The sequence below is a fragment of the Paenibacillus sp. LHD-117 genome (genome assembly GCF_030929555.1).
In the GTDB taxonomy this organism is placed as follows: Bacteria; Bacillota; Bacilli; order Paenibacillales; family Paenibacillaceae; genus Pristimantibacillus.
In genome coordinates, this window is record NZ_JAVFVT010000053.1 from 1 (window position 1) to 45,290 (window position 45,290).

Consider the following 45,290-nt stretch of genomic DNA (forward strand, 5'->3'; position numbering starts at 1 on the left):
ATACGATTTGCAAAGAACTTCATCCCCAACGGGGATAATCACTGGAGGAGCCGGATGCGACGACCCGCAAGTCCGGATCTGTGAGAGGCCTATGCGCATGCGCATAGGCCTACTCGATTGCATTCCCACTCCGCCCAAACGCCAAATTTCGGACCATTCCGTCTAATATGCTCTTCACTATTCATCACGCCGGCTAAGCGCCGCATTCACCTCCCGAATCGCATCGCGAAGGCCTAGCTCCTCGTACGTCTCCATATATTCGCGCCACATGTTCACTGGGTTTTCATCGCTGATGATGACCTTGATCAGATCCTCAAGCGGGTCAACCTCGGCGCTGAGCCGGTCCTTGGCGGGCGTGGACAAGGAATTGATCTTGTGATAAGCCGGCGTCGCGACCCCATTCTTGATCTGCCATTCCATCTCCGACAGGCTCTTTCGAATGTTGGTTTCCCCGTAATTGATGATATTGGCATCGTTCAGACGGAAATCGGCCTCCTTGCCCCACGAAGCGAGCGAACGGAATATCGAGAGGGAAGGATATACCTTCGTAATCGCTTCCGGCCTTCCGGTCGCCTTGTCGAGCGGCCTTGTCAAGACAATGTCTTCTCCGTCCATACGGTAATCGACACCTTCAATGCCGTAGCTCGTCAGCAGCTCGCCATCAGGCGACAACAAGTAGTCGTAGAGCCGCAGAATGCGGTCCATCTTCTTGTCGCTAAGCTTCGAGTTGAAGAAGGTTTCCGACCAATAGGTCTGCGCTACGTAATAATACCGCTTGCCTTCTTCATCCGGCCACAGGTGGAGGATCTCGACGGATTCCCGGAAGCTGCGCCCAGGCTGATGGCTGTTCCATTCATCCTCCAGCAGGCGCAGGCTTTCCGGCGTCGCCCGGTAGACGAGCGCGCCGGCTTGTCCCTCCGCGAACTTGGTGACGGCGTCTTGTTCCTTCAAATAATAGAAGTCTTGGTCCAGCGCGCCGTTCGTATAAAGCTCCCTCAATTGCACGACCACCTCCTCCATTTGGGCGGAGGCGTAATACGGAATCCATTGGTTGTTCTCAAAAACCCATTGGCCCGCGGCAAATTGAGGGAAGGTCGAGCTGAGAGCCCATGACAAGTAGTTCATGCCTGCCGCCGTCAAACCGACAATCCGTTGATCGGAACCTGCCCCGGAGCGGCGGTTTGTGAAAGTAACCAGCATGTTGGAAAAGTCTTCGAAGGTGGCCACGTCCCGGATTAGCGCGTCTTTCATCCAGTCTTTCCGGACGTATACGACTCTCTCCAGCATCCATAAGCGATTGGTCGGATAGCCGATTCTGGGCAGCATGTACAGCCGGTTGTTTTCTTTCAACAGGCGAATATCCGGAATTTGGGCGATGCTGTTGACATTGGGGTAGAGGCTTAAATCTTCGGGAAGGGGCTTGATCAAGCCGTGTTTGATCCACTCGTTGTATACGCCGGGCGAGTCGCTTGCGATGGAGTGGGAGAATACGTCCGGAAGCTTACCGGAGGTGGCCCACATTTGCAGCTTTTGTTTGTAATCCGCCATCGTAATCTGGACGGGTTGTATCGTGATATTGAATTTGCTCTCGATCTTGCGCAGGACGGGATCTGCGCGCTCGAACGCGGCGTCAATGTTCCAGAACGCGATGGATATCGTCAGATGCTCGTCGAACGAGGACGAAGAGGATCCGGATGAATATATGGAGGAATGCTCCTCAGGCTTAATGTTAGCGGACAAGACGACAAGCATGGCAAGCATCATCAATATGATCGACTTGAGCTTGGGCATTCCGCAATCCTCCCTAAGTAGTTAAGGTATTATGCCCAACTTCGTTCTGCGAAGTTTGTGTTATTGATACTCAACGCCAGACGAATATTTGTTGCCGGCGTTCCATAACAGGTATTCGTCTACGCCGGTATCCTTCAACGCTTTGATCTGCGCTTCGACTTCGGCCTTGCCGTACTTCAAGTAATTGCCTTTGCCCAGCCAGCTCGCCGTAAAATCTTGAATCCACGGCCGTATGATGGGCTTCAGCTCGCCGGTATCCTTCAGCTTCACATGCGTATCGTCCATGGCGCCTTTGATCGTCTCGTACGGACTGCGGTCCGGCGTCTTCTGGTCGAACCAGCCCGTGCTGTAATGGCTTGGATAGATCATCGGAGAGATGACGTGCACGTCGTTCGATATTTTCACGAAATCTTGGCCGATGCCTTCCGCCGCGGGGACGGAGGCCGCATAACCGAAAATGTCGACCGATACTCGCACGCCCAGCGGCTCGAGCTGTTCTCTCGCGTATTTGACGAAGCCGGCGACCGCGTCCACGCGGCTTTGCTCCGTCTTGTTGAACGTAAGCGAATCGGCGCGGTTCTCGAAGCCCTCGGGGAATCGCACGTAGTCGAACTGGATTTCCTTGAAGCCGAGCTTGGTTGCTTCCTTGGCCAGCGCGACGTTATATTCCCATACTTCCTGGCGGTACGGATTAACGAAGCTTTCGCCGCGTCCGTTCTTCCAGATCGTCCCGTCGGGCTTCAGGAATGACAGCTCCGGCTTCTTGACCGCGAGCACGGTGTCCTTGAACACGACGATCCGGGCGATCGGGTAAATTTCGTGTTTTTTGAGCGTATCCATTAATGCGGCAATGTCGGAAATGTATTTCTTCGCGGTTCCGATCTCTAATAACTCGGGTGTCGTCGTTGGGTAGGTTATGTAGCCGTTATCGTCCTTGACGTCGATGACCATGCTGTTCAGGGCGGTATCGTCTACCAGCTTCAGCAGCGATTCCATCCTGGATCCGCCGGCGCTGTGCGCGGTCACATAGATGCCTTTGATCGGAGGGGTTTCCGGCTGAGGGTCCTTCTTCATCTGGCCGGGAACGACTTCGCCGGGGGCGGGCGGCTCCTCGCCGGTTACGATAGGTGCATCCGGCTTCACGATCGTTTCGCCGGCTGCGGCGTTCAGATAAGCAACGGCCAGTTGTTTCGCGTCCGCATTGTGTTCTCCTTGTCCGGTAAGCAAGCTGTACAATAACATAAATGCTGAAACGATGATGTCCATTATGCTCTCTCCCGTCAACTTGTTCTGATCAGATTATAAAGCACATCGGGTATCGGGGTCATCACTTATTTGCCGAGGAGACAAAAAAACCAGTCGAGATCGAAATCGACTGGCGGTGCGGTTATAACGTATTTCCCGTACGAGTTGCGTCATTGTAACAAAGTCTGTTTCTGCCCATTGCAAATGCTGTGCTGCACAATTTCCATCACGTCTGCCGGTTCTAGCACCGCTAGGCCGTCACGGAGGACGATTCGGAGGTCCAATTCACGGGAAGTGAGATAAGGACTAAGCTCCGGGGCAAGCCTTTCGACAATTTGAGACAATTTGACCGTTTCCATATCCACTGAGCATCACCCTTTCATCCTAATAGTCATTAGAAAGCAAGAAGGGGAAAACGATGGTAAAGAAACTAAGCTTCGGGATATTCACATTATAACAGCTTCGCTTTCAAAAACATAGCAATTGTTAGCAAATTCCATTCCTGCGGAGATTAATTCGGGTTTTGCCTGCGGAAATCTCCGACGACGCCAACGGTTTCCACGATGTTGATGAAAGCGTGCGGGTCGATGGAAGTGATCGTCTTGCATAAATCGGCAACTTCGAATTTCGTCCGAACGGTCATCAGCATGTCCTTCTCCGCAGAAGAGTAAGCGCCGCGCGTCTTCATGATCGTAATGCCCCGCGGGTGGGTCAGAAGCTTCTGACACAGCTCCTCCGTTTTGGTCGTAATGATGAACGCCGTCACTTTAATATGCCGCACATGGATGAGATCTACAACCTTGCCCGCCGAAAAAATCGCGATAAGCGAATAAAGCGCGAGATCCCAATTTCGGGTGAAGAAGATGAGAATGGCGATGACGAATCCGTTCAATAGGAAAATGATCATGCCGATGGGGAAGTCCCGTTTTTTCGTCATAATGGAGGCAATCACATCGAACCCTCCCGACGAACCTCCGTACCGCAGCGCGAGCCCGCTGCCGAAGCCGACGATGACGCCGCCGAACACCGCCCCGAGTAAAATATCGTCCGCCGTATGTATGACCGGAACGAAACGCAGGAACAATGTGGAGGCGACGACGGAGTAGATGCTCCACATGACGAATCGCCTGCCGAGCATAAACCAGCCCCAGATCAACACGGGAATGTTCAGCACAAGATACAGCCAAGCGATATTTGCACCGGTGACGTAGCCGATCATCATCGAAATGCCTGACAAGCCGCCGCTCAGAAGCTGATGGGGAATAAGAAACAGATTAAAACCCACGGCTACTAACAACGCGCCGAGCGTCATGATCGGGATGGTTAGCAAATACCGTTTTTTGTTTGCTTGCAAAGCAATCGCTCCCCATGTCGAATTTGGTGTGCAGTCGTCCAATTAGTATGGCTTTCTGCGCTTAACTGGTATTCAAGATCATTTCTGTGCTATAATGATTTGGATATTCTTTAAGAAGGCTGTAGATAGAAGGAGTTTGAGAAAAGTTTGAAAACATTTGCTGAATTTGGCTTGGAACCGAAAGTGTTGCAAGCAATAACAGAGCTAGGGTTCGAGGAATCAACCCCCATTCAGGACAAATCGATTCCGATCGCCCTTACGGGCAGGGATTTGATTGGCCAAGCTCAAACAGGAACGGGCAAGACAGCGGCATTCGGAATACCGCTCATCAACAAAATTCCGGTAAGCGAGGAACGCATTGTTGCATTGATTATGACGCCAACCCGTGAACTCGCTATTCAGGTGGCGGACGAGATCGGGAAGTTGACGCGATACAAAGGCCTTCGTTCCCTGCCAATCTACGGCGGCCAAGAGATTGGACGTCAGATTCGCGCGCTGAAGAAGAAGCCGCAAATTATTATCGGCACGCCAGGCCGTCTTCTGGATCACATTAACCGCAAGACGATCCGCCTTGAGGACGTTCAAACGGTCGTGCTCGACGAAGCGGACGAAATGCTGGACATGGGCTTCATGGAAGACATTCAATCGATTCTGAAGCTCGTTCCGGATGATCGCCAGACGATGTTGTTCTCGGCGACGATGCCAATCAACATTCAGAAGCTTGCGCAGCAATTCCTGAAGGATCCGGAACATGTTTCCGTTATTCCTAAGCAGGTTACTGCGCCGTCGATCGAACAATCGTACATCGAAGTACACGAGCGTCAGAAGTTCGAAGCGCTGAGCAGACTCCTCGATATGGAATCGCCCGAGCTCGCGATCATCTTCGGCCGGACGAAACGCCGCGTCGACGAGCTGAGCGAAGCGCTGCAGAAGCGCGGCTACTCCGCGGACGGCTTGCACGGCGACCTGTCGCAGAACCAGCGCGACAACGTGATGCGCAAGTTCCGCGACGGCAGCATCGACGTGCTTGTCGCGACGGACGTTGCGGCGCGCGGTTTGGATGTCTCCGGCGTAACGCATGTCATCAACTTCGACTTGCCGCAGGATCCGGAAAGTTACGTTCACCGGATCGGCCGTACGGGCCGCGCGGGCAAGGAAGGCACGGCGTGGTCCTTCGTAACGCCGCGCGAGATCGATCACCTGCACTTTATCGAGCGCATCACGCGCCAGCGCATGAACCGCAAACCGCTTCCTAGCATCGCGGAAGCGATCGAAGGCAAGCAGCGTATTACGGCAGAACGCGTTCTTGAAGTCGTGCAGAACGAAGAGTTCTCGGAATACAAGCCGATCGCGATCCAATTGCTCGAGCAATACGATTCCGTTCACTTGCTTGCGGCGGCGATCAAGCTGCTGACCGGCGAGAAGAAAGACGTCAGCATCGAGCTGACGCCGGAAGAACCGCTTCGCGCGAAGAAACGCAGACCGGATATTCGTTCCAACGGTCGTCCGTTCAATCGCAGTGGCTCCTCCTCTTACGGCGGCAACCGCAGCGGCGGAACAAGCGGCGGCGGCGGCTATCGCGGACGCGATGATCGTCGCAGCGGTGGAAGCAGCGGCGGCGGAAGCTCCCGCGGCGGTTACGAGAGCCGCGGAGGGTACGGCAGCGGCGGTGGATACGGCAGCAAACGCAGCAGCAGCGAAGGCCGCAGCGGCGAAAGCCGCCGTCCGAAGAGCTCGTCCGACGACTACGTGAACAATTAAGTTTTGGCAATAGGGAACGCAGGTTTTTTGATCGCACAAGGTGAAACGGCTGTCGCCGTCCTTTAGCGGAGCTGCGCGTTTCATTCCGAGAATTCTAAGTCCATATAAGATGCAAACTTATAAATTCTTAGAATTGCACAAAAACCGGGGAAGTCCGTGACGCCTTGCGGGCATCCGGTCTTCCCCGGTTCTTTTTTGTGTCCTGGCCGAACCGGAAAGTCTGGTCAAGTCATTAGAAGTAGCAAAGTGTTTTGACAATGATGACCAGAAGGATAAATAATACAAGGATAGCGCCAGTGGACGTGTATAAGCCGTGACCTGCGTTGCTCATTACAGCAACCTCCTTTTAATCATCGGAGTGGTGAATATACTCCATTCTATGCGGCAAATGCCGGGGAGTCTGGACTGCGGCCTATGCGTACGAAATTTGGGCGGACGAACGGACGGGTGCCATTCGTCCAGGCCGATCGCAACTATTCTAGCGTTGGAGGCAGATCAGATGGAGCCAAGAGGGTTGATGGGGGGATTCTACCGAATCTCCGAATGGATTATGAGATTGGCCGTAATCAATTTATTGTGGATCATTTGCTCGATTCCGTTTGTATTCTTTGGGTTAACGATGTTTATTGCCCCTCAGTCCGGCGCGAGCGAACAGGAACTGCTAGGCAGCCTGTACACCTCGCTCATTCTGATGGCGATCGTGGCGCCATTCACGTTTTTCCCTGCCACCGCGGCCATGTTCGCGGTAGCGCGCAAATGGGTTACCGGCGAGAGCGACGTCGCGCTGTTCAAAACGTATTTCCGCGGGTATAAGGAAAACTACAAACAGAGCATGATCGGCGGAATCTTGTATACGCTTTTATTCGTCATCATGATCGTGGACTTCATCGTCTATAAGGATCAGCTGAATATCTTGTCCTATATCTTTATCGCGTTTCTTGCCTTGCTGGGCGTATCCGTATTCAATTTCTTCTCGATGCTGGTCCATTACCATATGAAGACGTTCCAACTGCTTAAGAACGCGATTCTCATTACGATCGGCAAGCCGTTCCGCTCGTTGTCGACCGCGATCATGTGCGGTCTGGTCATCTACATCAGCTTCTTCCAATTCACGTTCCTTATTCCGTTCTTCATGGGAAGCGTTGTCGCCTTCCTCGCATTCTGGAACTTCAATATTATCTACACGAAGCTCCAAGAACAAGCGGAGAAAATGAAGCAATCGGAAGAAGAGGAAGCCGAAGAAGCAGCGGAGATGGATCGCGAAGATTTGGTGAAGGACGACTACAAAGAAGGAAGTAAATAACATCCGCGATCGAAGTTTACTTTTGCCGCGGTTCAGTCTATAATAGCTATACATCCTGCGATGTTCGTTTCGGTCCTTCGTTGTTTTGAACCAATGGCTGTTTCACGGGAGACCTACATCGCCAAGCGGCTGACCTGCCCTCGAAAAGGGACTTCAAAAGCGTGGCTGCGGACACCCACCTGCGAGAGCGGGTTCAGAAACATGCGGGTCGGACGGCATAGGCGGGTTTCTATTAACACAAAAGAGCGATTGCCTGGCGAAATCCGGCGAAAGCTCTTTTTTCGTATGTGAAAACATGGTATCATATATAGTAATGCAGATAGACGTTAGAGGGGGAGATCGTTGTTGTTGAAGCGGACCTTAATCGGGCTGCTGCGCAGTCATGAACAGACTGGCGACAGAGCAAAGGATCCATTGCTGAAATCACATCTCTACAAGCTGTCGAAGGATAAGGCTTGGGAGGAAGTTGTATCCACGCTGAAGAAGATGCAAGGCTACAAATTGCTCCACGAGGTTCAATCGGTAGGCGAGATTGTGCTCGAGAAGCGCACGGCATTCGGCAGGACGATGGATATCACGGTTTCTGTCATCAGCGTTAACCCGCTTACGTCGGCGGTTGATATTTATTCCGCGTCACGCGGCTCGTTGGGAGATTTAGGTTCTAATTATCGGGTGATTCTTGATTTGTATCGTACGCTGGACAAGAAGCTCGCCGCCGTTAAGGTAAGCTCATAGCACATAAACAAAGCGAGGAAGGATGTCCTTCACTCGCTTTGTTTGCGGTAATCGGCAATTATGGGTCTACAGCCTTCGCCTATACGAGGGATTTGGCCGCCTCGATCGCGCTTTCGTAGTTCGGATGTTCCGTCATTTCGGACAAATATTCCACGTATTTGATCGTGTTATCGCCGTCCAATACGAAGATTGCGCGCATATCCAGGGCAAACTCTTTAATAAGGACGCCGTACGATTCGCCGAAGCTGTTGTTCTTGTAGTCGGACAACATAACGACTTTGTCGATGCCGGCAGCAGCGCACCAACGTGCTTGCGCGAACGGCGTATCCACGCTTACCGTCAGGACGATGACGTTGTCTCCCAGGCCTGCCGCAGCTTCGTTGAAACGGCGGGTTTGCGCGTCGCATACGCCGGTATCGATAGATGGAACGACGCTCACCAATTTTACTTTGCCTGCGTAGTCTTGAAGAGATACAACTTCGGTTAGCGATTTGTTCAACGAGAAATCAGGTGCTTTGTCTCCGACCTTCAGTTCGGGTCCAAGCAATGTGATCGGGTTGCCCTTCAGCGTAGCAACGCCTGTGCGTTCTTGTGCCATGTTAACGATTCCTCCTCAGATCAATTGTGGTCATTACGACCTTAATTATAATCGTTACGAAACGCGGTTGTCCAATATTTGGCGCGTAAATCAAAAGGCGGTGTTATCGATGATTTTCCTCCGATACGAAAGCTTCCGTTCCTACCTGCGGTATTATCCGGGGACGGCATCGTTGATCGCGATCAATCTAATCGTATTCGTCATTTCGCGTGTTTACGAACAGCTCATCAATTATGGCGCTTTCGCCGCCATACCCGGCGTTGATGCGTACGGGTTGACGGAGCCTTGGCGTTACGTCACATCGCAGTTTCTGCATTCGGATTTTGGCCATTTGTTCTTCAATATGTTCGCGCTGCTCGTATTCGCTCCGCCTCTTGAGTATCTGCTGAAGACGGCCAAGTATATTCCTTTTTACCTGCTCTGCGGAATCGGCGGAAATCTGTTTTCCGCTTTGGTGACCGATCTCCAGAATGATCCGTACCACTTTGCGATCGGCGCTTCCGGTGCGATCTACGGGGTGTACGGAGCGTTCTTGTTCATCGCATTGATGCGGAAGTCGATGCTCGATACGGCGTCGAGAAAGACGGTCTATATTATTTTGGCCTTCGGGGTCATTCATTCCCTATTCGCGAGCCAGGTCGATCTATGGGGGCATGTAGGCGGGGCGCTGGCCGGGTTCCTGCTGTATGGCTTGCTCGACAACCTGAAACGAAAATAGAACCAGTTCTTACAAATATGGAAGTGTACGGGAGAGAGAATAGCCAGTATGGAACTTCGACAGCTTTATTATTTCGTGAAAGTAGCCAAAAAAGAACATGTGACGCAGGCAGCCGAAGAGCTCCATGTCGCTCAATCGGCCGTTAGCCGCCAAATCCATCAGCTGGAGGAGGAGCTTGGCGTCAAGTTGTTCGTCCAGAAGGGGAGGAACTTACAGCTTACCCCCGTCGGGCAATTGCTGCTGAAGCGGGCCGAGGTCATATTGACCGATCTGGAAAGGGCGGTCATCGAGATTCACGAGTTCATGGATCCGGAGAAGGGCGAAATTCGGTTAGGGTTCCCCCATAGTTTGGGCATTTCGTTAATACCGCAAGTGGTAGCGGCCTTTCGCAAGCTGCATCCGAACGTCAAATTCCGCTTCAAGCAGGGCATGTTCCCTTCCTTGATCCGCGATTTGGTGAAAGGGGATATCGATCTTGCCTTCATCTCGCCGTTCCCGAAGGAGCATGACCAGGTATGCGGCGAGGTACTGCTCACGGAGGAGCTATACGCGATCCTGCCCCCCGGCCATCCGTTATCGGATTTGCAGTCGATCGAACTTAGCGAGCTGAAGGACGAAACGTTCGTCCTATTCAGTGAAGGATACTCCCTGAGGCCGATCGTTTACGAGGCTTGCCAGGAAGCTGGTTTCACGCCGAGAATCGGATTCGAAGGGGAAGAGACGGATACGATTCGCGGCTTGGTGGCGGCCGGCATGGGCGTCAGCTTGCTGCCGGAGATGGCACTTAATTATTCGGGACCCCTTCAACCTGCGAAGGTGCGGATCAGCAAACCCGCCGTAACCCGGACGATCGGTCTTATCCACCGGAACAACGAGAAGCTTCCGCTCGTCGCCAAAGTGTTCCACGCGTTTTTATTGCGTTACTTCCAAGATTATAATCACAAGCCGTGATGTGAATACGGAAAGAAAAAAGGCTATCCTCTTATGATTCGAGGATAGCCTTTTGAAGTTTTCCTGCAATTAATCGCGGTTCTGAGTGAACATCAGTATATATCTTACAAGCTCGAGCAACGAGAGCAGTGCGGCGGCTACGTACGTCAGAGCGGCAGCATTCAGCACCTTGCGTACGCCTCGCGCTTCTTCTTGATGCACGAAGCCTTCCGTCATCATCAGCTTGCGCGCCCGGTTGCTGGCGTTAAACTCGACGGGCAGCGTGATGAGCTGGAAGGCTACCGCGATGGAGAAGAAGATGATTCCGAGCCCGATCAAACCGAAAGCGTTGAAGATAAATCCGCCAATCAGCAAAAATGGAGCGATGCCGGACGCGAAGTTGACGACCGGGAAGATGCGGTGCCGCGCAACCAGGAACGGATAACGCACCGAATGCTGAATGGCATGTCCGACCTCATGACAGGCAACCGACACGGCCGAAATCGAATTCTCGTAATAAACCGGCTCCGATAAACGTACGACGCGGTGTATCGGATCGTAATGATCCGTTAATGCTCCTGGCACGGGCTCGATCGGAATATGGTGGAGGCCGTTGTTATCCAGCATGCGCCTAGCCGCCTGATAGCCGGTTAGACCGCTGCTGGTCGGTACCTGCGCCCACTTCTTGAATGTGCCCTTCACACGGAACTGCGCCCAGATCGTCAATGCGAAAGCCGCGATGATCAAAATGTACATGTACATCGTTACATTCCTCCAGGGTGTTGTGGGATGCCGTTACATGAGAGAGCTCTTGTTCATTAACAACATGAGAGCTTCAATGCACGCCGCTGTCTGAGGCATGATCCGCGTGTACAGCCTGCCGGCTTTCCGGGGGCCTAACTGTTTGATAACAGGCTCCAGTTCCTTCACTTCGCGCTCTAGCTGCGAGAGATGCTGCTGGATCTCGGTCAGTTTCAACGTGATCTGCTCGTCGGGCGTAACTTTGCTCCAGTTGTCCAGACTTGACTTGATCTCATCTAACGTATATTTATCTTTTTTCATCTGCTCAATACGTTCAAGCCGCTGCAAAGTTTCATTTCCGTAAAGCCTATAATTTTTTTCGGAGCGCCCGGAAGGTTCAATTAAACCGAGCGAAGTATAATAATCAATCGTGCGGGAGCTTATTTGCGCTAACTTGGCTAATTCGCCGATCCGGTACAATCTCATCTCCATCGTTATCACCGCCCTATATGTTCTCTATAAACTATGATAATAGGAAAACAACCATACAGTCAAACGTGTTGCTTTTCCAGGCGTGCCCGACAACCGATTATAAGCGGGATAAGCCTCCCATAAGATAAGGTAGGCAAATGTTGAGAAGATCTTCGTTCAGTTATGATGCCAGAAACGTTGACATAAGTCCGACTCTGCCCGGAGAAATCGACAAGCCGGGGAAATACGCGTTTCGAAAACAGGCTGCTTCCGCGCGCACTATTAATAGAAGAAAACAAAGAATAGTATGCAAAATGCGAAGGATAGTTGTTGCAATCGACTTGAAAAAGAGGAAAAGATCATTAAATCTTAACGTTCGTGTTAGATTTCGTGCCGAACGTTAGATTTTTTTTCAAATCAAGCAAAAAGGATATTGTCAAATCATACTCTACTGTCTATAATGACATTAAGTCTTTCGTCTTATGTCACGAAACATAACATTAAAGGAGTGGTCGTATTGTTTAAGAAGACTTTTCTTGCACTAGGCTTAATGACAATCTTGTTCCCGGTAGTGGCATTCGCTGAGGATCCATCGGGAGCAACGCTGAACATGGGACTTAACTCCTTGTGGATTATGCTCGCATTCATTCTCGTTCTTCTAATGCAAGGCGGATTTATTCTTCTCGAAGCAGGCTCCACCCGCATGAAGAATGCCGGTCACGTAGCCGGAAAAACGATCTTCACGGTAGGTCTTGCGGCACTTATCTATTGGGCATTCGGTTTCGGTATTGCGTTCGGCGGCGAAAGCTCCTTAAGCCAATTCATCGGTTGGGGCGACTTCTTCTTCGACCCTCAGCTGGCTGCGGCGGACGGCGACTCGTATCCGAATGGCGTATTCTTCCTGTTCCAATTCGCTTTCGCGGCAATCTCGTTGTCCATCGCTTGGGGCGGCTTCGCGGAACGTGCGAAATTATCTTCCTACATCATATTTACATTGTTCTTCGCAGGTCTGATCTACCCGATCGTTGCGCACTGGATTTGGGGCGGCGGCTGGCTGGCAAAAGACGGCGCGCAAGACTTCGCCGGTTCAACGGTCGTTCACTTGACGGGCGCCCTCGCGGCATTCGCGGCAACTGTTCTGCTGAAACCGCGTATCGGCAAATTTAACAAAGACGGCTCCGCTAACGAAATTTTGGGTCATAACCAAGTCTTTACCGCTTTGTCCGTATTGCTTCTGTGGGTTGGTTGGTTCGGATTCAACGCAGGCTCCACGGTTGCCATCGGCGACGGCTTCTTCACTTACGTAGCATTCACGACGATGCTCGGCGCCGGCGGCGGCGGCGTTGCTGCATTGCTTATCTCCTGGGCAGTAACGGGCAAAGCCGACATTACGGCTATGCTGAACGGTACGCTTGCAGGTCTGGTTGCCATTACGGCTTCCTGCGCATTCGTTGATCCTTGGGCAGCGGTCGTAATCGGCCTAGTAGCTGGCGTGTTGGTATTCTACAGCGTGAAGATGTTCGAAAAGCTGAAAGTCGACGATCCGATTTATGCACTTTCCGTACACGGCATGGCAGGTATTTGGGGAACTTTGGCGAATGGTATCTTCGCGACGCAAGAACTTGCCGATAAAGTCGGTATCGGTACCGGCGGCTTGATCGATACGGGCAGCTGGAAGCAATTGTGGGTGCAGTTCGAATCCGTTGTAGTCGTAGGCGCATTCGTATTGGCCGCTTCCTTCCTCGTACTTGGCGTCATGAAGATGATCATGGGCTTCCGCGTAACGGAAGAACAAGAGATTATCGGTCTTGACCTAAGCGAGCACGGTGCTTACGGCTATCCGGAGCAAATGAAAAAACCAGGCCAATCGTTTGAAGGTTAATCGATAGGCGAAGGCTGACCGAAGGGAGAGAACGGCGCATGGGCGATCCGGCGCGTCCGCACCATTTCAAGATGATTAGCGCGGCTGATCGAGTGGAAGGGTTGCGGAGCTTGCGAGATCAGATACACGAGCAGATGGAAGCCCTTCTCCCCATACGGCCGGTCGAACAATTGAATGAACAATTGAACGAGACGCATGACGCCTTGATTACAAAGGCGATCATGCTCTCCGAAGCGGACATGGCACGGATGGGGAAAGGGTCTCCCCCCGTGCCTTACGCCTATTTATTGTTCGGCAGCGGCGGACGGAAGGAGCAGACGTTGTCCAGCGATCAAGACAGCGGAGTGGTCTATCGGGATCCGGCGGAGAACGGAGAAGAGGTCAAAGCGTATTTCCTCGAATTGTGTCATCTGATCGTTATGAATTTGATTAATATCGGCTACCCTCCTTGCGAAGGCAAAGTTTTAAGCGACAATCCGGATTGGTGCCATTCCTTAAGCGAATGGAGAACGAAGCTTGAAGGCTGGTTCCGTGAACCGGCTTGGGAGTCGGTTCGTTATCTCCTCATTATCGCCGACGGGCGCTGCGTGTACGGAGATGAGGGCGTAGCGGATTCGTTAAAGGATGTTTTTTTCTCCGATACGTTAAACCATCCGATGATCATTCGGCGGATGATCGAGAATACGATGCGGCATAAAGTGTTGGTCGGAATTTTCGGACAATTGCTGAAGGAGAGGTACGGCGAAGATGCGGGCAGCTTAGACATCAAATACGGTGCCTATATTCCTATGGTAAACTCCATTCGGATGATGGCCATTCAAGCGAACATTCGGGAAACCTCCACGCTGGAGAGAATCCGGAATCTAGTGGAATTAGGGAAGTTGTCGTCCGCCGATGGCAGCAAGTACGAGCAGGCGTTTCGATTCATTCTGCGGCTTCGTCTCGTGACGACGGAACAGAAGGAAGGCGGCTTGTATGCGAATAACGGCAAACTTCACAGCAGCAAACTGACAAAAGAAATGACGGATGAGCTAAAAAGCAGTCTGCGGCAAGGCAAAAGACTGCAGCGATCGGTCTACAAGCAAACGATGGGGCGGCTCATGTAAGGGTAAGGCGGTGGTGAGGAATGAAAGAACAAAAAGGCGTAGGTCGCATGTGGAGCTTGTACAAAATGGGTGGAGTCACGCCGGCCATCGCTTCTATGTTAGGTTCTCAAAACGCCCAGCAGATGGCGTTTATTCGAAATGCCAACCGCGAGCAACGAAAGCAGTCGCTGCTTGAAACGCCGCTTAAGGAGCTTGAGGTTGTCGTATTCGACTTGGAGACGACGGGTTTTAATCCGAACACCGGCGACGAGATCATTTCTTTCGGAGCGGTCGTAGTTAAAGGCGGGGAGCTGTCGGAGACCGAAACGTTCTATAGCCTGGTCAATCCGAAGCGGGTCATTCCGCGCTCCATCGTGGAGCTGACGGGCATTACGAACGATATGGTCCAGGATGCGCCGGATTTGATGACGGTATTGCACGATTTCATGGCGTTTGTCGGACGCAGGCTGCTTGTGGCGCATGCTTCCGGGCATGACAAACAATTTTTGAACGCGGCCTTGTGGCGAACTTCGAAGGTGAACCTCAACCATCGCGTGCTCGACACGATGATGATCGCGAAGTGGCTTGAACCGCGCCGCGAAGGGTACAGCTTGGACGAGTTGCTGGACAGCTGCTGCATTCCGATCACGGAGAGGCACCATGCTTTGGAAGACTCGATCATGACGGCGAAGCTGTGGCTCCATTATTTGAACCGGATATTGGAGAGGAATGTCAACACGCTGGGAGATTTGTACGCGTATTTAAGCAAGCACTAACGGAATGGGAACGAAGCTGCCCTGTACGGGCCGATAGGGCTTGACATCGGGCGAAGCTCCCGGCGTGAGCGACACGATCCAGTACGTGAGTCCGGACTCATGTAGAAAACCTCGGCTATCCCTGTACGATGGCGTTGCGGCGGTGTGGGGATGAGAGTGGAAGAAACCGACAAGCGATTGTCGGTTTTTTTGCATGTTGAAGTAAGCGGCCGTCCATTCCTCGGGATCGAAGGAGAAAGAGACCGAAGGGGACGGGTGTACGTTGCGAATCGGGATTACGATGTCAATGGCTTCCGACTCCGGCCCTTGGGCGAGAACGCCGCATGCTTCGTCCGGAAGCGCCTGCTCGCAAGTCCGAATTAATCGGTCGTATGTTTCTTTCGTAATCCGTCCGGTAGATTCAAAATGACTTCCCATTTCTCCGCCTCCCGTTGCGGCAATCACACTTCTGATTGATTTGCCTTTATTTCCCTAGTATAACGCGAATTTGCGGCTAATGTTAAGCTTTTGCTTGTTTTTTGGGCGGATGGATATTACACAAGACGGCAATCCATACGCATGCGCTTAGTACCGTCAACAGAATGAACAACCAAGTGACGGATAAATCCGCTAGCCAGCTGAAAAGCGGAGGTCCGGCGGCTACGCCTAGAAACCGAAGGCTATTGTACAGCGATGTAACCATCCCCCTGTGCGAACGGTCAACCGCTCCCGTAATAAGCGTGTTCAGGCAAGGCAAGAGCAGACCGGTGCCGATACTGCTGACCGTGATGAAACAGATGAGCGCGACAAAATGACTGTGCCAGATCGAGGCGGCCGTTAGCGATAGAGCGATCATCGCAATGCCGACCAGCATGATGCCGCGCATCTTTTCGCCGTTTTTCTTAATATGTCTCCCCGTCGTAAAGGCAGTGATGACGAGACCGAGCAGCGGAATCGCAAGCAGACCGCCTTTGGCGACACCGTCGATCGATATCGGAGGTTTCTCGGCCATGTCGGACAAATAGAACAGGATGCCGAACAAAATAAACAATCCAAGCGAACCGGAGGCATAAGCGGTGATAAGCCATTTGCCGTTTTTGGCGTAAATCTCTTTCATCCCTTGCAAATATTCCTTCAACGGCAAAGGTTTGTTCTTATGTTCGGGTTCCTTGATGAGCCATAATACGGCACAAAACGCACCGGCGCAGAAGAGGGGAAAAGCAAAAAAAGGCGCATACCACGTCCACATGCCAAGCAGCGACCCAAGGATGGGACTAATAACTTTTCCCGCGCCGTTGGATGCCTCGACAAGGCCAAGCGCTTCGCTCTCCTCGCCGTCCTTGTACAGATCGCCCACAAGCGCCATGGCAATCGGTGCCGTGCCGGCAGCCGCCATGCCTTGCAGAGCCCTCGCCCCGATCAGAATGCCGTATGAATCCCAAACCGCGCCCAAACCTGCAAGCACGCCGGCCCCGCCATAAATCGCCAGCGCCGGCAAGATCACCGCCTTGCGTTTCATCCGGTCGGAGAGATAACCGATAAGCGGTATGAAGACGGCGGCCGAAACGGAGAATAACGTGATGACAAGGCTGGACTGCAGCTCGCTAAGCTCCATCTCCTTGGCCATGTCAGGCAATATGGGCACAAGCATGGAATTGCCTAATACAAGCACAAGAGGAACGGTGGCGAAGGCGGCGTACTGCAGCCATTTGGACTTCGAATCGGACTTGGATCGTGCCATCACTTTTCCTCCAGAAGGTCATCCTCGCAAGTGCTCGACGCCCATGCGGATTATGACGGATTTATGGCTAATCTGCCCTCCGCCTTGAGCTTCCATACTTCGCGTGATACGATGGGTGAAACGAATGAAAGCAAAAAGGAAGGGTCATTGTGAGAAAAATCGCAGCTTTGTTTACGATCGCGTTTTTGTGCGCGGGACTCGGGTTATTCCAATATTTCCAGCAGGACGCAAGCGGAGCGGCGGAGGTATCCTCGCCGAGCGGATTCAAGCCAAAGGCTGGTTTCGAGGCAGCGGCATTCTCGTTAACCGGCATGGACGAGAAGCCCTACAAGCTTGAACAAGGGAATGAGGACGGGAAGTTAATGTTCGTTAACTTCTGGGCATCGTGGTGCGGTCCTTGCGAGATGGAGGCGGCCGATCTTCAGAAGCTTCATGAGAACTATGGCGATGTGATGACGTTATACGGGGTTAATTCCACCAATTATGATAAGGAACGTTCGGCCAGAGCGTTCGTGGAGGAACACGGCTTGACATTCCCTATACTGATGGATCGGGAGGGAGCCGTCACGAAGCTGTACAAGGTGAATACGTTTCCGACCAGCTTCTTAATCGATTCGAACGGCGTCATTCGGGAGCGAATCAACGGCGTCATAACGTATGCGGAATGGGAGCGGCTCATTCAGAAGTGGACGAAATCGGATGCATAGTTGCATGTGAAAAAAAGCAGTTGACCTGAGGGCGTCTCAAGATCCGCCTTCGGCCAACTGCTTTTGTTGTTTCATTATACTTTAGTGATTCACGAGTCCGAGCCGCTCGACGCCTTCCGAGTCGGGTCCGCCGACATCGGCTCTTGCCATATGGAGCAGAGCGTAGCGGATACTATCCAGAAGCGCTTCCCAGCTCGCTTCGATGACGTTGCTGGATACGCCGACCGTGCTCCACGTGTTGTCGAGACCCGTAGATTCGACTAACACGCGCACCTTGGCTGCCGTTGCGTCCTTCTCGTCGATGACGCGGACCTTGTAATCGGACAGGTGAATCTGCTCGATCCTCGGGAAAAACTGCACCAGCGCTTTGCGCATCGCGTTGTCGAGCGCGTTGACCGGTCCGTTGCCTTCCGCCGCCGTGTGCACGATCTGTCCGTCGACGTTGATTTTGACGATGGCTTCGCAGATCATGTTGCCGTTCGACTTCTCCATATGGATCTTAAACGATTCCACCTTGAAAATTTCTTTGGCATCCGTGAAGGCATCGCGCAGCAGCAGCTCCAAGGATGCGTCCGCGCCTTCGAATTGATAACCTTGATGCTCCAGATCTTTGATCTGCTCGATGATTTGTTTCGTCTTCTCGTTGTTCGAGGTAACATCGAGACCGAGCTCGGACGCCTTCGAAATAATGTTGCTTTGTCCGGCCAGCTCGGAGACGAGGATGCGCTGCTTGTTGCCTACTAGCTCCGGCGCAATATGCTCGTACGTCTTGGAATCCTTCATGATGGCGGAGACATGGATGCCGCCTTTGTGCGCGAATGCGGCGTTGCCGACGAAGGCTTGCCCGACCGGCATATGAACGTTGGCGATCTCGCTGACGTAACGCGCGGTACCGGTCAACAGGCGAAGTTTCTCCTCAGGCAAACACTCATAACCCAACTTAAGCTGCAAATTCGGAATGATGGAGCAGAGGTTGGCGTTGCCGCACCGCTCTCCGTAACCGTTCATCGTGCCTTGTACCTGGCGGGCGCCGGCTTCGATCGCCGCAAGGGAATTCGCTACGGCGAGCTCGCAATCGTTATGGGTGTGAATGCCGATCGGCGTTTGCAGCTCTTCCCTGACGCGGGAGACGATCTCGCGGATCTCGCCCGGCATCGTTCCGCCGTTCGTGTCGCACAAGACAAGCCAGTCCGCTCCGCCTTCCTGCGCTTTCCGAAGCGCGGCCAGCGCGTATTCCGGATTGTTTTTGTACCCGTCGAAGAAATGTTCTGCGTCGTACATCGCTTCCATGCCGTGACGCTTAAGAAGCGCGAAGGAGTCGAAAATCATCGATAAGTTTTCTTCGAGCGTCGTCTGAAGGGCCGTGTGGACGTGGAAGTCCCATGCCTTGCCGACGAGCGTAGCCGCCGGGACGCCGGATTCAATGATTCTCAGGAGGCTCGCGTCCTGGTCCGCAATGCTGTTCTTGCGGCGGGTGCTGCCGAACGCCGTGATCTTGGCGTTAAGCTTCATCGCTTTCACGCGCTGGAAAAACTCGATGTCCTTGCTGTTGCTGCCGGGATTGCCGCCTTCAATATAATGAACGCCCAAAGCGTCAAGCTTCTGTGCAATCTTCAGCTTATCGTCTGCCGATAGGCTGATCCCCTCGCCTTGCGTGCCATCGCGCAGCGTCGTGTCAAAGATAGAGATTTGTGCGGACATTTCTTATGGCGCCTCCTTCAACTGATGCCCTGATGGATTCATAATACATGATTATAACACTTTATCCGTTTAAAGTAGAGAGGGAAACGTCTTTTTTGCCGTGAAACGTCGGTTTTGCCGCCAGATAACGCCGACGGCCGTTTACGCTTGCGCCTCGGAACCTAGCATTGACTTGGTTCATGCCTAATTATATGCTGATGGAATAGAGCGGTACAACCTTCTTGGTTCTGAAAGCTGGACTTTTTGAACTCATATTTCATGTGATCGGCGGTGAATTCGCATGAGCGGCGTACAAGACCACTATCCTGCTAAAGGCAGGGTCATTATCCATCTGGACATGAACGCGTTCTATTGTTCCGTGCACGAAGCGGAGGAGCCTGACGTATATAAGAATAAACCGACGGCCGTCTCCGGCAGCGTCGAGCAGCGCAAGGGGATCGTCGTGACTTGTTCCTACGCCGCCAGGGCGAAAGGCGTAAAGACCGGCATGACGGTTCGCCAAGCCGTCAAGATCTGCCCGGAGCTAATGCTGATCCGGCCGGATTTTAACCTATACCGCAAATATTCCCAAGGTTTCATGACGATCGCGCGTTCGTTCACGCCCATGGTCGAAGCCGTCTCCATCGACGAATGTTATATGGATATTACGGGTTCGAAGCTGATGGGGACTCCGCTTCAGATCGCGGAGACGCTGCAGCGCCGTATCTTGACGGAATGGTCGCTGCCTTGCTCTATTGGGCTGGCTCCCAATAAGCTGCTGGCCAAGATGGCATCGGATATGAAGAAGCCGAACGGTCTGACCGTGCTGCGCATTCGGGACGTTCCGAGGCTGCTGTGGGATAAACCTTGCGGCACCTTGTTCGGCGTCGGCGGGAAAACGGCCGCGAAGCTGGAGAAGCTGAACATCCTCACGATCGGCGCGCTCGCGGCTGCCGATGAAGCGATGCTGATCAAGCAATTCGGTACGGTCGGCGCTTGGATGAAAACCGCGGCGCACGGCATCGACCATTCCATTGTCAATCCGAACCGGGAGCGGAACAAGTCGATCGGCCATACGACTACGCTGCCTCAGGATGTGACGGAGCGCGACGATGTGTTCCGCGTCCTGCTGAATCTTGCCGATCAGACGGGCAGAAGGCTGCGCAGACAGAAGCTGGTCGCTTCCACGGTTCAGATCACGATCCGCAGGCCGGATATGACGACGATTACGAGATCCCATACCGTTACGGCGCCGATTCAGACGACGGAAGAGATTACGAGAGAAGCGCGGCAATTATTTTTGAAGCATTGGAAGGAAGGCGAACCGATCCGGCTGCTCGGCGTCACGCTCCAGAACCTGACGCCGCTCGTGGAATCCGCGCTGCAGCTCGATCTGTTCAGCTACGAGGAGCAGCCCCGCAAGGAGTCGCTCACGAAGGTCATGGACGCGCTGCGGGACAAATACGGCGAAGACGCGGTGCTTACGGCAGGCATGCTCGGCGACGATCCGTCTTCCTTAATTCGGAACAAACGAATTCGAGGCACGTCCTTGCAAAAAGACGATACTTTGTTATATATTGATGAGTGAAGGAAACGAGCCGTACCGGCGTGTTTGTATAGGAATAGGTAGGAACGGATTCATCCGTAGATTATAAGGAGGGAATAACCATGGCTAAGTTTACATGGGTTGAGAAAGACACTTGCATCGCTTGCGGTGCATGCGGAGCAACGGCTCCCGACATTTATGATTACGACGACGAAGGTTTGGCCGAGGTTATTTTCCAAGGCGACTCGAATAGAGGCGTAACCGAAATTCCGGAAGACATGTACGATGACCTGCAGGACGCTTGCGACGGCTGTCCGACAGACTCTATCAAAATCGCCGACGAGCCTTTTAACGCAGAAGGCTAATTCATACGAATATCGAAGAAGCTCCCTCTGCTTGCCGCCGCGGGAGCTTTTTTTTGTGGGAATCGGCCCATGATCGGGAATGCGTAATCCTATCCACTCTCCAATATCATGGCGTTCGTGCCGATATATTCGAATAGAAGCCAGTTGTTCGAAACGGAGGCGTGGATGATGGAAAACCCGAAACCGGATCATCCCCAGGATTTATTATATTTGAAGCAATTCGTCAAACAACATCCGGACAACAAGATGGGATGGTATTTGCTCGGCAAACATTATTTGCGCGCGGGCAAGGAGGGCAAGGCCAACTATTGTTTCATTCAAGCCGGCGACATATACGACGCCTTTGAGCAGGAGAGCCATCCGCTTGCCGTTTCAAGCGACCAGCTGGCCGAGCTGAAGGCGTGGGAGAAAAGGGTGAAGCGAAAGCGGCTGCTGCGGAATGTGACCGTCATTGCGGTACCTCTCATGCTCCTCGCGTTCCTCATGCCCTCCATCGAGAACGGGCGGCATGGCCGGTTGGACGACTCGGCGCCGATGCTTACAAGCGCGGAGCCAGGGCTTGGGGTCGTGCTTGTGCCCCGCAAGGAAACGGAGCCCGCCGGTTATGCGTTCGGAGAAGTAATGAATGCGGGCGGGGCCGCCCCGGCTAATGTAATCGCGGCACATTTGGAGGAGAAATCGGGCTGGAAGCAATGGAGCGGTAATGCGCGGCTGCTGCTTGAGCTTGATCGGAGCGGGGAGACGGGCCTTTATGAAGTTACGATGCTGGACAGGGTCGCCTGCAATTGCGAACCCTCGGACGCCAAGTTCGCCAAGGATCGATTCGAAGAATGGAAGAAGGAGCAGGAGCAGCATTGGACGCTCGCCAGCGCGATAACGCATTATAAGCGTATGTACGGCAAGTGGCCGAAGTCGCTGGATTCGCTTATCCGTCCATATCCGAACAATATATTGGCCGGCGAAAGCGACGGCATGGCGGCTTTGTTCCCTATGTTATTGTCCAAGTTAAAGCAGGCCGCGGCAGATAAAGGAGCCGCTAAACCGCAAGCGAGCGGGAGCAAGGGTTCGGCAGACGGGCAAGGCCAAGCGGCCGGATCGCCGTCGATCGGCACGAACGGTCTGTTCCAACCGGACTGGAGCAAGCCGCTGGAGATCGTCGTCGATGTCTCGAATCATACGCTTGCGGTCATCCATAACGGGTTGATCGTCCGCGGCTACAGAGTCGGGTTAGGCGGTGACAAAACGCCGGAGGGGAGCTTCTTCATCAGCGAGAAGGTACGCGATCCGAACGGAGGGGACGGCATCTTCGGAAGCAGGGGGATGACGCTCTCGAATACCCTGTATGCCATCCATGGCACGGACGACCCGGACAGCATTGGCAAGGATGAATCACTTGGCTGCATACGAATGGGGGAAGCGGATGTCCAGGAGCTGTTCGATCTGGTTCCGCTCGGTACTGCGGTGCAAATTAAAAACGGGACGCTTCCGCCAGATGCCGAGACGCCGACGGATAGATTCCGGCTTGCGCCAAGGCAGGACGAAACCAATCCCGCGAAGGTTTATAGATGGCTGACTTAAGCGATTCCTACGAGAAGATAATGATCAGCGCGGAGACGGCCACGATGACGACGCCTACGATGGAGCCGATCCACACGAGCGCCTTCTTGTTCACTTCTTCTTTCGGTTTGACCTTCATTGTTGACGGTTTGCGTTTGGCTGCGCCCATGGATAATCAACCTTTCTGATTTCGAATTGAAGAAAGCTTCATATGTTTGTATTGTAATCGTTTTCCACGCCTGCCGCAATACAAATGCATGGACGGAGCCTGCGGCGCGTTGCCGCGAGGCTCTTTTCTTTTTGACCCAAAACGGATAAACTGTCTGATAGAGCACATACTGCGGAACGGAGTGAACTTCTTGCTTTATTCATCATTGCTTAAACCTTTTCTATTCAAAATGGACCCGGAGAAAGCGCATCATCTGGTCATCGATGGGATGGCCGCTTGCGGCAAGGTGCCCGGTTTGGGTGGCCTCATGCATGCGATGTACGGCGTCTCGCCGGCACCCGAGCTTGGCACGGAGTTGCTCGGCATCAGGTTCCCGCATCCGGTGGGACTTGCGGCCGGCCTTGACAAAAACGGAGTTGCCGCCGACGGTTTCTCCAGCATCGGCTTCGGTTTCGCCGAGGTAGGAACCGTCACGCCGAAGGGACAGCCGGGCAACGTGCAGCCGCGGCTCTTCCGGCTGCCGCCGGACGAAGCGTTAATTAACCGGATGGGATTCAACAACGAGGGCGCGGACGCCATGGCCGCATCGCTGTCGCGCCGCAAGATCAGCCGGATTCCGATCGCAGTGAACATCGGGAAGAACAAGGATACGCCGAACGAGCTGGCCCACGAGGATTATCGGGCTTGCATCAAGAAGTTATACGAATATGGCGATTTCTTCGTCGTCAATATTAGCTCGCCCAATACGCAAGGCCTTCGTGATCTTCAGCACGGCGACGAGCTGAAGAAGCTGCTTGGCGCCGTCATGGAAGAGATGGGCGCGCAAGCGACCAAGCGCGGAGGGGCGGCGAAGCAGGTGCTGGTGAAAATCGCGCCGGATATGTCGGATGAGCAGCTCGAGCATACGGTCGCCACCATCATGGAAAGCCGCGTGTCGGGCATTATCGCGACTAACACCACGTTGTCGCGCGACGGCTTGACCCATAAGCATGCCGGCGAGACCGGCGGGCTCAGCGGCAAGCCGCTTACGCGCCGTTCTACGGACGTCATCGCGGCGGTATACCGCCAAACGGGCGGGAAGCTGCCTATAATTGGTTCGGGCGGCATCTTTACGGCGCAAGACGCATACGATAAGATTCGCGCGGGAGCATCGCTAGTCGAGATATATACGGCATTAATTTATAAAGGACCGGGATTGCTGCGCGAGCTGACGAGCGGACTTGTCGAATGCTTGCGCAAGGATGGCTACCGCAACATTGCCGAAGCAGTAGGCGCAGATCATCGTTAGAAACAGGAGGCGGCCGGATGGACGGTAGAGACTGGAGTCTTTTTCTACAGCCTTATGAACAAGCGGTTGAGGAGTTAAAGGTAAAGTTCAAGACGATGCGCATGGAGCTGAAGATCAGGGAGGCATACGCGCCGATCGAATTCGTGACGGGCAGGGTGAAGCGGATATCGAGCATTCTGGAGAAGGCACGGCGGCTCGGCGTAGCGTCGGATCAGCTGGAAGCCGGGATTGAGGATATCGCGGGCATCCGGATTATGTGCCAGTTCGTCGACGATATCCACCGCGTAGCGGCGCTCATTCGGAACCGCAAGGATCTGGAGCTGGTGTATGAGAAGGATTACATTACCAATTACAAGGATAGCGGATACCGAAGCTTCCATATCATCGTCCGATATCCCGTGCAGACGGCTTTGGGCTACAAAAATGTATTGGCGGAGATTCAAATTCGCACGCTGGCAATGAATTTCTGGGCGACGATCGAACATTCGCTTAACTATAAATTCAAAGAAAGTCTGCCTACGGACGTGCGGAACCGGCTGAAGAAAGCGGCGGAGGCCGCATTCCAGCTCGACACCGAGATGACCAGCATCCGCAAGGAAATTCTGGACGCGCAGACGGAATTCGAAGAGCAATCGAACTCGGTATCCCGCGTGCTGAGCGGCATTCAGGATCTCTACTTCTACCATCGCGTAAGAGAAGCGGCACAGTTCCAGATCAAATTCAACGAGCTGTTCGAGCAGCAGGATTATCCCGCACTTCATGCTCTGTCGATCGACATCGGAGCAGCGATCACGAAAGCCAAAAAAAGCAACCAGCCATAGGCGTCCCATACGAAACGAAGAACCTCCAGCACCGCCGGCTAGGCGGCGATGGAGGTTGTTCTGTCATTAGCAGGAGGAAGCGGCCATGAAAGTCGATTTGCCGGCACGATTTGTAGACAAGATGAAGGAACTATTAGGAGATGAATTCGAGCCGTTCATGGCTTCCTATGAAGCGCCGAGAGTATTCGGCCTGCGGGTGAATCCGCTTAAGATGACGTTAACGGAATGGAAGAGCCTGTCGTTCCTGGACGCTAGTAGCCGCGCCATTCCTTGGACGGCCGATGGATTCTATTATTCGGAGGAGGATCGCCCGGGCAAACATCCCTACTACCATGCGGGACTCTATTATATCCAGGAGCCGAGCGCGATGCTGCCGGCGGAGCTGTTGGACGCGAGACCGGGGCATCGCGTGCTCGATCTTTGCGCGGCCCCCGGCGGCAAGACGACGCAGCTGGCCGGGAAGTTATCGGGGCAAGGGGTGCTCGTGACGAACGATAACGCAGCCGAACGGACGAAGGCGCTGGCCAAAAACGTGGAGCTGGCGGGCGTCAGAAACGCCGTCATCCTTAACGAAGAACCAGCTTCAATCGCGGAGGTCTTCCCGGAATGGTTCGACCGGATTCTCGTGGATGCACCGTGTTCGGGAGAAGGGATGTTCCGCAAGGACGATTCGATGATCGGAGATTGGGAGAAACATTCCGTCCTGAAGTGCAGCGCGATGCAACGCGATATTTTGAGGCATTCGGCTTCGATGCTTGCACCAGGCGGTCTGCTTCTCTATTCGACATGCACGTTCTCACCGGAAGAAAATGAATCGCAAATCGCCTCTTTTCTGGCGGAAAATCCCCAGTTCGCCGTGGAGCCGATCGTACCGGCGTACGGTCTAGAAGCCGGGCGCCCGGAATGGATCGATGAAGAGACCGCGAGAAGGGCAGGCGCGGAAATTGTGAAGAGCCTCGAAGGGACCGTTCGGGCTTGGCCGCATCGAATCGAAGGCGAAGGACATTTCGTTGCGCTTCTGCGCAAAGAAGCGAGGGAGAAAAAAACGGCTGACGATCAAGCCATGAGTGTAGGAGAGGAACCTTCGCCGAATCGGAAGGAACCTCGAACGCGTAGAAAAGGCGTAAAGCCCGGCAGCGCCAGAACGGCGGCTTCGGCTTCGGCCGGATCTCCGAAGGAGCTTTGGGAAGCCTTCTGCAAAGAACATCTGAACCTAAGCGGGGAAGAAACGATTAACGGCGCATTGGTCCAATACGGCGAGCGCGTTTATCTTCAGCCCCATGGCGTTCCGGCGCTTGACGGCTTGCGTGTCGTCCGCGCGGGATGGTACATCGGGGAAGCGAAGCGGAATCGGTTCGTGCCTTCGCAGGCTCTGGCTATGGGACTGCGGGCGAAGGAGGCTGCCAGATCGCTTGATTTGGAGCCGGAATCAGAGGATGCGATCCGGTATTTGCGCGGCGAAACGTTATTTGTCGCGAAAGAACGGATCGTCTTGCGGAGCGGCGATTACGGGAAGGCGAAAGGCTATATCTTGGTTTGCATCAGCGGACGCCCGATCGGTTGGGGCAAATACGAGAGCGGCATGCTGAAGAACGAGCTGTCGCCTGGATGGAGGCGGTCATAGATGGCTGAGAAGCTGCGAATCGATAAGCTCCTCGCCCACATGGGACGCGGAACGAGAAGCGAAATCAAAAAAGCGGTCAAACAAGGCAAAGTCACCGTGGACGGCAAGGTCGTGAAGGATAGTGGCTTGATCGTTGATCCGGCCAATCAAGAGGTGGCATACGAAGGAGAGCGGGTGTCATACCGCAGCGTCATTTACCTGATGCTGAATAAGCCGGCGGGCGTCGTGTCGGCGACGGAGGATAACCGGGATCGGACGGTCGTGGATCTTCTTAACCCGGAGGATCGTCTGCTCGCGCCATTCCCCGTCGGAAGGCTGGACAAGGATACGGTCGGGCTGCTGCTCATGACGAATGACGGCGCGCTGGCGCATGAGCTTCTCTCTCCTCGCAAACATGTGGACAAGACGTACGAAGCGCTGGTGCTTGGCAAGGTAGGCGACTCGGATGTGCAAGCTTTCGCGGCTGGCGTGACGCTGGACGACGGTTACGTGACGATGCCGGCTGAACTTGTGGTGATTGAAGTCCTTGAAGGAGGCGGAGATAGCGACAGCTTGGCGGCGGGAGCGGTCACCTCGCTGATCCGGCTTACGATCCGTGAAGGAAAATTCCACCAGGTGAAACGAATGTTTCAGGCGGTAGGCAAAAAAGTCGTGACGCTTAAGCGAATTTCCATGGGACCGCTCCGGCTCGACGAAACCTTGGAGGAAGGCGCATATCGGGAACTGACGATCGAAGAAGTGGATGGGCTGAAAGCTCACCGCGGCGCGGATCGGGAAAAATAAATAGATTAGGTATGGAAAGGATGGTGGGAGGAATGAAACTGAATTACGATTTAATTGCGCTAGACGTAGATGGGACTTTGCTCACAGACGATCATTTGCTGCCGGTCGAGGTGAAGGAAGCGGTGAGAGAATGCGCCCGGATGGGAGCGGAGATCGTGTTATGCACGGGCAGAGGGCCGATCGGCGCGTTCCCGGTGCTTGAGGAGCTGGGATTAAACGGAACGCTTATCACGCATAACGGCGCGGCAACCGTCGAATTCGAGGATCGTTCGATCCTATTTCAATTCGACATCGCAAAGGATCTGGTTGAGCCGTACATGACCTATTGCCGCGCTAGAGGCATCCACTTCGATCTGAATACCGCCTACGAAATGATGGTCGAAAGCGTGACGGAATCCGCTGCCGAAATGTATGGGCTTCACAAAGCGACGCCGGAGCTGCGGGTCTTCGATCAAGGTCTTCCCGACGGACTCGTCAAGCTCTCCGTATTCGGGACGAAGGAAGAGATCGACGCGGTGCAGGCGGATTGGGAAAACGAGCCGCTTGACCTTCAGCTTATCCGAAGCGGAGACTTGTTCATCGATATCCAGCATCCCGAAGCCAGCAAAGGCGGAGCGCTTCGCAGACTGGCGGAGCAACGGGCGGTCCCGCGGGAGAGGATCCTTGCCATCGGCAATTATTTTAACGATATTTCGATGCTTGAATTCGCGGGTCTCGGCATTGCCATGGGCAATTCGCCTGAAGGCGTGAAGGAGAAGGCCGATCTCGTGATCGGCACCAATAACGAAGGAAGCGTAGCGGAGGCGCTGCGCGCATATGCCTGCAACGGGTAACGACAGAGAAACCGCCGGAGCGATCGCTCCGGCGGTTTCTGCGATATAGGTGCAAGGTTTGCTTAGTACCAGAAAGTCTTCGTTATGACGACCAGAAGTATAAACAGAACCAGGATTACACCTGCCGATGAGTAGCCTCCATGCACACCAGACATGCTATTGCCTCCTAAAAAAGGGATTACCGATGCGGAAGCGGGTTAAAGGTAGGGTTTGAACAACCTCTTAAAGGTAGGGTTCTCCAACATTCGGCATACAGTATTGTATGAAAGGCTACCCAATCGGATTGGACATCCGTCCATGAGCGGACGGAAATGGGCAACGACGGTTTAGCAGGCGAGCCGCGGAACGGTTATCTGCCGCGTCCGCGAGGGCTGCCGGACCGGCCGCCCGAGCTTCCCGGGCGGCTCTGGCCGCGATTGCCGCCGCGTCCGGCAGCTCCGGAAGTCCTCCCTTGCGCACCGCGTCCGCCCGCGGAATCGGATCTGCCTTGTCCGCCTTGACCGCCGCTATTCGAACCGCGTCTTCCGCGGTCTGCTCCGTCCTTGCCGCGGGAGTCCGCGTGATTGCGGGCGCGATCCGATCCGTTGCCGCCGCGGGCGGAAGGACGTTTCTTGCCTCCGTCGCCAGCCGATTCCCAAGGATTCGAGCCCGATTCGGCCGCCGTGCCGGCCGCTGCCACGTTGCCGCGTTTGCTGCCGCGATCCTCGCCGGGTCCACGCCCGCCGCGTCCGGACACCGCGCCGCGTTCGGAGCTGCGTCCTTGTCCGCCGCGTCCGCGTCCCGCAGTGCCGCGGTTCTCGCCACGCCCGCGCCCGCCACGTCCTGCGGCCGAGCCGCCCTCGGCGCCGCGTCCGCGTCGAGCGGAGGAGCCCCGTTCGCCGGCATCGGACCGTTCGCGGCCGCCCGACTGACGATTGCGGGCGACTTCGGTGACCGTGCCTTCGCGATCGATGGAGCGGCGTTCCAGGCGCGCCTGGATGCCTTTCTCGATCAGCACGAGCTTCGAACCGTCGTAAGGCGTGGCCAGCGTGATCGCAACGCCCTTATGACCAGCTCGGCCCGTACGGCCAATCCGGTGAATATAGATTTCCGCGTCCTGCGGAACATCGTAGTTGTACACGTGCGTAACGCCTTCCACATCGAGGCCGCGCGCGGCAACATCCGTTGCGACCAGCATCTGCAGCTTTGCGTCGCGGAACCGCTTCATCACTTGCTCGCGTTTCGCCTGCGTCAGATCGCCGTGCAATTCATCGCTCTCGAACCCATGATCGAGCAGCGCTTCGTTCAGCTTCTTGGCGCGAACCTTCGTGCGGCAGAAGATAACGGCGAGATAAGGCTGATGCTGCTCCAAGAGATGGATAAGCGCCTGCTGCTTGCCGCGGTCTGTCGTATCCACGACCAGCTGCTTAATGTTGTCGAGCGTTACGTTCGCGCTTCGGATTTGGATATCTTCCGGCGAGTTCATATATTCGCTCGCCAGCCTGCGAATCGCATCAGGCATCGTAGCGGAGAACAACATCGTTTGGCGCGTACGAGGCGTTTGGGTAATGATGCTTTCGACTTCGGGCAGGAAGCCCATATGCAGCATCTGGTCGGCTTCGTCCAGCACGAGCATCGACAGCTTGCCGAGATTGATCGTGCCGCGCGTCATATGGTCGATCAATCGGCCCGGCGTCGCGACCACGATATGCGGAGCGCGCTGCAGCTTGCGGATCTGGGCATCGACGTCCTGCCCGCCGTATGCGGCAAGCACGCTCGCTCCGACGACCGGCGCCAGCTTCTTGATCTCGGCCGTGATCTGGATCGCCAGCTCGCGGGTCGGAGTCAGGATAAGCGCTTGGACTTGCTCCTTATTTACGTTCACGCGCTGCAGCATCGGCAGCGCGAACGCAAGCGTCTTGCCCGTTCCCGTCTGCGCTTGCGCGATAACGTCATGGTCTTTGAGGAGGAGCGGTATCGCCTGGCGCTGCACCGGCGTCGGGGAGGCGATCCCGTTTTCTTTTAATAGAGCCGTAAGCTCCGGCGTAATGCCAAGAGCGCTGAATGACATGGACATGTTCCAAAATTCCTCATTTCATCGTATCGTATGAAGCCTAGTATACCAGTTCGGGCGGTCAAGTGCATCTTACTTATGCATATGATATGCTTATTGCCAACATCCAAGAAAGAAGGAATGAGCAAGATGAACGGAACGATCCGGGCGTCCATTAAACCTGGGCTCGAAGTCCATATCGTATTGAAACAGGATCAGCGGACGGGCAAGCTGACGCGGGGCATCGTCAAAGATCTATTGACGAACTCTCCTCAGCATCCCCATGGCATCAAGGTTCGATTGACGGACGGCCAGGTCGGCAGGGTCAAAGAAATTTTAACTACTTAAACGGCGCGGGAGGCGGGAACGGTTGGCATTCGGAATTACGAGAAACGAGATGAACGAATGGAAGGCTGCCGTCACGCGCGGCGAAATCGCCTTCCTAACCCATTACTGGCTGGATCCGAGGTACCCCGGGATGCGGACCGTAACCAAAGTCGGCTGCTCGGACCTCGCCAAGCTGTCAAGGTGGTGCGAGGAGAACGGGCTGCATCCCCGCTACATACATGCGAGGGCCGAGTTTCCTCATTTTGATTTGATCGGCGCGAAGCAAGTCGAGATTTTGAAAAAAGAGAAGCTTGTTCACCATTTGGAACGTTTCCGGCTCCAGGGAGAGGAGAAGTTCGATTGGAAACCTTGACGATTACGAACAAACGATTGGAAGAAATCAGCTTGAACGGCTGGCCGGCGCTGCAGACCGTACTGTACGACGGGTGGCTGCTCCGTTTTGCGGATGGTTATACGAAACGATCCAATTCCGTCAGCGCGATTTACGGTAGCGAGCAAACTGAGCTTGAGCTGGACGAGAAAATACGGACCTGCGAGCGGCTGTACGCGCAGAAGGGTATTCGGACCGTATTCAAAATAACCCCGTTCGTACAGCCTGCTCGTCTCGACGAGCAGCTGGAGCGGTTGGGCTACGCGAAAGTCGACCATACCTTGGTGAAGACGGCAGCGTTGTCCGATGTAGCGGGGCATACGTACGAAGATATTTCCATAGCGGAGGAGCTAACCGACGAGTGGCTGGACGCCATTGCCGGGCTGCAGAAGCTAACGCAGGAGCAACGGGAGTCGACGCGCAAAATGATGGCTGGACAACCTCTTCGGAAAGGATTCGCTATCGTGTCCGAGGGCGGCAGGCCGGTAGCCTGCGGCATCGTCATCGTGGAAGACGGCTGGGCGGGGCTCTATGATATCGTCACCGCTCCGGAAGCGCGCGGGCGCGGCTACGGAGAGCAGCTAACGCGCGGCTTGTTCCATTTTGCGAAGGGGCTGGGGGCGCGGATGGGCTATTTGCTCGTCGTGCGCGACAACGAACCGGCGAATCGGTTATACGACAAGCTCGGCTTCGAACCGGTCTATGATTATTGGTACAGAGTCTCCGCTAATTCCGCTATTCGTACTTAAAATCAATTCGATGCACGGAGCATGCAATTGAGCAATTTGTCGTCCTACGCCCACAAATGTTGTCGATCCTTCGAACGATATGAATGGATTCCGGCGCGCTCATAGGAGGCGCCATGGATCCGGCATCCTAGGGCGAAAGGCGCGGATACGCACGATGTTGCATAACAAACCGTTGGTTTGGACGATCGGATTGCTATCGGTCGTTGCCGGCTATATGTATAGGAACGGCAAGCTGGCAACGCTTGGACTGCCGGTCATGGACCTGGAGCTTGGCATCGATCGGCATATGGCCGTCGTATGGGGCAATTGCTCGATGCTGTTCGGGCTTGCGCTCACAGTATTCTTGCTGTTGCGATTCAGGATGAAGGCTCCGATTCGGGAAAGCCATCTGCAATTGTTATTGTCGCTCGTCTTTATCATTCAGCTTCCTCCGTTCGGCTTATGGTTCATGCCGATGCTCTTGAACGAGCCATCCGCGGTGCCTGGCGCCGTTTTTCATGCTTCCTTGCTGCTGCTCATATCGATCGCGTTCGTGACGCAAGGCAGAACGCCGGCGTTTGTGGCGATGGACATGACGGAAATCGATAGAACTTGACACTGTTATATTGAAGCTTATATAATTTGGAGTAATTGATTTTCCATAATTAGCGTTGAAGAGGAACAGTACTTGCGAATTCAAGGATTAGAGAGCCGGCGGTTGGTGAAAGCCGGACCTTGCACGCAAGGAAGCTCGCCTTGGAGCTGCGCGCATTCGCGAGATCGAATAAGCGCCGTATCGTCCGCGTTAAGGACGTCAAGTGAGCGAACGGCATAGCATGCCTGCCGCTAACTAGGGTGGTACCACGGGAGAATAACCTCTCGTCCCTAGCGTTAATCCGCTGGGGGCGGGAGGTTTTATGTTTTTCTGAGACGATTAGGAGGATGTAACATGAGTCAAGAGCAGCAACGCCACGGCTATAATCCGCTTGAGATCGAGCCGAAGTGGCAGCAATTCTGGGATGCGAACAAAACGTTCCAGACGAAAGAAGAGACGAGCAAACCGAAATTTTACGCGCTGGATATGTTCCCGTATCCTTCGGGCGCGGGTCTGCACGTCGGCCATCCGGAAGGCTACACGGCTACGGATATCGTATCCCGCTATAAGCGGATGAAAGGATACAACGTTCTCCACCCGATGGGCTGGGACGCGTTCGGCTTGCCGGCGGAGCAGCATGCCCTCGATACGGGCCAGCATCCTAGGGACATTACGTTCAAAAATATCGACAACTTCCGTCGGCAGATCAAATCGCTTGGTTTCTCTTACGATTGGGACCGCGAATTCAGCACGACGGATCCGGATTATTACAAATGGACGCAGTGGATCTTCATCCAGCTGTATAACCGCGGGCTTGCCTATGTAGCCGAAGTTCCTGTCAACTGGTGTCCGGCGCTCGGGACGGTGCTCGCGAACGAAGAAGTAATCGACGGCAAGAGCGAGCGCGGCGGACATCCGGTCATTCGCAAGCCGATGCGTCAGTGGATTCTGCGAATTACGGAGTACGCTGAGCGTTTGCTTGAGGATCTGGAGGAGCTGGATTGGTCGGAGAGCATTAAGGATATGCAGCGCAACTGGATCGGCAAGTCGACCGGCGCGGAAGTGACGTTCGACATCGAAGGGCATGACGCGGCGCTCGTCGTCTTCACGACGCGTCCCGACACGCTGTTCGGCGCGACATATTGCGTGCTGGCTCCCGAGCACGAGCTGGTTGCCGCGATTACGACGGCGGACCAGAAAGAAGCGGTAGAAGCTTATCAAGAAGCCGCGGCGCGGAAGAGCGACTTGGAGCGGACGGATCTTGCGAAAGAAAAGTCGGGCGTATTCACGGGCGCGTTCGCGATTCATCCGGTCAGCGGAGAGAAAACACCGATCTGGATTGCGGACTACGTGCTTGCGGGCTACGGCACGGGAGCGATTATGGCCGTTCCCGGCCACGATACGCGCGACTGGGAATTCGCGAAGCAATTCGACCTTCCGATCGTCGAGGTCGTATCCGGCGGCGACGTGGAGAAGGAAGCTTACGCGGGCGACGGTCCGCATGTGAACTCCGGCTTCCTGAACGGCTTGTCCAACGAGGAAGCGATCGGAGCGATGATCAGCCATTTGACCGAGACGGGCAAAGGCAAAGGAAAGGTAACGTACCGCTTGCGCGACTGGCTGTTCAGCCGCCAGCGCTATTGGGGCGAGCCGATCCCGATCCTGCATCTCGAGGACGGCACGATGAAGACGGTCCCCGTGGACCAGCTGCCGCTGCTCCTTCCCGACGTAGACGCGATCAAACCTTCGGGCACGGGCGAGTCCCCGCTAGCGAACGTGACGGATTGGGTGAACACGGTTGATCCGGAGACGGGCATGAAGGCCCGCCGCGAAACGAACACGATGCCGCAATGGGCAGGCAGCTGCTGGTACTACTTGCGGTTCATCGATCCGAAAAACGACAACGAAATTTGTTCGCCGGAGAAACAGAAGGAATGGCTGCCCGTCGATCTGTACATCGGCGGTGCCGAGCATGCGGTGCTCCATTTGCTGTACGCGCGATTCTGGCACAAGGTGCTGTACGATATCGGGGTTGTCCACACGAAAGAGCCGTTCCATAAGCTGGTTAACCAAGGCATGATCCTCGGCACCAACAACGAGAAAATGTCCAAATCCCGCGGCAACGTCATCAACCCGGACGATATCGTCGGCGAGTTCGGAGCGGATACGCTGCGCATGTACGAGATGTTCATGGGGCCGCTCGAAGCGACGAAACCGTGGAACACGAACGGCGTGGAAGGCACGTACCGCTTCCTGTCCCGCGTATGGCGTCTGTTCGTGAACGAAGACGGCACGTTAAGCGCCAAGCTGACGGACGGCGGCGATACGAGCGACGCGTTCAAACGGACCTGGCATCGTTCGATCAAGAAAGTGACGGACGATTACGAGAATCTCCGTTTCAACACGGTCATCAGCCAGCTGATGATTTTCGTGAACGAAGCCTACAAGACGGAGTCGTTGCCGATCGAAGCGATGGCGCAATTCCTTCAGATGTTGTCTCCGATCGCGCCGCATATCGCGGAAGAGCTGTGGGAGCGCATCGGCCGCTCGGATTCGATCACGTACGCTGCATGGCCGGAGCACGAAGAAGCTTGGACGGTCGATCAAGAGGTAGAGATCGTCGTTCAAGTGAACGGCAAAATCGCCGACCGCGTATCGATCGCAGCGGATATGAACGAAGCCGATATGGAGACGCTGGCCAAAGAGCTGGAGAAGGTGCAAGAGCTGATTGCGGGCAAGACGGTAAGGAAGGTCATCGCCGTCAAAGGCAAGCTTGTTAATATCGTAGCGAACTAATCGCAAACCCGAAGAGGTGAGCGGGCTTTAGCTGAAGAACAGCTATTGTCCGTTCACCTCTTCGCCGTAGAACAAGGTTGTCACCTTGCCCAAGTCTTCTTGATACTTGTCGTGTGTCGTGCGGATGACCTGGTTGAAGATGCCGTCCGTCTCCCGCTGCAGCAGCTTTAGCGCTTTGGCCGTTATGCCGCCGGGAACGGCGACGCGCTGCTGGATATCCTCCATGGACAGCTGCCCTTCGGTCAACAGCAGGCCGGTGCCGAGCAGCATGTTGGCCGCGACCTTCTGCGCATCGGCTCGCGGGATGCCCGTCTCCTCGACGGCCGCGTCGACGAATTGCTGCAGCAGGAAGGCGATGAACGCGGGGCCGCAGCTGGATAAGTCCGATACGATGCGCGTATATTGTTCTTCGATTCGAAGCGGCTCGCTAATATGGGCGAAGAGGGATTCGAGTTTTTTCTTATCCCTGTCATCCATACGGCTTCCGTAGATACATAAGGATGCGCCGCTCCATACGAGATTCGTAATGCTGGGAATGACTTTGGCGATCTTGCAGCCAAGCTCGCCCTCCAGATGCGAGAGAAGCACCGGGCTCGTAATCGAGACGACGGTCTGGTTCGGCCGTATGACGGATTTAATGTCCTGTACGACATGAATGAATTCATGCGGCTTGACGCACAGGAACACGTAATCGGCTCCGCAAGCCGCGTCGGCGTTCGAATATTCGGCTCTCATGCCTGGATACCGGTCGGCTAGCGCTTGCGCCTTCGCGTGAGTCCGGTTGCTTACGGCGATCTCTGTCGGTCCCAAAGCACCCGATGCGATGAATGATTCGATCAGCAAGCTGCCCATGGAGCCCGTGCCGATAAATCCAACGTTCATGCTAAGCCCTCCTATACCGGCGATTCCGAATGTCGTGCTCTTATATCGTATTCAGGCAGACTTGTTTGTTATGTCACGATTTACCATGAAGAGCAGAAACAAATGTAGAAAATATCCGAAAGAAATTTTCCGGGTGAAGGGAGAGGTATCGTATTGAGGCGAATTATGCGGAATGGAAAATCGCTCGTCGCCGCGGCATGCCTGCTCGGTGCCAGCTTGCTGGCGACGGCTGCGCTGCTCGGCAAATCGTCGCAGGAAGAGCATCGCTGGATTCCGATGAACGAATCGCTGGAGGCGGTGCTCGCATTGCCGGAAGGAGAGTGGCAAAGCAGGACGGATAACGGTTCGGTGGCCGGTGCGGAGACGGTCAATAAGCCGGCGGAGGATGGCGCGGGAGAAAGTAGCGATTCCGAAGCCGGCACGGTTGACGGAGATAAGGCCGCAGCGGGCGGAGAGAGCGGATCTGCGGACGCCGACGGCCTTATCGATATTAACCGGGCAAGCGCGCTGCAGTTGGACGGGCTGAAGGGGATCGGACCCGCGAAGGCTCAGGCGATCGTCGACGACCGGGAGGAGAACGGCCCCTTCGCGAGCGTCGAGGAATTGCTCCGAGTCAAGGGCATCGGCGAGAAGCTTCTAGCTTCTATCAAAGAAAGCGTTGTCGCATTACCGTAATTGTGAGAGAATGGAAATGAAATCCTGCTTTCAACTCGTTCTAAGGAGGAGTAAGGAATGTCAAAGGAAAACAAGTTTTCGCTTGACACGTTAGCCGTACACGGGGGACAAGCCATCGACCCGACAACGATGTCCCGCGCGGTACCGATTTACCAAACGACATCATACGGTTTCCGCGATACCGACCATGCCGCGAATCTATTCTCGCTGCAGGAATTCGGCAACATCTATACGCGAATCATGAACCCGACAACGGACGTATTCGAGAAACGGGTGGCCGAGCTGGAAGGAGCTCCCGCAGCGCTTGCGGTCGCATCCGGACAAGCAGCCATCACGTATTCCATTCTTAATATCGCGGGAGCGGGCGACGAGATCGTCTCCGCCACCAGCTTGTACGGCGGTACGTACAACCTGTTCTCGACGACGCTGCCCAAGCTCGGCGTGAACGTCAAGTTCGTGGATCCTTCGGATCCCGAGAATTTCAGGGCGGCCATTACGGATCGGACCAAAGCCGTATACGCCGAGACGATCGGCAATCCGAGAGGGGACATTATCGACCTGGAAGCGGTGGCCGCGATCGCTCACGAGCACGGCATTCCGTTTATCGTCGACAATACGTTCCCTAGCCCTTATCTGTGCAGGCCGATCGAGCACGGCGCCGATATCGTCGTTCATTCCGCGACGAAGTTCATCGGCGGTCACGGGACCTCGATCGGAGGCGTCATCGTCGACGGCGGTACGTTCGACTGGAAGGGAAGCGGCAGGTTCCCCGGCTTGACGGAACCGGATCCAAGCTACCACGGCGTTGTGTATACGGAAGCGGTCGGGCCGATCGCTTATATTATCAAAGCGCGCGTGCAGCTTCTTCGAGACATGGGGGCCGCATTATCTCCATTTAATTCGTTCCTGCTGCTTCAAGGACTGGAAACGCTGCATTTGCGGATGGAGCGCCACAGCGCGAACGCGCTGGCGGTAGCCCAATTCCTGGAAACGCATGAAGCAATCGAATGGGTAAACTATCCGGGCTTGTCCAGCCATCCTTCGTACGACTTGGCGCAGAAGTATTTGCCGAACGGCCAAGGGGCGATTCTGACCTTCGGAATCAAGGGGGGAACGGAAGCGGGCAAACGAATTATCAATGCCGTCACGCTGTTCTCGCATCTGGCGAATGTCGGCGATTCCAAGTCGCTGATTATCCATCCTGCCAGCACGACGCATCAGCAGCTGTCGCAGGAGGAGCAGGCTGAGGCCGGCGTGGCGCCGGGCATGATCCGCTTGTCGATCGGCACGGAAGGCATCGCCGATATTATAGCCGATCTGAAGCAAGCGATCGAAGCAAGCCAAGCAGTACCAGCGAGCCAGGCCTAACGGGAGAATCCTCAAGTCGATATTAGGCATAAGTGAGCCTATAATTCTATGAATCTAGCATTCGATCATGGTATGATGCTAGGAAGACAGTGTTAAGAGGATGGAGCAGCTAGAGAAAAGGAGTCGACCGTCATGAATACATCCGCGCATGAGGCCATCCGCAAGGATTGGGACACCTATTTTATGGATATCGCGTATATGGTTTCGACCCGTTCCCGTTGCCCGAGAAGGCATGTGGGCGCGGTGCTAGTGCAGGGGAAGAAGCTGCTCGGGACGGCCTACAACGGCGCACCTATGGGAGTGCACGATTGCCTGGAAGCGGGTTGCATGATCGCCGAGGAGATCGAAGTGAAGCTGATTGACGGTGCCGAGCAGGTGATCAGGAAGCAGCGCTGCATCCGCACGATCCACGCCGAGCAGAATCTATTGCTGTTCACGGACCGGGCGAACCGGGAAGGCTCGACGGTTTACGTGACGGATCAGCCATGCTGGACTTGCGCCAACATGCTGGCGAACAGCGGCGTCGCCGAAGTGGTCTACCATCGCGGTTATCCGAAGGACAGCGATAAAGTGTACGAATTGATGCGGCAGAAGGGAATCCGCTTCCGTCAAGTCGATCCGTACGCCGCGCCGGAGCAGGCGCAGATGGAAGTGACGTCGTAGCTTGGGCAGTATGATCCTAACCTTAAGGATTCATTTATGAACTGATAGTGGAGGAGGAACCTCCAGTCGCGTTCCGTATGGATGCGGCTGGAGGTTCTTTTTTTTGTTGAGCGGGGGAGGCGGTTCGATATGTTGCGAATGATGAATAAGAGGCCGCTCGTCTGGTTCGCGGCCTGCTGGGTGTGCGGCAGTGCCGCCGCTGCCGGGCTCGGGCCGCGCGGCGCGTTGCTCGCGGCCGTAGCGGCTGCCTTGCTGGCGGTTGCCGCGACCGCAAGCAGGCTGGCGACGGGAAGGCTTGCCGCGCTGTGCCTGCTTGCGTTCTGCCTGGCGGCGGGACAGCGTCTCTGGGCAGACGAGCGCAACGCGACGGAGCTAGGACCGCTGCTTGCCGCCGCCGAGGCGGCCGGGCCGAAAGCCGCGTTTGCCGCGGAGGTTTCCGGCACGATCGCGAGCGCGGTCGAGGTCGACGGGGATCGCGTAACGTTCCGCATGAAGGTGGATGCCGTCCTTGCGGAAGGAGTGGTTCCGCCGCTGGGTGCCGGCGAGCTGCTGCTCGTGCAGCTGCGGCTGGCGTCGCAGCCGGAGCAGGCGGTCGCCGCGGCTTGGCAGCGCGGCGACCGGGTCCGCGCCGCGGGCGAGCTGGCGCGCCCCGCGGCAGCCTCCAATCGCGGCGGCTTCGACTACCGCCGCTACCTTCGCAGCCAGAGCATTCACTGGCTGCTCAAGGTCAAAGGCGCCGCCGCCGTAACGACCGAGCCGGCGGCGGGATGGAACGCGGCCGCGCTGCTGGGCCGCGTCGACGAGGCGCGCGCGAGTCTGGGCGCGCGCCTCGGCGGACTATACCCGTCCCATCAGTCCGGGTATATGCAAGGACTTATTCTGGGTCTGCGCGAAGGGCTCGACCCAGAGCAATTCGAGCAGTTCGCGAAGCTCGGCCTTACGCATATTCTTGCCATATCCGGCTTGCATGTGGCCGTCTTCATGGTGATGCTTGGAAGCCTCCTGAGACTGTGCAGAATGAGCCGTGAGCGCATTTATACGACGCTCATCTGGTCCATCCCTTTTTATGTGCTGCTGACGGGGGCATCTCCTTCCGTGCTGAGGGCCGGCATCATGGCCATTCTCGGGTTGATCGCGGCCAGGCTCGGCAAGCTGAAGGATGGCCTGCACTTGCTTGCGGCGGCCGCGGTCGCGATGCTCGCGTACGATCCGTATTATTTGGACGCGGTCAGCTTCCAGCTTTCATTCGCCGTGACATTCGGGCTCATCTGCGGCGTGCCTCCGCTTCGGCGGCTCCTGCCTAGACGCAAGGGACTCGGCTGGCTTTACGATCTCGTCGCGGTGACGGTCGCGGCCCAGCTTGTTTCTTTTCCGCTGACGATCTATTATTTCAACCAGTTCCATTTGTTGTCGCTGCTTGCCAACTTTGTTCTAGTCCCTTTCATTAGTTTTATCGTGATGCCGCTCGGGACCGCAGCTCTGCTCCTGTCGACCGTTTGGTACCAAGGGGCGGAATGGCTGGCTGACGTAACGGCTTATTCGAACGATTGGACCTATAAGGCCGTCGAACGATTGGCGTCGGCCGGTGAATTGCGTCTCGTATGGGCGACTCCGCCGCTCTGGTGGGTAGCCGGCTACTTGATCCTTTTATTTTTGTTTTTTCGGCGACTGAATCTAGCGCTACCTCATCCGGCGGCTTGCGAGCGATCCAAGCCCGCCGCTGCGATCGCGGACGAACCTACCGCGCCGCTAGATTCTTTCCCCAACGATCCGCTAATTCCGGGGCTTGCCCCGACTTTCATAAACAAGAGTTTGGCGACCGGCCGCGGAAGTCTGATTATGTGCGCGGCAGCGCTTGCGGTCCTCGTCTTGTATGCGTACTTCCCCGATCGATTCGACCGTACCGCTGCCGTAAGTTTCCTCGATGTCGGGCAAGGCGATTCTGCCTTAATCCGCACGCCGTCTGGCAAACATATTTTGATCGACGGAGGCGGTACGTTCACTTATCGCAAGCCGGGCGAAGAATGGCGCGAGCGGCGGGATCCGTTCGAGGTCGGGCGGAAGGTCGTCGTTCCGCTTCTCATGAAACGCGGCGTGCGTCAAATCGATGTGCTCGTCGTCTCCCATCTGGATGGCGATCATATCCGAGGGCTGAAGGCGGTTGTCGAATCGATTCCGGTGAAGGCCGTATGGTGGAATGGGACGCTCAAACGTTCGGAGGATGCCGAGGCGTTAATCGAGCTTCTATTAAAAGCCGATATTCCTTTATACGCCTTTCATGCGGGGGACACGGCGGCTATCGACGATTTTACGAAGATCGATGTATTATGGCCGGCGAAACCTGCGGGCAAGGGTATCGTATTCGAAGAGGAACAGAACGAAGCCAGTCTCGTTTTGATCATGGAAATCTACGGGAGGCGGTTCCTGTTCACGGGAGATATAGGGGCAAGGACGGAAGCGGCTATTTTGGCCGAAATCGAACGAAGGGACGCGGACGCAGGTTATCTAAGCAGCGATCCTGCCGACATCATGAAGATCGCCCACCACGGCAGCAAGTATTCGACGAGCCAGGAATGGCTGGATTACTGGTCGCCGCGTGGAACGGTCATTTCGGTCGGCGGGTCTAATACGTACGGACATCCGCATCCCGATGTCGTAGGCCGCCTCGAGCGGTCGGGCGCATCGATATGGCGAACGGACACGGGCGGGGAAGCGGCGTTCCTCGTCACGAAGAAAATGCTTTATTATTCCGCAAAGTGAACCCTATACGGATCGGTATGAACATGATATTCTTTAATGTGGGGTTTTCCCATTTATCTACTATTCCTGACGCTTCAACAAAAATAATAAATCAAACGTAAAATATGCAACTTTTATCGCAACCGTTCCGTCAGTAAGGTTGCAAGAGAGGAGGATCCTTCGTGGTGGAGCCGGGCCTGATCAAAGCCGCTCAATCGGGAGATCGCGATGCTTTAATTACTCTATTGCGAGAGATTGAAACCCATGTTTATCGGACAGCCTATTATATATTAAACAATGAACAGGACGCGATGGACGCTTCGCAGGAGGCGCTGATCCGGATTTATACGAAGATCGGTTCCTACGAGGAGAAAGCGCAGTTCAAGACATGGATTCAACGTATTGTTACGAATATTTGCATCGATAAATTCAGGAGAAACAAGCCTACCGTCTCCATCGACGAGCATGAGCTTGTATTTAGAGAGAAGCAGAACGTCGAAGAGGAAGTGTTGTCCGCTTACGCCCTCCAGGATATTCGAAGCGCGATTGAGCAGTTGCCGGAGAATCACCGGACGGTCGTCGTGCTGCGTTACCTTCAGGATTTTTCGTACAACGAAATCGCCGAATCGCTCGATTTGCCTCTCAACACGGTAAAATCCTATCTGTTCAGAGCCAGGCAGCAACTGCAAACATTACTTCACGATTATCAGAAAGGTGGTGTCCGGGGGTGAATTGTCAAGAGGTGACGGAGCTTATGCAACGACAGCTAGACGACGATCTGCGCGAAAGCGAGATGGAAGTCTTAATGAATCATACCAGACATTGTCCGGACTGCGCTGCCATGTTCGAACGATTGACGCGATTATCGGCCGAGCTGACGAGCCTGCCTAAAGTGACGCCAAGCTATAGTCTGGTTGACGCAATTATGCCGGAGCTGATCCGGATCGATCTTGAAGCTAAGGAAGCTGCGTCGTCAGCTGTTCCTTCGATCGGCGGTACGACGGTTCTGCCGAAGAGACGTACGCAGCGCACGCGCCGCTGGCCGTCTTGGAAGTCGATAAGCGGCGTCGTGGCGGCAGGTATTGTAGCCGGCATTTTCCTGATCACGTACCCGCCTCAGTCCGGCAAGAGCGATAACGACGCGGCGAATAGCCTCGGCTACTCGGCCGAAATGAAATTGCCGGAAACAGCCGCGGACGACTCGCAGCTGAGCCAAATGAGCTCCATGGCCGACCCAGGTGGAGACGCAAGTGGCGCCGCGGCGAATGAATCGCCCGTCGAGATCGAGACCGGCGCCAAGGATATCGCCGATGCAATGAAGAATGACGACGGCGATACGGGTACGGATATCAGAACCAAAGGAGCAACCGAAGAAGCCGGGATCGCCGAACGGAACGAAGTCATCGATCAGAGTGGCGGCAGCACGAACGGCTTAGCCGGCAAGGCCCCGGAAATGGGGATTACCTCTCAATCGATGATTCCTTCTCCGGATGGCCAATACGTGGCTAATGTCGACCAATATACCGTCCAAATCCTTTCGGCGGCCGATGGCTCCCTGCTCATGGAGACGGACAGGAAGAACGGCACGCACGGCAAACTGTCTTGGTCGGAAGACAGTACCGAGCTGAGGTATGAAGTTAGCTTGGAACATGGCGCCGCGGAGCAATACGTAATCGACGTCGCGGCCAAGAAGGAACGGAAAGCAGACTAGCAGACTGCTTCGAAATGACCGAACCAATGATGATCTAACGGAAATGGGCGCTCTTATAATGCGATAATGAGCGTATATGGATATCTAACGGAACATAAAGCTCTTATTTTAGTGAAAATGGCGTTTTTCAGACTGAAAAACAGAAATAAGGCCACATACTTCCGTTAGATGTTCAAATCGAACCAAATAAGCCGTATAGCGGCAGCTGCTTCCGTTAGCATTCTAGATCAACCGGATTGGTAAGCGTTTCCAAGCTTGTTCTGCTAGTTGGATTAATTTTGGCGGATTCCGCACATTTGCCTCCGCTCTGAGTATGATAAAGCATGAGATTCGTCTACGACGTGGGTGTGAACGTCGTAAGACCATTCACGAACGGCGGTGCCATGGAACCGCCTGTGAATGTTAATATAAAGACAGAGGAATGCGCCTCGCAGGCAGCATTCCTCTGTTGTTATTTACAAAGGAAAATCATTGAAATGCTGCAGGGTAAGGCGCATTTCGCAGTTGATTTTTGCAATAAAAATCACTGAAATGCTGCCGGGCAAGGGGCATTTCGCAGTTGATTTTTGTTATAAAAAATCACTGAAATGCCCCCGGTGAAGGCGCATTCCTATGTTGCTTCCGGCGCCCGGTGCTGGTAATGTAGTAGGAAGCGATGGTCGCAGGGGGAATGGCAATGGATATTCGCGAGGCGTTCAAGGAAATCAAAGGCGGAAAGTTCCGCCCGGTATACGTGTTGTACGGCAAAGACCGCTATCGGATGGGTCAATTCATAGATGCGTTAACGAACATCCTGTTTACGCAGGAAGAGCGGGAGATGGGCGTCGTCAAGTTCGATACGGCGGAATCGTCTGTCGACGAGGCGGTCTTGGAAGCGGAGACGCCGCCTTTCTTCGTGGAAAGGAAGCTTGTGCTGGTGCGCGATGCGACATTGATGGCCGCGGGCGGCAAGGACAATGCCAAAGTCGAACATCGGCCGGAGACGTTGATCCGCTATTTGGACAACCCGTTCCCGACATCGGTCATCGTATTCGCCGTCCATGCGGATAAGCTGGACGAGCGTCGTAAGCTGGTCAAGACGCTGAAAGATCGTAATTCGGTCGTTGCTTTCCCGGAGATGGACACGGCGGAGCTGAAGCAATGGCTAGTCAAACGCGCTGCGGAACAGAAGCGAACGCTAACGCCGGATGCGGCAGATCTATTGATTGCCAGGGTCGGCGTAGGAACGGGACAGCTGTCGCAGGAAGTGGATAAGCTTTGTCTTCATGCCGGAGAAGGCGGCATCATCGACGCCGAACAGGCTGCACTGCTTACGGCCGCTACAGTGGAAGAGGATGTGTTCGCGCTGGTGGACGCCATCGCGGAGCTGCGGATCGACCGGGCGCTCGGCATGTACCATCAGCTGCTCGTTAGGCGCGAGGAGCCGATCAAGATCGCGGCGCTTATTGCCAGGCAGCTTCGGATTATGCTGCAGATCAAGGAGCTCGAGCAGCATCATTATTCTCCGCAACAGATGGCGGGCCAGCTGGGCCTTCATCCGTATGCAGTCAAGCTGGCCGCGGAGAAAGGGAAAAAGTTTACGCCCGCCAGATTGGGGAAGCTGCTCGCGGCATTGGCTGAACTTGATTACGGCATGAAGCGCGGCTTGATCGACAAGGCGCTCGGTCTTGAGTTGTATTTGTTATCGCTGGGAGTCGGCAAGGGAGCTTAATCCTTGCGGCTCATTTTTTGCAGCGTAATATGGCAGGCCAAGCTAGTCAAAATTTAATTGTTGCAAAAAGTCAGGCTGTTGAGAAATTCAAAAACTTCAATAAATCACCGCGTTAATATGGTATAATGAGGGTAGAAACCATTCCATAGAAAGCGCGGTGTTTTTATGCTTCGCACGAATGATCCTAAT

General features: G+C 54.8%; 43 protein-coding genes, 1 other RNA gene and 1 other annotated feature. Of the genes, 30 read left to right on the forward strand and 14 right to left on the reverse strand.

Annotated elements, in window-relative coordinates:
• Positions 1–177: 177 nt before the first annotated feature.
• The 3 genes from RB620_RS28035 to RB620_RS28050 form a co-directional block, all read right to left on the reverse strand.
• Entirely contained in the window at positions 178–1,791 is a 1,614-nt protein-coding gene (locus RB620_RS28035; protein WP_308100203.1) for an extracellular solute-binding protein, read from the reverse strand.
• A gap of 60 nt (positions 1,792–1,851) precedes the next feature.
• On the reverse strand, positions 1,852–3,057 hold the full coding sequence (locus RB620_RS28040; RefSeq protein WP_308100205.1) for a putative glycoside hydrolase: 1,206 nt from the start codon (positions 3,055–3,057) through the stop codon (positions 1,852–1,854).
• Positions 3,058–3,547: 490 nt separating this feature from the next.
• Positions 3,548–4,348, reverse strand: coding sequence for a YitT family protein (locus RB620_RS28050; protein ID WP_308100259.1), 801 nt, complete (start codon positions 4,346–4,348; stop codon positions 3,548–3,550).
• 189 nt (positions 4,349–4,537) lie between these two features.
• Here RB620_RS28050 and cshA point away from each other — a divergent pair, with 189 nt between their 5' ends.
• Positions 4,538–6,151, forward strand: coding sequence for a degradosome RNA helicase CshA (gene cshA, locus RB620_RS28055; protein ID WP_308100207.1), 1,614 nt, complete (start codon positions 4,538–4,540; stop codon positions 6,149–6,151).
• Positions 6,152–6,383: 232 nt separating this feature from the next.
• On the opposite strand, the gene RB620_RS28060 is transcribed toward cshA, so the two are convergent.
• A complete protein-coding gene (locus RB620_RS28060; protein WP_308100209.1) occupies positions 6,384–6,482 on the reverse strand; it encodes a YjcZ family sporulation protein in 99 nt (32 codons plus the stop codon).
• A 168-nt stretch (positions 6,483–6,650) separates the two neighbouring features.
• Between RB620_RS28060 and RB620_RS28065 the strand changes: the two genes are divergently transcribed.
• From RB620_RS28065 to RB620_RS28075, 3 genes are all read left to right on the forward strand, one after another.
• The gene (locus tag RB620_RS28065) at positions 6,651–7,454 is read left to right on the forward strand and encodes a YesL family protein (RefSeq protein ID WP_308100210.1); all 804 of its coding nucleotides are present in this window, start codon (positions 6,651–6,653) and stop codon (positions 7,452–7,454) included.
• Between the two features lie 49 nt (positions 7,455–7,503).
• Positions 7,504–7,686, forward strand: a non-coding RNA gene (ssrS, locus tag RB620_RS28070) — 6S RNA.
• Between the two features lie 113 nt (positions 7,687–7,799).
• Entirely contained in the window at positions 7,800–8,189 is a 390-nt protein-coding gene (locus RB620_RS28075) for a DUF1499 domain-containing protein (RefSeq protein ID WP_308100212.1), read from the forward strand.
• Between the two features lie 79 nt (positions 8,190–8,268).
• Here RB620_RS28075 and tpx read toward each other — a convergent pair whose 3' ends face one another.
• Positions 8,269–8,787: a thiol peroxidase gene (gene tpx, locus RB620_RS28080; RefSeq protein ID WP_308100214.1), complete on the reverse strand. Its 519-nt coding sequence runs from the start codon at positions 8,785–8,787 to the stop codon at positions 8,269–8,271.
• A gap of 109 nt (positions 8,788–8,896) precedes the next feature.
• On the opposite strand from tpx, the gene RB620_RS28085 reads away from it, so the two are divergent.
• Both RB620_RS28085 and gltC read left to right on the forward strand, forming a co-directional pair.
• Positions 8,897–9,505, forward strand: a complete 609-nt coding sequence (locus RB620_RS28085) for a rhomboid family intramembrane serine protease (RefSeq protein WP_308100216.1) — start codon at positions 8,897–8,899, stop codon at positions 9,503–9,505.
• Between the two features lie 48 nt (positions 9,506–9,553).
• The gene (gltC, locus tag RB620_RS28090; RefSeq protein WP_308100218.1) at positions 9,554–10,456 is read left to right on the forward strand and encodes a glutamate biosynthesis transcriptional regulator GltC; all 903 of its coding nucleotides are present in this window, start codon (positions 9,554–9,556) and stop codon (positions 10,454–10,456) included.
• Positions 10,457–10,525: 69 nt separating this feature from the next.
• On the opposite strand, the gene RB620_RS28095 is transcribed toward gltC, so the two are convergent.
• Together RB620_RS28095 and RB620_RS28100 are read right to left on the reverse strand one after the other, a co-directional pair.
• Complete coding sequence (locus RB620_RS28095; protein ID WP_308100219.1) at positions 10,526–11,197, reverse strand: zinc metallopeptidase; 672 nt, start codon at positions 11,195–11,197, stop codon at positions 10,526–10,528.
• 33 nt (positions 11,198–11,230) lie between these two features.
• Positions 11,231–11,662, reverse strand: coding sequence for a MerR family transcriptional regulator (locus RB620_RS28100; protein ID WP_308100261.1), 432 nt, complete (start codon positions 11,660–11,662; stop codon positions 11,231–11,233).
• Positions 11,663–12,164: 502 nt separating this feature from the next.
• Here RB620_RS28100 and RB620_RS28105 point away from each other — a divergent pair.
• The 3 genes from RB620_RS28105 to RB620_RS28115 are packed head-to-tail and all read left to right on the forward strand — an operon-like array spanning position 12,165 to position 15,390.
• The gene (locus tag RB620_RS28105) at positions 12,165–13,529 is read left to right on the forward strand and encodes an ammonium transporter (RefSeq protein WP_308100221.1); all 1,365 of its coding nucleotides are present in this window, start codon (positions 12,165–12,167) and stop codon (positions 13,527–13,529) included.
• A 38-nt stretch (positions 13,530–13,567) separates the two neighbouring features.
• A complete protein-coding gene (locus RB620_RS28110) occupies positions 13,568–14,635 on the forward strand; it encodes a DUF294 nucleotidyltransferase-like domain-containing protein (RefSeq protein ID WP_308100223.1) in 1,068 nt (355 codons plus the stop codon).
• 20 nt (positions 14,636–14,655) lie between these two features.
• Positions 14,656–15,390 (forward strand): 3'-5' exonuclease, encoded by a 735-nt coding sequence (locus RB620_RS28115; RefSeq protein WP_308100225.1) that lies wholly within the window; start codon positions 14,656–14,658, stop codon positions 15,388–15,390.
• Here RB620_RS28115 and RB620_RS28120 read toward each other — a convergent pair.
• Complete coding sequence (locus RB620_RS28120) at positions 15,376–15,807, reverse strand: M67 family metallopeptidase (RefSeq protein WP_308100227.1); 432 nt, start codon at positions 15,805–15,807, stop codon at positions 15,376–15,378. The genes RB620_RS28115 and RB620_RS28120 overlap by 15 nt on opposite strands.
• Before the next feature lie 82 nt (positions 15,808–15,889).
• On the reverse strand, positions 15,890–17,110 hold the full coding sequence (locus RB620_RS28125) for an MFS transporter (protein WP_308100228.1): 1,221 nt from the start codon (positions 17,108–17,110) through the stop codon (positions 15,890–15,892).
• Positions 17,111–17,259: 149 nt separating this feature from the next.
• Between RB620_RS28125 and RB620_RS28130 the strand changes: the two genes are divergently transcribed.
• Complete coding sequence (locus RB620_RS28130) at positions 17,260–17,817, forward strand: TlpA family protein disulfide reductase (RefSeq protein WP_308100229.1); 558 nt, start codon at positions 17,260–17,262, stop codon at positions 17,815–17,817.
• An 81-nt stretch (positions 17,818–17,898) separates the two neighbouring features.
• Here RB620_RS28130 and cimA read toward each other — a convergent pair whose 3' ends face one another.
• Entirely contained in the window at positions 17,899–19,518 is a 1,620-nt protein-coding gene (gene cimA / locus RB620_RS28135) for a citramalate synthase (protein ID WP_308100231.1), read from the reverse strand.
• 280 nt (positions 19,519–19,798) lie between these two features.
• Between cimA and RB620_RS28140 the strand changes: the two genes are divergently transcribed.
• The 3 genes from RB620_RS28140 to RB620_RS28150 all read left to right on the forward strand — a co-directional run bounded on the left by RB620_RS28140 (position 19,799) and on the right by RB620_RS28150 (position 22,986).
• Positions 19,799–21,085 (forward strand): DNA polymerase IV, encoded by a 1,287-nt coding sequence (locus RB620_RS28140; protein WP_308100232.1) that lies wholly within the window; start codon positions 19,799–19,801, stop codon positions 21,083–21,085.
• 80 nt (positions 21,086–21,165) lie between these two features.
• The gene (locus tag RB620_RS28145; RefSeq protein ID WP_308100233.1) at positions 21,166–21,408 is read left to right on the forward strand and encodes a ferredoxin; all 243 of its coding nucleotides are present in this window, start codon (positions 21,166–21,168) and stop codon (positions 21,406–21,408) included.
• Between the two features lie 168 nt (positions 21,409–21,576).
• On the forward strand, positions 21,577–22,986 hold the full coding sequence (locus tag RB620_RS28150; protein ID WP_308100234.1) for a L,D-transpeptidase: 1,410 nt from the start codon (positions 21,577–21,579) through the stop codon (positions 22,984–22,986).
• Positions 22,987–22,993: 7 nt separating this feature from the next.
• Here the strand turns inward: RB620_RS28150 and RB620_RS28155 are convergent, their stop codons facing one another.
• The gene (locus tag RB620_RS28155; protein ID WP_308100235.1) at positions 22,994–23,134 is read right to left on the reverse strand and encodes a hypothetical protein; all 141 of its coding nucleotides are present in this window, start codon (positions 23,132–23,134) and stop codon (positions 22,994–22,996) included.
• A gap of 190 nt (positions 23,135–23,324) precedes the next feature.
• On the opposite strand from RB620_RS28155, the gene RB620_RS28160 reads away from it, so the two are divergent.
• The 5 genes from RB620_RS28160 to RB620_RS28180 all read left to right on the forward strand — a co-directional run bounded on the left by RB620_RS28160 (position 23,325) and on the right by RB620_RS28180 (position 28,483).
• Positions 23,325–24,422, forward strand: a complete 1,098-nt coding sequence (locus RB620_RS28160) for a quinone-dependent dihydroorotate dehydrogenase (protein ID WP_308100236.1) — start codon at positions 23,325–23,327, stop codon at positions 24,420–24,422.
• A 17-nt stretch (positions 24,423–24,439) separates the two neighbouring features.
• Positions 24,440–25,243, forward strand: a complete 804-nt coding sequence (gene yjbM / locus RB620_RS28165; RefSeq protein WP_308100237.1) for a GTP diphosphokinase — start codon at positions 24,440–24,442, stop codon at positions 25,241–25,243.
• 85 nt (positions 25,244–25,328) lie between these two features.
• Positions 25,329–26,867: an RsmF rRNA methyltransferase first C-terminal domain-containing protein gene (locus RB620_RS28170; RefSeq protein ID WP_308100238.1), complete on the forward strand. Its 1,539-nt coding sequence runs from the start codon at positions 25,329–25,331 to the stop codon at positions 26,865–26,867.
• Complete coding sequence (locus RB620_RS28175; RefSeq protein WP_308100240.1) at positions 26,868–27,650, forward strand: pseudouridine synthase; 783 nt, start codon at positions 26,868–26,870, stop codon at positions 27,648–27,650.
• A gap of 32 nt (positions 27,651–27,682) precedes the next feature.
• Positions 27,683–28,483, forward strand: coding sequence for a Cof-type HAD-IIB family hydrolase (locus tag RB620_RS28180; protein ID WP_308100242.1), 801 nt, complete (start codon positions 27,683–27,685; stop codon positions 28,481–28,483).
• A gap of 62 nt (positions 28,484–28,545) precedes the next feature.
• Here RB620_RS28180 and RB620_RS28185 read toward each other — a convergent pair whose 3' ends face one another.
• Together RB620_RS28185 and RB620_RS28190 are read right to left on the reverse strand one after the other, a co-directional pair.
• Complete coding sequence (locus RB620_RS28185) at positions 28,546–28,638, reverse strand: YjcZ family sporulation protein (protein ID WP_308100243.1); 93 nt, start codon at positions 28,636–28,638, stop codon at positions 28,546–28,548.
• 194 nt (positions 28,639–28,832) lie between these two features.
• Entirely contained in the window at positions 28,833–30,539 is a 1,707-nt protein-coding gene (locus tag RB620_RS28190; protein WP_308100244.1) for a DEAD/DEAH box helicase, read from the reverse strand.
• Positions 30,540–30,665: 126 nt separating this feature from the next.
• Between RB620_RS28190 and RB620_RS28195 the strand changes: the two genes are divergently transcribed.
• The 5 genes from RB620_RS28195 (at position 30,666) to leuS (ending at position 35,352) form a co-directional block, all read left to right on the forward strand.
• Positions 30,666–30,863 (forward strand): YwbE family protein, encoded by a 198-nt coding sequence (locus tag RB620_RS28195; protein ID WP_308100245.1) that lies wholly within the window; start codon positions 30,666–30,668, stop codon positions 30,861–30,863.
• A 22-nt stretch (positions 30,864–30,885) separates the two neighbouring features.
• Complete coding sequence (locus RB620_RS28200; protein WP_308100246.1) at positions 30,886–31,215, forward strand: hypothetical protein; 330 nt, start codon at positions 30,886–30,888, stop codon at positions 31,213–31,215.
• Positions 31,203–31,982, forward strand: coding sequence for a GNAT family N-acetyltransferase (locus RB620_RS28205; RefSeq protein ID WP_308100247.1), 780 nt, complete (start codon positions 31,203–31,205; stop codon positions 31,980–31,982). Before RB620_RS28200 ends, RB620_RS28205 begins: the two co-directional genes overlap by 13 nt.
• A gap of 154 nt (positions 31,983–32,136) precedes the next feature.
• Entirely contained in the window at positions 32,137–32,577 is a 441-nt protein-coding gene (locus RB620_RS28210) for a hypothetical protein (RefSeq protein ID WP_308100248.1), read from the forward strand.
• Between the two features lie 46 nt (positions 32,578–32,623).
• Positions 32,624–32,851, forward strand: a binding site (T-box leader).
• 59 nt (positions 32,852–32,910) lie between these two features.
• Positions 32,911–35,352: a leucine--tRNA ligase gene (gene leuS / locus RB620_RS28215; protein WP_308100249.1), complete on the forward strand. Its 2,442-nt coding sequence runs from the start codon at positions 32,911–32,913 to the stop codon at positions 35,350–35,352.
• Positions 35,353–35,394: 42 nt separating this feature from the next.
• Here the strand turns inward: leuS and comER are convergent, their stop codons facing one another.
• Positions 35,395–36,234 carry a late competence protein ComER gene (gene comER / locus RB620_RS28220; protein ID WP_308100250.1) on the reverse strand — a complete coding sequence of 280 codons (840 nt, stop codon included), beginning with the start codon at positions 36,232–36,234 and terminating at the stop codon, positions 35,395–35,397.
• Between the two features lie 153 nt (positions 36,235–36,387).
• Between comER and RB620_RS28225 the strand changes: the two genes are divergently transcribed.
• The 7 genes from RB620_RS28225 to holA all read left to right on the forward strand — a co-directional run bounded on the left by RB620_RS28225 (position 36,388) and on the right by holA (position 45,101).
• Positions 36,388–36,909 (forward strand): ComEA family DNA-binding protein, encoded by a 522-nt coding sequence (locus RB620_RS28225; RefSeq protein ID WP_308100251.1) that lies wholly within the window; start codon positions 36,388–36,390, stop codon positions 36,907–36,909.
• 57 nt (positions 36,910–36,966) lie between these two features.
• On the forward strand, positions 36,967–38,277 hold the full coding sequence (locus RB620_RS28230; RefSeq protein ID WP_308100252.1) for a homocysteine synthase: 1,311 nt from the start codon (positions 36,967–36,969) through the stop codon (positions 38,275–38,277).
• A 132-nt stretch (positions 38,278–38,409) separates the two neighbouring features.
• Positions 38,410–38,940, forward strand: a complete 531-nt coding sequence (locus RB620_RS28235; protein WP_308100253.1) for a deoxycytidylate deaminase — start codon at positions 38,410–38,412, stop codon at positions 38,938–38,940.
• A gap of 129 nt (positions 38,941–39,069) precedes the next feature.
• The gene (locus tag RB620_RS28240) at positions 39,070–41,700 is read left to right on the forward strand and encodes a DNA internalization-related competence protein ComEC/Rec2 (RefSeq protein ID WP_308100254.1); all 2,631 of its coding nucleotides are present in this window, start codon (positions 39,070–39,072) and stop codon (positions 41,698–41,700) included.
• Between the two features lie 161 nt (positions 41,701–41,861).
• Entirely contained in the window at positions 41,862–42,410 is a 549-nt protein-coding gene (locus RB620_RS28245; RefSeq protein WP_308100255.1) for an RNA polymerase sigma factor, read from the forward strand.
• 11 nt (positions 42,411–42,421) lie between these two features.
• Positions 42,422–43,390: an anti-sigma factor family protein gene (locus RB620_RS28250; RefSeq protein WP_308100264.1), complete on the forward strand. Its 969-nt coding sequence runs from the start codon at positions 42,422–42,424 to the stop codon at positions 43,388–43,390.
• 676 nt (positions 43,391–44,066) lie between these two features.
• Positions 44,067–45,101 (forward strand): DNA polymerase III subunit delta, encoded by a 1,035-nt coding sequence (gene holA / locus RB620_RS28255; RefSeq protein ID WP_308100256.1) that lies wholly within the window; start codon positions 44,067–44,069, stop codon positions 45,099–45,101.
• The last annotated feature ends 189 nt before the right edge of the window (positions 45,102–45,290 follow it).

Coding starts and splice junctions, on each gene's coding strand:
- RB620_RS28115 (WP_308100225.1), top strand. CDS start 14,656: ATGAAAGAACAAAAAGGCGTAGGTCGCATGTGGAGCTTGTACAAAATG.
- RB620_RS28085 (WP_308100216.1), top strand. CDS start 8,897: ATGATTTTCCTCCGATACGAAAGCTTCCGTTCCTACCTGCGGTATTAT.
- RB620_RS28035 (WP_308100203.1), bottom strand. CDS start 1,791: ATGCCCAAGCTCAAGTCGATCATATTGATGATGCTTGCCATGCTTGTC.
- RB620_RS28040 (WP_308100205.1), bottom strand. CDS start 3,057: ATGGACATCATCGTTTCAGCATTTATGTTATTGTACAGCTTGCTTACC.
- gltC (WP_308100218.1), top strand. CDS start 9,554: ATGGAACTTCGACAGCTTTATTATTTCGTGAAAGTAGCCAAAAAAGAA.
- RB620_RS28095 (WP_308100219.1), bottom strand. CDS start 11,197: ATGTACATGTACATTTTGATCATCGCGGCTTTCGCATTGACGATCTGG.
- tpx (WP_308100214.1), bottom strand. CDS start 8,787: ATGGCACAAGAACGCACAGGCGTTGCTACGCTGAAGGGCAACCCGATC.
- cimA (WP_308100231.1), bottom strand. CDS start 19,518: ATGTCCGCACAAATCTCTATCTTTGACACGACGCTGCGCGATGGCACG.
- RB620_RS28110 (WP_308100223.1), top strand. CDS start 13,568: ATGGGCGATCCGGCGCGTCCGCACCATTTCAAGATGATTAGCGCGGCT.
- RB620_RS28140 (WP_308100232.1), top strand. CDS start 19,799: ATGAGCGGCGTACAAGACCACTATCCTGCTAAAGGCAGGGTCATTATC.
- RB620_RS28185 (WP_308100243.1), bottom strand. CDS start 28,638: ATGTCTGGTGTGCATGGAGGCTACTCATCGGCAGGTGTAATCCTGGTT.
- RB620_RS28145 (WP_308100233.1), top strand. CDS start 21,166: ATGGCTAAGTTTACATGGGTTGAGAAAGACACTTGCATCGCTTGCGGT.
- RB620_RS28195 (WP_308100245.1), top strand. CDS start 30,666: ATGAACGGAACGATCCGGGCGTCCATTAAACCTGGGCTCGAAGTCCAT.
- RB620_RS28180 (WP_308100242.1), top strand. CDS start 27,683: ATGAAACTGAATTACGATTTAATTGCGCTAGACGTAGATGGGACTTTG.
- leuS (WP_308100249.1), top strand. CDS start 32,911: ATGAGTCAAGAGCAGCAACGCCACGGCTATAATCCGCTTGAGATCGAG.
- comER (WP_308100250.1), bottom strand. CDS start 36,234: ATGAACGTTGGATTTATCGGCACGGGCTCCATGGGCAGCTTGCTGATC.
- RB620_RS28060 (WP_308100209.1), bottom strand. CDS start 6,482: ATGAGCAACGCAGGTCACGGCTTATACACGTCCACTGGCGCTATCCTT.
- RB620_RS28230 (WP_308100252.1), top strand. CDS start 36,967: ATGTCAAAGGAAAACAAGTTTTCGCTTGACACGTTAGCCGTACACGGG.
- RB620_RS28150 (WP_308100234.1), top strand. CDS start 21,577: ATGGAAAACCCGAAACCGGATCATCCCCAGGATTTATTATATTTGAAG.
- RB620_RS28240 (WP_308100254.1), top strand. CDS start 39,070: ATGTTGCGAATGATGAATAAGAGGCCGCTCGTCTGGTTCGCGGCCTGC.
- RB620_RS28190 (WP_308100244.1), bottom strand. CDS start 30,539: ATGTCCATGTCATTCAGCGCTCTTGGCATTACGCCGGAGCTTACGGCT.
- RB620_RS28170 (WP_308100238.1), top strand. CDS start 25,329: ATGAAAGTCGATTTGCCGGCACGATTTGTAGACAAGATGAAGGAACTA.
- yjbM (WP_308100237.1), top strand. CDS start 24,440: ATGGACGGTAGAGACTGGAGTCTTTTTCTACAGCCTTATGAACAAGCG.
- RB620_RS28100 (WP_308100261.1), bottom strand. CDS start 11,662: ATGAGATTGTACCGGATCGGCGAATTAGCCAAGTTAGCGCAAATAAGC.
- RB620_RS28125 (WP_308100228.1), bottom strand. CDS start 17,110: ATGGCACGATCCAAGTCCGATTCGAAGTCCAAATGGCTGCAGTACGCC.
- RB620_RS28235 (WP_308100253.1), top strand. CDS start 38,410: ATGAATACATCCGCGCATGAGGCCATCCGCAAGGATTGGGACACCTAT.
- RB620_RS28065 (WP_308100210.1), top strand. CDS start 6,651: ATGGAGCCAAGAGGGTTGATGGGGGGATTCTACCGAATCTCCGAATGG.
- holA (WP_308100256.1), top strand. CDS start 44,067: ATGGATATTCGCGAGGCGTTCAAGGAAATCAAAGGCGGAAAGTTCCGC.
- RB620_RS28050 (WP_308100259.1), bottom strand. CDS start 4,348: ATGACGCTCGGCGCGTTGTTAGTAGCCGTGGGTTTTAATCTGTTTCTT.
- RB620_RS28210 (WP_308100248.1), top strand. CDS start 32,137: ATGTTGCATAACAAACCGTTGGTTTGGACGATCGGATTGCTATCGGTC.
- RB620_RS28175 (WP_308100240.1), top strand. CDS start 26,868: ATGGCTGAGAAGCTGCGAATCGATAAGCTCCTCGCCCACATGGGACGC.
- RB620_RS28155 (WP_308100235.1), bottom strand. CDS start 23,134: ATGGGCGCAGCCAAACGCAAACCGTCAACAATGAAGGTCAAACCGAAA.
- RB620_RS28120 (WP_308100227.1), bottom strand. CDS start 15,807: ATGGGAAGTCATTTTGAATCTACCGGACGGATTACGAAAGAAACATAC.